37 protein-coding genes and 1 pseudogene are annotated in these 49,357 nt (G+C 72.7%); 25 read left to right on the forward strand and 13 right to left on the reverse strand.

The features are described 5' to 3' along the window. Positions 1-395: 395 nt before the first annotated feature. A complete protein-coding gene (purU, locus tag C3489_RS26880; RefSeq protein ID WP_103784662.1) occupies positions 396-1,268 on the reverse strand; it encodes a formyltetrahydrofolate deformylase in 873 nt (290 codons plus the stop codon). A 217-nt stretch (positions 1,269-1,485) separates the two neighbouring features. Between purU (C3489_RS26880) and C3489_RS26885 the strand changes: the two genes are divergently transcribed. From C3489_RS26885 to C3489_RS26940, 12 genes and pseudogenes are all read left to right on the forward strand, one after another. Further along, positions 1,486-2,955 carry an aldehyde dehydrogenase family protein gene (locus C3489_RS26885; protein WP_103784663.1) on the forward strand — a complete coding sequence of 490 codons (1,470 nt, stop codon included), beginning with the start codon at positions 1,486-1,488 and terminating at the stop codon, positions 2,953-2,955. Positions 2,956-2,975: 20 nt separating this feature from the next. Further along, entirely contained in the window at positions 2,976-4,067 is a 1,092-nt protein-coding gene (locus C3489_RS26890; protein WP_103784664.1) for a glycine betaine/L-proline ABC transporter ATP-binding protein, read from the forward strand. Beyond that, entirely contained in the window at positions 4,067-6,043 is a 1,977-nt protein-coding gene (locus tag C3489_RS26895) for a proline/glycine betaine ABC transporter permease (protein WP_103784665.1), read from the forward strand. Before C3489_RS26890 ends, C3489_RS26895 begins: the two co-directional genes overlap by 1 nt. Before the next feature lie 14 nt (positions 6,044-6,057). Further along, the gene (locus C3489_RS26900; protein ID WP_103784666.1) at positions 6,058-7,020 is read left to right on the forward strand and encodes an ABC transporter substrate-binding protein; all 963 of its coding nucleotides are present in this window, start codon (positions 6,058-6,060) and stop codon (positions 7,018-7,020) included. A gap of 218 nt (positions 7,021-7,238) precedes the next feature. Continuing rightward, positions 7,239-9,677, forward strand: coding sequence for an FAD-dependent oxidoreductase (locus C3489_RS26905; RefSeq protein ID WP_103784667.1), 2,439 nt, complete (start codon positions 7,239-7,241; stop codon positions 9,675-9,677). Positions 9,678-9,699: 22 nt separating this feature from the next. Further along, a complete protein-coding gene (locus C3489_RS26910; protein ID WP_103784668.1) occupies positions 9,700-10,560 on the forward strand; it encodes a bifunctional methylenetetrahydrofolate dehydrogenase/methenyltetrahydrofolate cyclohydrolase in 861 nt (286 codons plus the stop codon). After that, entirely contained in the window at positions 10,557-11,840 is a 1,284-nt protein-coding gene (gene glyA / locus C3489_RS26915; protein ID WP_103784669.1) for a serine hydroxymethyltransferase, read from the forward strand. Before C3489_RS26910 ends, glyA begins: the two co-directional genes overlap by 4 nt. Continuing rightward, positions 11,837-13,069: a sarcosine oxidase subunit beta family protein gene (locus C3489_RS26920; RefSeq protein WP_103784670.1), complete on the forward strand. Its 1,233-nt coding sequence runs from the start codon at positions 11,837-11,839 to the stop codon at positions 13,067-13,069. The genes glyA and C3489_RS26920 overlap by 4 nt, the downstream gene beginning before the upstream one ends. A 9-nt stretch (positions 13,070-13,078) precedes the next feature. Beyond that, positions 13,079-16,360 (forward strand): sarcosine oxidase subunit alpha family protein, encoded by a 3,282-nt coding sequence (locus tag C3489_RS26925; RefSeq protein ID WP_103784671.1) that lies wholly within the window; start codon positions 13,079-13,081, stop codon positions 16,358-16,360. Next, entirely contained in the window at positions 16,353-16,955 is a 603-nt protein-coding gene (locus C3489_RS26930) for a sarcosine oxidase subunit gamma (protein WP_103784672.1), read from the forward strand. Before C3489_RS26925 ends, C3489_RS26930 begins: the two co-directional genes overlap by 8 nt. A 37-nt stretch (positions 16,956-16,992) precedes the next feature. Further along, a complete protein-coding gene (gene folP / locus C3489_RS26935; protein ID WP_103784673.1) occupies positions 16,993-17,913 on the forward strand; it encodes a dihydropteroate synthase in 921 nt (306 codons plus the stop codon). A gap of 59 nt (positions 17,914-17,972) precedes the next feature. After that, a pseudogene (locus C3489_RS26940) lies at positions 17,973-18,320 on the forward strand (GNAT family N-acetyltransferase); the annotation flags it as partial. 21 nt (positions 18,321-18,341) lie between these two features. On the opposite strand, the gene C3489_RS26945 reads toward C3489_RS26940, so the two are convergent. After that, the gene (locus C3489_RS26945) at positions 18,342-19,139 is read right to left on the reverse strand and encodes an IclR family transcriptional regulator (RefSeq protein ID WP_103784674.1); all 798 of its coding nucleotides are present in this window, start codon (positions 19,137-19,139) and stop codon (positions 18,342-18,344) included. Between the two features lie 100 nt (positions 19,140-19,239). Next, complete coding sequence (gene purU, locus C3489_RS26950) at positions 19,240-20,112, reverse strand: formyltetrahydrofolate deformylase (RefSeq protein ID WP_103784675.1); 873 nt, start codon at positions 20,110-20,112, stop codon at positions 19,240-19,242. 259 nt (positions 20,113-20,371) lie between these two features. Here purU (C3489_RS26950) and C3489_RS26955 point away from each other — a divergent pair, with 259 nt between their 5' ends. From C3489_RS26955 to mshA, 8 genes are all read left to right on the forward strand, one after another. After that, positions 20,372-21,763, forward strand: coding sequence for an MFS transporter (locus C3489_RS26955; RefSeq protein ID WP_103784676.1), 1,392 nt, complete (start codon positions 20,372-20,374; stop codon positions 21,761-21,763). 254 nt (positions 21,764-22,017) lie between these two features. Further along, positions 22,018-23,106 carry an S-(hydroxymethyl)mycothiol dehydrogenase gene (locus tag C3489_RS26960; RefSeq protein ID WP_103784677.1) on the forward strand — a complete coding sequence of 363 codons (1,089 nt, stop codon included), beginning with the start codon at positions 22,018-22,020 and terminating at the stop codon, positions 23,104-23,106. 97 nt (positions 23,107-23,203) lie between these two features. Beyond that, the gene (gene solA / locus C3489_RS26965) at positions 23,204-24,352 is read left to right on the forward strand and encodes an N-methyl-L-tryptophan oxidase (RefSeq protein WP_103784678.1); all 1,149 of its coding nucleotides are present in this window, start codon (positions 23,204-23,206) and stop codon (positions 24,350-24,352) included. 73 nt (positions 24,353-24,425) lie between these two features. Then, on the forward strand, positions 24,426-25,559 hold the full coding sequence (locus tag C3489_RS26970) for an aromatic ring-hydroxylating dioxygenase subunit alpha (RefSeq protein ID WP_103784679.1): 1,134 nt from the start codon (positions 24,426-24,428) through the stop codon (positions 25,557-25,559). 126 nt (positions 25,560-25,685) lie between these two features. After that, on the forward strand, positions 25,686-28,529 hold the full coding sequence (locus tag C3489_RS26975; RefSeq protein ID WP_374936784.1) for a SpoIIE family protein phosphatase: 2,844 nt from the start codon (positions 25,686-25,688) through the stop codon (positions 28,527-28,529). A 186-nt stretch (positions 28,530-28,715) separates the two neighbouring features. Continuing rightward, a complete protein-coding gene (locus tag C3489_RS26980) occupies positions 28,716-29,894 on the forward strand; it encodes an NAD(P)/FAD-dependent oxidoreductase (protein WP_103784681.1) in 1,179 nt (392 codons plus the stop codon). Positions 29,895-30,046: 152 nt separating this feature from the next. Further along, complete coding sequence (locus C3489_RS26985) at positions 30,047-31,429, forward strand: L-serine ammonia-lyase (RefSeq protein WP_103784682.1); 1,383 nt, start codon at positions 30,047-30,049, stop codon at positions 31,427-31,429. Positions 31,430-31,474: 45 nt separating this feature from the next. After that, positions 31,475-32,746 (forward strand): D-inositol-3-phosphate glycosyltransferase, encoded by a 1,272-nt coding sequence (mshA, locus tag C3489_RS26990; RefSeq protein WP_103784683.1) that lies wholly within the window; start codon positions 31,475-31,477, stop codon positions 32,744-32,746. A gap of 7 nt (positions 32,747-32,753) precedes the next feature. Here the strand turns inward: mshA and C3489_RS26995 are convergent, their stop codons facing one another. The 6 genes from C3489_RS26995 to C3489_RS27020 are packed head-to-tail and all read right to left on the reverse strand — an operon-like array spanning position 32,754 to position 39,111. Beyond that, positions 32,754-33,581 (reverse strand): ABC transporter ATP-binding protein, encoded by an 828-nt coding sequence (locus C3489_RS26995; protein ID WP_103784684.1) that lies wholly within the window; start codon positions 33,579-33,581, stop codon positions 32,754-32,756. After that, positions 33,578-34,546 carry an ABC transporter ATP-binding protein gene (locus C3489_RS27000; protein WP_103784685.1) on the reverse strand — a complete coding sequence of 323 codons (969 nt, stop codon included), beginning with the start codon at positions 34,544-34,546 and terminating at the stop codon, positions 33,578-33,580. The genes C3489_RS26995 and C3489_RS27000 overlap by 4 nt, the downstream gene beginning before the upstream one ends. Then, entirely contained in the window at positions 34,543-35,355 is an 813-nt protein-coding gene (locus C3489_RS27005; RefSeq protein ID WP_103784686.1) for an ABC transporter permease, read from the reverse strand. Before C3489_RS27005 ends, C3489_RS27000 begins: the two co-directional genes overlap by 4 nt. After that, on the reverse strand, positions 35,352-36,302 hold the full coding sequence (locus C3489_RS27010) for an ABC transporter permease (RefSeq protein WP_103784687.1): 951 nt from the start codon (positions 36,300-36,302) through the stop codon (positions 35,352-35,354). Before C3489_RS27010 ends, C3489_RS27005 begins: the two co-directional genes overlap by 4 nt. Beyond that, entirely contained in the window at positions 36,299-37,921 is a 1,623-nt protein-coding gene (locus tag C3489_RS27015) for an ABC transporter substrate-binding protein (protein ID WP_103784688.1), read from the reverse strand. Before C3489_RS27015 ends, C3489_RS27010 begins: the two co-directional genes overlap by 4 nt. Beyond that, positions 37,918-39,111, reverse strand: a complete 1,194-nt coding sequence (locus tag C3489_RS27020) for an amidohydrolase (RefSeq protein WP_103784689.1) — start codon at positions 39,109-39,111, stop codon at positions 37,918-37,920. Before C3489_RS27020 ends, C3489_RS27015 begins: the two co-directional genes overlap by 4 nt. A 98-nt stretch (positions 39,112-39,209) precedes the next feature. Here C3489_RS27020 and C3489_RS27025 point away from each other — a divergent pair, with 98 nt between their 5' ends. The 5 genes from C3489_RS27025 (at position 39,210) to C3489_RS39895 (ending at position 44,435) form a co-directional block, all read left to right on the forward strand. Then, positions 39,210-39,875 carry a FadR/GntR family transcriptional regulator gene (locus C3489_RS27025; RefSeq protein WP_103784690.1) on the forward strand — a complete coding sequence of 222 codons (666 nt, stop codon included), beginning with the start codon at positions 39,210-39,212 and terminating at the stop codon, positions 39,873-39,875. Continuing rightward, positions 39,872-41,254: an amidohydrolase family protein gene (locus C3489_RS27030; RefSeq protein ID WP_103784691.1), complete on the forward strand. Its 1,383-nt coding sequence runs from the start codon at positions 39,872-39,874 to the stop codon at positions 41,252-41,254. Before C3489_RS27025 ends, C3489_RS27030 begins: the two co-directional genes overlap by 4 nt. A 240-nt stretch (positions 41,255-41,494) precedes the next feature. Further along, entirely contained in the window at positions 41,495-42,370 is an 876-nt protein-coding gene (locus tag C3489_RS27035; protein ID WP_103784694.1) for an alpha/beta hydrolase, read from the forward strand. Continuing rightward, complete coding sequence (locus tag C3489_RS27040) at positions 42,367-43,725, forward strand: MFS transporter (protein WP_219821980.1); 1,359 nt, start codon at positions 42,367-42,369, stop codon at positions 43,723-43,725. The genes C3489_RS27035 and C3489_RS27040 overlap by 4 nt, the downstream gene beginning before the upstream one ends. Beyond that, entirely contained in the window at positions 43,722-44,435 is a 714-nt protein-coding gene (locus tag C3489_RS39895) for a 4'-phosphopantetheinyl transferase superfamily protein (RefSeq protein ID WP_103784692.1), read from the forward strand. The genes C3489_RS27040 and C3489_RS39895 overlap by 4 nt, the downstream gene beginning before the upstream one ends. 13 nt (positions 44,436-44,448) lie before the next feature. Here the strand turns inward: C3489_RS39895 and C3489_RS27050 are convergent, their stop codons facing one another. The 4 genes from C3489_RS27050 to C3489_RS27065 form a co-directional block, all read right to left on the reverse strand. Next, positions 44,449-46,131, reverse strand: coding sequence for an ABC transporter ATP-binding protein (locus tag C3489_RS27050; RefSeq protein ID WP_219821981.1), 1,683 nt, complete (start codon positions 46,129-46,131; stop codon positions 44,449-44,451). Next, positions 46,128-47,036, reverse strand: a complete 909-nt coding sequence (locus C3489_RS27055; protein WP_103784693.1) for an ABC transporter permease — start codon at positions 47,034-47,036, stop codon at positions 46,128-46,130. The genes C3489_RS27050 and C3489_RS27055 overlap by 4 nt, the downstream gene beginning before the upstream one ends. Next, positions 47,033-47,989: an ABC transporter permease gene (locus C3489_RS27060; RefSeq protein ID WP_103784697.1), complete on the reverse strand. Its 957-nt coding sequence runs from the start codon at positions 47,987-47,989 to the stop codon at positions 47,033-47,035. The genes C3489_RS27055 and C3489_RS27060 overlap by 4 nt, the downstream gene beginning before the upstream one ends. Before the next feature lie 19 nt (positions 47,990-48,008). Continuing rightward, positions 48,009-49,357, reverse strand: a 1,349-nt coding sequence (locus tag C3489_RS27065) for an ABC transporter substrate-binding protein (protein WP_258054958.1), incomplete at its 5' end; no start/stop codon positions are given.

Genomic DNA, 49,357 nt, shown 5'->3' on the forward strand with positions numbered 1-49,357 from the left:
GTCTTGGGGGGCCTCTCGGCCCCCCGTCTTGGGGTGTCGTCCCTGGCTCTCCGCCTTCGGGGGCTGGCGCCCTCGGCCTGTCTTTGGGGGCTGTCGTGCCCCGGCCCCGTCCTGGGGCGTCGCCCCGGGCCTGTCTTGGGGGGCCTCTCGGCCCCCCGTCTTGGGGCGTTGCCCCTGGCCTTCCGCCTTCGCGGGCTGCCCTCCCGCGGACCGTCTTCGGGGGCTGCCCCGGCCCCCGTTCGGTCTGGGGCCGGGGCTCGGACTTGCGTGGGGCCGCTGGGCTTCCGCCGGGGGGTCGTATGACGTTCGTCCGTGAGCGCGGCCTGGCGTCTGTATACGAAGGGGCGGGGCCGGCTGTCCGTGCAGCCGGCCCCGCCCCGTTCGCCGGGCTGTGCTCAGCGGAAGACCACCGTGCGGTTGCCGTCCACCATGACGCGGCTCTCGGTGTGCCACTTCACCGCGTGGGCCAGCACCTGCGCCTCCACGTCGCGGCCGACGGTGACGAGGTCGTCGGGGTCGAGGGAGTGGTTCACCCGGACCACGTCCTGCTCGATGATCTGCCCCTCGTCCAGGTCGGGCGTCACATAGTGCGCCGTCGCGCCGACCAGCTTCACCCCGCGCGCGTGCGCCTGCTGGTAGGGCTTGGCGCCCTTGAAGCTCGGCAGGAAGGAGTGGTGGATGTTGATGGCGCGGCCCTCCAGCTCCTTGCACAGGTCGTCGGAGAGGACCTGCATGTAGCGGGCCAGGACCACGAGGTCGACGTTCAGCTCCCGTACCAGCTCCAGCAGCCGCGCCTCGGCCTGGGGCTTGGTCTCCTTCGTCACCGGGATGTGGTGGAAGGGGACGCCGTAGGTGTGCGCCAGGGCCTCGAAGTCCCGGTGGTTGGAGACGATCGCCGGGATCTCGATGTTCAGCGCGCCGGTGCGCCGGCGGAAGAGCAGGTCGTTCAGGCAGTGCCCGAACTTCGACACCATGATCAGCGTGCGGGTCGGCGTCGCGGCGTCCCGCAGCGTCCAGCTGATCCGGTGCGCCTCGGCCACCGGGCCGAACCGGTCACGCAGTTGTTCCACACCGATGCCCGGATCGGAAACATCGAAGTGGACCCTCATGAAGAACCGGCCCTTGAGCCGGTCGTCGAACTGCTGGCTCTCCAGGATGTTGCCGGAGTTGCGCACGAGGAATCCGCTCACGGCGTGGACCAGTCCGGCGGTGTCCGGACACGACAGCGTGAGCACGTACTCGCGGCCGGGCTGGGGCTGAGGGGACATACAGGGCCTCCCTGGTGCGTATGACACAACGCGGTGAGCGATACGCAACATGGTTGGCGTCCGTGCCCCGCGCGGTCAAGGGTGGGGGCCCCATCGGTCCACCGGGAGAAAGAGGCATCCGCAGACCTCTTGACGGTGGTCCGCCCGTTCCGCCAGGGTGTTCCACCACAAGCAATTCGATGCACAATGCGCAACGAAATCCATGAAGGGTCGGCGCATGGCAGATCTGTATGTGGACGGCGAATGGCGCGTCCCCGTGGCCGGCGGCCAACGGGAGATCCGCTGCCCGGCCGACGGCACGCTCGTCGCGACGGTCTCGGAGGCGACGCGCGCCGACACCGAGGCGGCGATCGCCGCGGCCCGGCGGGCCTTCGACTCCGGCCCCTGGCCCCACACCCCCGAACGCGAACGCGGCGCCCTGCTGCTGCGCACCGCCGACATCCTGGAGCGCGACGCCAAGGAGTTCGCCCGTGCCGAGTCGCTCGACACCGGCAAGCGCCTGGTGGAGAGCGAGTACGACATCGCGGACGTGGTGTCCTGCTTCCGCTACTACGGAGGGATCGCCGGCACCGACGCGGGCCGCGTGGTCGACACCGGCCGCGACGACGCCGTCAGCCGGGTCACCTACGAGCCGGTCGGCGTCTGCGGACTGATCACCCCCTGGAACTACCCGCTCCTGCAGGCCTCGTGGAAGGTCGCCCCGGCCCTCCTCGCCGGCAACACGATCGTGCTCAAGCCCAGCGAGCTCACCCCCTCCACCTCCATCCTGCTGATGAAGGCACTGGAAGAGGCCGGGCTGCCGGCCGGCACGGCCAATCTGGTCCTCGGCGCCGGCGCCGAGGTGGGCGCCCCGCTGTCCGAGCACCGGGACGTCGACATGATCTCCTTCACCGGAGGCCTGGACACCGGTCGGCACATCATGGCCACCGCCGCCGCCACGGTGAAGAAGGTCGCCCTGGAGCTCGGCGGCAAGAACCCCAACGTCGTCTTCGCCGACGCCGACTTCGAGGCGGCCGTCGACTTCGCGCTCACCGCCGTCTTCCTGCACTCCGGGCAGGTCTGCTCGGCCGGCGCCCGGCTCGTCGTCGAGGACTCGATCCACGACGCCTTCGTCGACGAGGTCGTGCGCCGCGCCCGCCGCATCCGCCTCGGCGGGCCCTTCGACCCGGAGGCCGAGACCGGCGCGCTGATCTCCGCACAGCACCGGGAGAAGGTCGAGGCGTACGTCGCCGCGGGGCTGGCCGAGGGCGCCGTACTGCGCTGCGGCGGGGCCCGCCCCGACGACCCCGCGCTCGCCGGCGGCTTCTTCTACCTGCCCACCGTCCTCGACGAGTGCACGCAGGACATGCGCGTGGTGCACGAGGAGTCCTTCGGGCCCGTGCTCACCGTCGAGCGCTTCCACGACGAGGACGACGCGGTCCGTATCGCCAACGACACCGAGTACGGACTCGCCGGCGCCGTCTGGACGCAGGACGCGGGCAAGGCCCAGCGGGTCGCGCGCCGGCTGCGCCACGGCACCGTGTGGATCAACGACTACCACCCCTATGTACCGCAAGCCGAATGGGGTGGCTTCGGCCACTCCGGTGTGGGCCGTGAGCTGGGACCGAGCGGTCTCGCCGAGTACCGAGAGCCCAAGCACGTCTGGCAGAACATCCAACCCCGGCCGCAGCACTGGTTCAGCGGCTGAACGCCGAAAAGAGGTCGAACGTGACCACAGCACAGACCGAGGTGCCGCAGCGGCGCCGCACGTCCCAGAACCCCGAGGACCGCACCCCGGTCATCTCCGTGCGCCGGCTGTGGAAGGTGTTCGGGCCCAAGGCCGACCAGGTGCCGCAGTCCGAGGAGCTGTGCGGGCTGACCCGCCGCGAACTCATGGACCGCACCGGATGCACCGCCGCCGTACGGGACGTCAACTTCGAGGTGTCACCGGGCGAGGTCTTCGTCGTCATGGGCCTGTCCGGCTCGGGCAAGTCCACCCTGGTGCGATGTCTGACCCGGCTGATCGAACCCACCTCGGGCGAGGTCGTCTTCGAGGGCGAGGACATCCGCGACGCCGACGCCAAGCGGCTGCGCGAGCTGCGGCGCCGCAAGTTCTCCATGGTCTTCCAGCACTTCGGCCTGCTGCCGCACCGCAAGGTCGTGGAGAACGTGGCGTTCGGCCTGGAGATCCGCGGCATGGGCCGCTCCGAGCGCGTCCGCCGGGCCCGTGAGGTCGTCGAACTCGTCGGCCTGGCCGGCTACGAGAACTCCTACCCCGACCAGCTCTCCGGCGGTATGCAGCAGCGCGTGGGCCTCGCCCGCGCCCTGGCCGGCGACCCGGAGGTGCTCTTCTTCGACGAGCCGTTCTCCGCGCTCGACCCGCTGATCCGCCGGGACATGCAGAACGAGGTCATCCGGCTGCACCACGAGGTCGGCAAGACGATGGTGTTCATCACCCACGACCTCTCCGAGGCCCTCAAGCTCGGCGACCGCATCCTGATCATGCGCGACGGCAAGATGGTCCAGTGCGGCACCGGCGACGAGCTCGTCGGCGCCCCCGCCGACGACTACGTGCGCGACTTCGTCCAGGACGTGCCGCGCGGCGACGTCCTCACCCTGCGCTGGATCATGCGCCCCGTGCAGGACGACGACGCCCTCGACGGCCCGGAGCTGGGCCCGGACGTCGTGGTGCGCGAGGCGACCCGGGCCGTGCTGGCCGCGGAGAAGCCGGTCAAGGTCGTCGAGAACGGCAAGCTGCTCGGCATCGTCGGCGACGAGGAGATCCTCGCCGTCGTCGCCGGGCAGGAGGGCGGTGCCTGATGGCCGCCGTCGCCGAGGCGACCGCGCCGGTCGCCGCCCTGCGCGAGAGGATCAGCCGCCCCATGGTGGTGGGGGCGATCTTCGTGGCCTGGCTGGTGCTGTTCGCCGTGCTGCGCGGCCGGCAGACCCTCACTCTCGCCGCGGCCGACCTCACCGGGCTGCACCGCTGGCTCAACGACGTCAACGACACCATCGGAGCCAACCGCAACTCCAACCCGCTCTTCCTGTACTTCTTCAACGAGATCCGCCTGGGCATCGACAACCTGGTCACCTTCGTCCAGTCGCTGATCTCCCAGCCCACGGCCGGCCGCCCGGTCCCGCAGATCGGCTGGCTCGGTGTCGTAGGCCTCACCGGCTACCTCTCCTGGGCCGTGGGCAACTGGCGGGTCGCCCTGCTGGCCGTGGCCGGCTTCACCTTCTTCGGGCTCCAGGGCCTGTGGCAGGAGAGCATGGACACGCTGGCGCTGACCCTGTCGGCGGTCCTGGTGGCGCTGCTCATCGGCATCCCGCTGGGCGTGTGGGCCGGTCTGTCCGACCGGTTCAACAAGATCATGACGCCGTTCCTGGACTTCATGCAGACGATGCCGACCTTCGTCTACCTCGCCCCGCTGACCCTGGTGTTCCTCATCGGCGGCGCCTCCGCGGTGATCACCACGGTGATCTACGCGGCACCGCCGGCCATGCGCATCACCGCGCACGCCATCCGGTCCGTGCCCGAGACCACCGTCGAGGCGGCGGACTCGCTCGGCACCACCCGCAGACAGCAACTGCTGAAGGTGCTGCTGCCGATGTCGAAGCGCACGGTGGTCATGGGCGTCAACCAGACCATCATGGCCGCCCTCGCCATGGTGACCATCGCCGCCCTGATCGACGCCCCCGGCCTCGGCAAGACCGTCGTACAGGCGCTGCAGTCGCTCGACGTGGGCACCGCCTTCAACGCCGGACTCGCCATCGTCGTCATGGCCATCGTGCTCGACCGGGTCACCACAGCCGCGGCGAGCCGGGCCGAGGCGGGCCGGCGCACGAGTGGACGGTTCACCACATGGCGCCGGCCGCTGCTCGTGGCGGGCGGCATCGGGACCGCCTTCCTGCTCTACGTCTCCCACACCTACGTCTACGCGGCCGAGTTCCCCGGCGACGGCGGCACCGGCCGGCACATCGCGAGCGCCGCCGACACGGCGACCACCTGGCTCCAGGACCATCTGTCGGGCCTGACCAACGCGGTGCGGGACGTCATCACCACCACCCTGCTCAACCCCTTCCAGACGCTGCTCACCGACTCGCCGTGGTGGCTCGTCGGCCTCACCCTGGTCGCGCTCGGCGCGGTGCTCGGCGGCTGGCGCGCGGGCGTGACGGCCGCGGTGTGCGTCGGGTTGCTCGTCGGCACCGGCCTGTGGTCGGACGGCATGACGACGCTGGCGTCCACGGCCGTGGCCACGGTGCTGGTGATGCTGCTCGGCGCGGTGTTCGGGGTGTGGATGGGCCGCAGCGCGCTGGTCGACCGGCTGCTGCGGCCGACGCTGGACGCCGCCCAGGTCATGCCGCCGTTCGTCTATCTGGTGCCGTTCCTGGCCCTGTTCGGAGCCACCCGGTTCACGGCCATCGTCGCGGCGGTCGTCTACGCGGCACCCGTCGCCATCAAGATCATCGCGGACGGTGTGCGCAACGTGCCGGAGTCCACGGTGGAGGCGGCCACCTCGGCCGGGTGCAACACCTGGCAGATCATCACCAAGGTCCAGCTGCCGGTGGCCCGCAGCGCCCTGACGCTCGCCACCAACCAGGGCCTGATCTACGTGCTGTCGATGGTCGTGGTGGGCGGCCTGGTGGGGGCCGGCGCCCTCGGCTACGACGTCGTGGCCGGATTCTCACAGGGGGAGCTGTACGGCAAGGGCCTGGCGGCGGGACTCGCCATCGTCCTGCTGGGAGTCATGTTCGACCGGATCACTCAGGCTGCGGCACGACGCACCCGGGCGTAAGGAGCACCACAACCATGGCACGACACTTCAGAACCGGCGCGGCCGCCGTGACCGCCCTCGGACTGACCCTCACCGGGTGCGTAGGAGCCAAGGTCGGCGACACGGCCTCCGCCGCGAAGAACGCGGACGGCTCCTGCGGCACCTTCAACCTGGCGGTCAACCCGTGGGTGGGCTATCAGGCGGACGCCGCGGTCGTCGCGTACGTGGCGCAGCACGATCTGGGCTGCAAGGTCAACAAGAAGGACCTCAAGGAGGAGATCGCCTGGCAGGGGTTCGGCACCGGCGAGGTGGACGCCGTCCTGGAGAACTGGGGTCACCCCGATCTGTTCAAGAAGTACATCACCGAGCAGAAGACCGCCGTATCCGCCGGGCAGACCGGCAACAAGGGCGTCATCGGCTGGTACGTGCCGCCGTGGCTGGCCAAGGCCCACCCGGACATCAAGGACTGGCGCAACCTGAACAAGTACGCCGCCAACTTCAAGACCTCCGAGTCCGGGGGCAAGGGCCAGCTGCTCGACGGCGACCCGTCCTACGTCACCAATGACGCGGCGCTGGTGAAGAACCTGAAGCTGAACTTCAAGGTGGTGTACGCGGGCAGCGAGACCGCGCTGATCCAGGCGTACCGCAACGCCGAGAAGAACAAGCAGTGGGTGATCGGCTACTTCTACGAGCCGCAGTGGTTCATGTCCGAGGTGCCGCTGGTGAAGGTCGATCTGCCGGCCTACAAGGACGGCTGCGACGCCGACCCGGCCAAGATCGCCTGCGACTATCCGGTGTACGGACTGGACAAGATCGTCAGTACCCAGTTCGCCAAGTCGGGCTCTCCCGCGTACCGGCTGGTGAAGAACTTCCACTGGACCAACGACGACCAGAACGAGGTCGCCAAGTACATCGCCGTGGACAAGATGTCGGACGACGCCGCGGCCCGGAAGTGGGTGGAGGCCCACCGCGACAAGGTGGAGGCCTGGCTGAAGTAAGGGGCCGGTACGGCAGACCCGTTGAGATGCCCGGCGGGCGGCGCGCACACCTGCGCGCCGCCCGCCGGGCATCGCCGTGTCCGGGCTGTTTTTCCGGGTCGTTCTCCGACGTCACGCACCCCTTGACACCCATCACGGCGACAGGCACATTGAGTTGCGCAACCTGAATCGAGTTGCGCAGAAAGCAACTCAGCGGTTTCGAGTTCGGAGGTTGGGCGATGGCGGGACCCCGAGTGGTCATCATCGGAGCGGGCGTCGTGGGAGCGGCCCTCGCGGATGAGATCTCCGCACGCGGCTGGACCGAAGTGACCGTGGTCGACCAAGGCCCCCTCCCGGCCACCGGGGGCTCGTCCTCGCACGCCCCGGGCCTGGTCTTCCAGACGAACGCCTCGAAGACCATGACGGAGCTGGCCCGCTACACGGTGGAGAAGTTCTGTTCCCTGGACGTGGACGGCAAGCCCTGCTTCCTCCAGGTCGGCGGCCTCGAAGTGGCGACCAGCCCCGAGCGCCTCGCGGAACTGAAGCGCCGGCACGGCTGGATCACCTCCTGGGGCATCGAGGGGCGGCTGCTCACCCCGGACGAGTGCGTCGAGCAGCACCCCCTGGTGGACCGCGACAAGATCCTCGGGGGTCTGCTGATCCCCACCGACGGCCTGGCCAAGGCCGTCCTCGCCGTCGAGGCGCAGATCCGCCGGGCCACCGAGCGCGGTGTGCGCTTCCTCGCCCGGCACGAGGTCCTCGACATCAAGCAGAGCGAGGGCCGGGTCACCGGCGTCGTCACCGACCACGGCGAGCTCGACGCCGACATCGTGGTGTGCTGCGCCGGCATCTGGGGCCCGAAGATCGCCCGCATGGTCGGCATGAACCTGCCGCTGACCCCGCTGGCCCACCAGCTCGCCTGGACCGGCCCGGTCCCGGCCCTGGCCGGCCAGATCGAGGAGGCGGTCCGCCCGATCCTGCGCCACCAGGACGCCGACCTGTACTACCGCGACCGCTACGACGGCCTCGGCATCGGCTACTACGGCCACCGCCCCATGCCGGTCTCCGCCGACGACATCCTCTCCGTGGACGAGGCCGAGGAGATGCCCTCGGTGCTGAAGTTCACCGAGGAGGACTTCGAGCCGGCCTGGACCGAGACGCAGTCCCTGCTCCCGGCGACGCAGGAGGCCAAGGTCGAGGAGGGCATCAACGGCCTGTTCTCCTTCACCACCGACGGCTACCCGCTGCTCGGCGAGTCCCCCGACGTCAAGGGCTTCTGGGTCGCCGAGGCCGTGTGGGTCACCCACTCAGCGGGCGTCGGCCGGGCCGTCGCCGAATGGCTGGTCGACGGCTACTGCTCCTCCTTCGACCTGCACGAGTGCGACGTCAACCGCTTCGAGCCGCACCAGCTGTCCCCGGAGTACGTCCTGGCCCGCGACTGCCAGAACTTCGTCGAGGTCTACGACATCCTCCACCCGCTCCAGCCCTCCGGCGACCCGCGCCCGATCCGCACCAGCCCCTTCTACGCCCGCCAGCAGGGCCACGGCGCCTTCTTCCTGGAGGCGAACGGCTGGGAGCGCCCCCAGTGGTACGAGGCCAACGCGCCGCTGGTCGAGGGCCGCAGGATCCCGACCCCCAACGACTGGGCCGCGCGCTACTGGTCCCCGATCGTCGGCGCCGAGGCCCAGGTCACCCGCGAGACCGTCGCGATGTACGACATGACGGCCCTCAAGCGCCTGGAGGTCACCGGCCCCGGTGCCGCGGCGTTCCTGGAGCGGCTGTGCACCGGCAAGATCGACAAGTCGGTCGGCTCGGTGACGTACACCCTGCTCCTCGACCACGACGGCGGCATCCGCAGCGACGTCACCGTCGCCCGCCTCGCCCGCGACCGCTTCCAGGTCGGCGCCAACGGCAACCTCGACCTCGACTGGTTCACCCGGCACCTGCCCGCCGACGGCACCGTCCAGGTCCGCGACATCACCGCCGGCACCTGCTGCATCGGCCTGTGGGGACCGCTCGCCCGCACAGTCCTGCAACCGCTGACCGACGCGGACTTCTCCAACGAGGGCCTGAAGTATTTCCGCGCCAAGCAGGCCTACATCGGGAGCGTCCCGGTGACGGCCATGCGCCTGTCCTACGTCGGCGAACTCGGCTGGGAGCTGTACACCACCGCCGACCAGGGCCTGAAGCTCTGGGACACCCTGTGGGCGGCGGCCGAACCGCTCGGCGGCGTCATCGCCGGCCGGGGCGCCTTCAACAGCCTGCGCCTGGAGAAGGGCTACCGCTCCTTCGGCACCGACATGACCTACGAGCACGACCCCTACGAGGCCGGCGTCGGCTTCGCCGTCAAGCTCGACAAGGGCGACTTCATCGGCAAGGACGCGCTGCAGCTGCGCAAGGCCGACGTGCGGCGCAGGCTCACCTGCCTGACCATCGACGACCCGCAGGCCGTCGTCCTGGGCAAGGAGCCGGTGTACGCCGGCGAGAGCGCCGTCGGCTACGTCACCAGCGCCGCCTACGGCTACACCATCGGCAAGGGCATCGCCTACGCCTGGCTCCCCGCCGAACTCGCCACTCCCGGCACCACCGTGCACATCGGCTACTTCGACCAGCGGATCGAGGCGGTCGTCGCCGAGGAGCCGCTGTTCGACCCGACGATGTCCCGTCTGCGCGGCTGACTGTGGGAAAGGAGCACCGCCGGTGACCGCACAACTTCTCGACGGCAAGGCGACCGCCGCCGCCGTCCGCCGCGAACTGGCCGAGAGAGTGGCCAAGCTGACAGCCGTACAAGGCCGTCCGCCAGGACTCGGCACCGTCCTCGTCGGAGACGACCCCGGCAGTCACGCCTACGTCGCCGGCAAGCACCGCGACTGCGCCCAGGTCGGCATCGCCTCCCTGCGCCGCGAACTGCCCGCCGACGCCACGCAGCGGCAGGTCGAGGACGTCATCGACGAACTCAACGCCGACCCCGCCTGCACCGGCTACATCGTCCAGCTCCCGCTCCCGCGCCATCTGGACGCGGGCGCCGTCCTCGCCCGCATGGACCCTGCCAAGGACGCCGACGGACTGCACCCCGTCAACCTCGGCCGGCTCGTGCTCGGCACCGAGGCCCCGCTGCCGTGCACCCCGCGCGGCATCGTCGAACTCCTGCGCCGCTACGACGTCCCGCTCGCCGGAGCGCGGGTGTGCGTCATCGGCCGGGGCATCACCGTCGGCCGGCCCATCGGACTGCTGCTCACCCGCCGGTCCGAGAACGCCACCGTCACGCTGTGCCACACCGGCACCAAGGGCCTGGCCTGGCACACCCGCGAGGCGGACATCGTCGTCGCGGCGGCCGGCTCACCCGGACTGATCACCCAGGACATGCTGCGCCCCGGCGCCGCCGTCCTGGACGTGGGGATCACCCGCACCGAGCAGGGCCTCGTCGGCGACGTCCACCTGGACGCCGCCGAGGTCGCCGGATGGCTCGCCCCGATGCCCGGGGGAGTGGGACCCATGACCCGAGCGATGCTGCTCGCCAACGTCGTCGAGGCCGCCGAGAGGAACGCGAACACCGTATGAACGCGCTGAACACGCCCCTGGCCGAGCTGGACCCCGAGGTGCACGACGCCCTCCGCGCGGAGCTGCACCGCCAGCAGTCCACCCTGGAGATGATCGCCTCCGAGAACTTCGCGCCCATCGCGGTGATGGAGGCCCAGGGCTCGGTCGCGACCAACAAGTACGCCGAGGGCTACCCCGGCCGCCGCTACTACGGCGGCTGCGAACACGTCGACGTCACCGAGCGGCTCGCCATCGAGCGGGTCAAGTCCCTCTTCGGGGCCTCCTACGCCAACGTCCAGCCGCACTCGGGCGCGCAGGCCAACACCGCCGTCTTCTTCGCCCTGCTCCAGCCCGGTGACACCGTCATGGGCCTCGACCTCGCGCACGGCGGCCACCTCACCCACGGCATGCGCATCAACTACAGCGGCAAGATGCTCAACGTCGTGCCCTACCACGTCTGTGAGGCGGACAACCTCGTCGACATGGACGAGGTGGAGCGGCTCGCCAAGGAACACCGCCCGAAGATGATCATCGCGGGCTGGTCGGCGTACCCCAGGCAGCTGGACTTCGCGGCCTTCCGCCGGATCGCCGACGAGGTCGGCGCCCTCCTCATGGTCGACATGGCGCACTTCGCGGGCCTGGTCGCCGCCGGACTGCACCCGAGCCCCGTGCCGCACGCGCACGTGGTCACCACCACCACGCACAAGACCCTCGGCGGCCCCCGCGGCGGCGTCATCCTCACCAACGACGCCGATCTCGCCAAGAAGATCAACTCCGCGGTGTTCCCGGGCATGCAGGGCGGCCCGCTGGAGCACGTCATCGCCGCCAAGGCGGTCTCCTTCAAGGTCGCGGCCTCCCCCGAGTTCGCCGAACGCCAGGCCCGCACCCTGGCCGGCGCGCACCTGCTCGCCGAGCGGCTCAGCCGCCCCGACGCCGCAGCGGCCGGCGTGAAGGTGCTGACCGGAGGCACGGACGTCCACCTCGTCCTCGTCGACCTGCGCGACTCGCCCCTGGACGGCAAGCAGGCCGAGGACCTCCTGCACCGGATCGGCATCACGGTCAACCGCAACGCCGTCCCCTTCGACCCGCGCCCGCCCATGGTCACCTCCGGCCTGCGCATCGGCACCCCGGCCCTGGCCACCCGCGGCTTCAGCGAGGCCGACTTCGCCGAGGTCGCCGACGTCATCGCGCTCGCGCTCCAGCCCGATCCGGACGTTCCCGCGCTGCGCGCCCGCACCGAGGCCCTCGCGGCCAAGCGCCCGCTCTACCCGCACCTCTCGCACGACGGAGACGCCCGATGAGCCCCCGCACCCCCGGCGCCGACCTCCCCGACCACCCCGACTTCCTGTGGCGCAACCCCGACCCCAAGCCGTCCTACGACGTCGTCATCGTCGGCGGCGGCGGACACGGCCTGGCCACCGCGCACTACCTGGCGAAGAACCACGGCATCACCAACGTCGCCGTGCTGGAGAAGGGCTGGCTCGCGGGCGGCAACATGGCCCGCAACACCACGATCATCCGCTCCAACTACCTGTGGGACGAGAGCGCCGGCATCTACGAGCACGCCCTGAAGCTGTGGGAGGGGCTGGAGGAGGAGCTGGACTACCCGATCCTCTTCTCCCAGCGCGGTGTGCTCAACCTCGCGCACAGCCTCCAGGACGTCCGTGACAGCGTGCGCCGCGTGGAGGCCAACCGCCTCAACGGCGTGGACGCCGAATGGCTGGACGCGGATCAGGTCAAAGAGGTCTGCCCGATCGTCAACACCTCGCCCGACGTGCGCTACCCGGTCCTCGGCGGCACCTACCAGCCGCGCGCCGGCATCGCCAAGCACGACTACGTGGCCTGGGGCTTCGCCCGCTCCGCGGACGCGGCCGGCATCGACATCATCCAGAACTGCGAGGTCACCGGCCTGGACGTGGTCGGCGGCCGGGTCGTGGGCGTACAGACCACACGAGGCCCGATCGCGGCCGGCAAGGTGGCCCTGTGCTCGGCCGGCCACACCTCGGTCCTCGCGGCCATGGCCGGCATCGAACTGCCCGTCCAGAGCCACCCGTTGCAGGCCCTGGTCTCCGAACTCCTGGAGCCGGTGCACCCGACGGTCGTCATGTCCAACGCCGTCCACGTGTACGTCAGCCAGGCGCACAAGGGCGAGCTGGTGATGGGCGCGGGCATCGACGCGTACAACTCCTACACCCAGCGCGGCGCGTTCCACATCATCGAGGAGCAGATGTCCGCCGCGCTGGAACTCTTCCCGGTGTTCGCGCGCGCCCACGTGCTGCGCACCTGGGGCGGCATCGTCGACGTCAGCCCCGACGCCTCGCCCATCGTCGGCCTCTCCCCGGTCGACAACCTCTATCTCAACTGCGGCTGGGGCACCGGCGGTTTCAAGGCGACCCCAGGCGTCGGCTGGGTGTACGCCCACACCATCGCCCACGACACGCCCCACGCCCTGAACGCCCCCTTCTCGCTCGACCGTTTCACCACCGGCGCGCTCGTCGACGAGCACGGCGCTGCCGCGGTGGCCCACTAGGAGCCGACCATGCTGCTGATCTCCTGCCCGTGGTGCGGGCCCCGCGACGAGGCCGAGTTCCACTACGGCGGCCAGGCCCATGTGCCCTACCCGGAGGACCCCGCCGCCCTCAGCGACGAGGAGTGGGCCCGCTACCTGTTCTTCCGCGACAACCCCAAGGGACCCTTCGCCGAGCGCTGGAGCCACGCGGCGGGCTGCCGCAAGTGGTTCAACGCGGTGCGCAACACGGCGACGAACGAGATCCTGGCGATCTACAAGACGGACGAGCCCCGCCCGGAGAGGCTGGAGCCGCGTCCGGCCACGTCCCAGCCGAGCGCGATCACTTCTCAGCCCAGTCCGGCGCAAGCAACCCGTCCGGCGCTTGAGGACGAGGCCCGTTCATGGCCGTCGGGGGTCCAGGGGGCGCAGCCCCCTGGCGGGGCCGAAGCGGCGGAGCCCCTTCAGGCCGGGAAGGGCAGGGGCGGCGGAAGCGAGTCCCAGCCGTTCCGCACCCCCACCGGCGGCCGGATCGACCGCAACACCCCCCTCACCTTCACCTTCGACGGCAAGGAGTACCGCGGCTACCGGGGCGACACCCTCGCCTCCGCCCTTCTCGCCAACGGCGTCATCCAGGCCGGCACCAGCATCAAGCTCGGCCGCCCCCGCGGCATCTTCTCCGCCGGCGTCGAGGAACCCAACGCGGTCGTCCAGATCGAGGCCCCCTTCCCCGAGCCCATGCTCCCCGCCCCCGCGGTCGAGCTGTACGACGGCCTGGCCGCGAGCAGCCTGCCCGGCCAGGGCCGCCTCGCCACCGAACCCGACCCCGCCCGCTACGACGCCCTGCACGCCCACTGCGACCTGCTGGTGGTCGGCGCGGGCCCGGCCGGCCTCGCCGCGGCGGCGGCGGCAGCCGAGAGCGGCGCCCGCGTCATCCTCGCCGACGACCAGCCCGAGCCGGGCGGCAGCCTGCTGGGCACCGGTGAGCACCTCGACTGGGTCGCCGAGACCCGGGCCCGGCTCGACCTCGCCCCCGAGGTGCGCGTCCTGCGCCGCACCACGGTCTTCGGCTACTACGACGACAACCACCTCCTCGCCGTCGAGCGCCGCACCAATCACCTCGGCGCCGCCGCCCCCGAGAACGTCTCCCGCGAGCGGGTCTGGCGCATCCGTGCCCGGCGCGTGGTCCTCGCGACCGGCGCCCACGAGCGCTCGCTGGCGTTCGGCGACAACGACCGGCCCGGCGTGATGCTGGCGTCTTCCGCCCGGACCTACCTGCACCGCTACGCCGTCGTCCCCGGCCGGCACGCCGTCGTGTTCACCACCAACGACAGCGCCTACGCCGCCGCGCTCGACCTGGCGGCGGCGGGCGTGCAGATCGCGGCGATCGTCGACACCCGGCCGGAGCCGGGGGAGTGGGCGCAGCGCGCCCGGTCCGCCGGGATCGAGGTGCTCGCCGGGCACGCGGTCACCGGCACGGAGGGCGGTGCCCGCCTCACCGCCGTGACCGTCGCCCCGTTCGGCCAGAGCGCCGGGCAGCGGGAGTTCGCCGTCGACCTGCTGCTGGTCTCCGGCGGCTGGAACCCGGTCGCGCACCTGTTCAGCCAGTCCGGCGGCAAGCTCCGTCACGACGACACGCTCGGCACGTTCGTGCCCGACAGCGCCCGTCAGGCGGTCGAGGTCGCGGGCAGCGCCAACGGCACCTTCGATCTCGCCGCGGCGCTCTCCGAGGGCGCGGCGGCCGGTGCCCGTGCTCTCGCGGCCGAGGGCTACACCGCCGTCACGCCCGCCCTCCCGGCCGTGGCCGCGCAGCCGCACACCCCGCCCATGCAGGTCTTCACGATCCCCACCTCCACCGGAGCGCCCCGCTTCGTCGACCTCCAGCGCGACGTCACCGTCGACGACCTGGCCCGGGCCACCGGTGCGGGCCTGCGCTCGGTGGAGCACACCAAGCGCTACACCACCGCCGGCACCGGCGGCGACCAGGGCCGCACCGCCGGCGTGCTGGCGAGCGGGGTCGTCGCCGAACTCCTCGGCGTGGACGTCTCCGGGCTCGGCCTGCCGACCTTCCGCCCGCCGTACACCCCGGTCTCCTTCGCCGCCCTCGCGGGCCGCGACCGGGGCGCGCTGAGCGACCCGGTCCGCACGACGGCCCTGCACGAGTGGCATGTGGCGCACGGCGCCCTGTTCGAGAACGTCGGCCAGTGGAAGCGGCCCTGGTACTACCCGCAGCCCGGCGAGGACATGGAGGCGGCCGTCCTGCGCGAGTGCCGCGCCGCCCGCGAGAGCGTCGCCTTCATGGACGCCTCCACCCTCGGCAAGATCGACGTGCAGGGCCCGGACGCGGCGGTCTTCCTCGACCGGCTCTACACCAACATGATGAGCACCCTGAAGGTCGGCATGATCCGCTACGGCGTGATGTGCCGCCTGGACGGGATGGTCTTCGACGACGGCACGGTCATCCGGCTCGACCGGGACCGGTTCCTGGTCACCACCACGACCGGCAACGCGGCCGCCGTCCTGGACTGGATGGAGGAGTGGCTGCAGACCGAGTGGCCCGAGCTGAAGGTGCACTGCACCTCGGTCACCGAGCAGTGGGCCACCGTCGCCCTGGTCGGTCCGAAGTCCCGCGAGGTGCTCGGCTCGCTCGCGCCCGAACTGGCCGTCTCCAACGACGACTTCCCGTTCATGGCGTGGCGGGAGACGAGGGTCGCCGGCATCGAGGCGCGGGTGTGCCGGATCTCCTTCTCCGGTGAACTCGCCTACGAGATCAACGTCTCGCCGTGGGACGCGCTCACCCTGTGGGAGGCGCTGTACGAGGCCGGCGCCCCGTACGGCATCACCCCGTACGGCACCGAGACCATGCACGTCCTGCGCGCCGAGAAGGGCTACCCGATCATCGGCCAGGACACCGACGGCACGGTCACCCCGCAGGACCTCGGCATGAGCTGGGCGGTGTCGAAGAAGAAGCCCGACTTCATCGGCAAGCGCTCCTACGCCCGCGCCGACACCGTCCGCCCCGACCGCAAGCAGCTCGTGGGGCTGCTGCCGGACGACCCGGGCACCTTCCTCCCGGAGGGCACCCATCTGGTCGCCGACAGCGAACTGCCCGCCCCGCCCGTGCCGATGCTCGGCCACGTCACCTCCAGCTACCGCAGCGCGGCGCTCGGCCGTACCTTCGCGCTCGCCCTGATCAAGGGCGGCCGGGAGCGCATCGGCGAACGCCTCTACGCACCCGTCGGTGACCGGCTGGTCCCGGTGACCGTGGCAAGCCCCGTCCTCTTCGACCCCGAGGGAGCCCGCCGCGATGGCTGACACCGCCCTGACCGCACGGCAGCGCAGCCCCCTGGCGCATGCCGCCCCCCGCCTGGCCGCCGCGACCCGCGCCTCCCGCGGCGCGATCCGGCTGGCCGAACTGCCCCTGCTGGCCCAGGTGAACGTCCGCCTGGACGCCAAAGGCCCGGGGGCCGACGCCGTCGGACTCGCCCTGGGCCTGCAGCTGCCCCTGGAACCCAACACCGTGGTGCACGCCGGGGAGCTGACCGCGGTGTGGCTCGGCCCCGACGAGTGGCTCGTCGTGGGCCGGCCCGGCACCCAGCGGGAGCTGGAGAGCCGGATCCGCGAGGCCGCCGGCCAGGAGCACGTCTCCGTCACCGACGTCTCCGCCCAGCGCACCACCCTCCTGGTCGGCGGGCCGCGCGCCCGCGACCTGCTGGCCCACGGCTGCTCCCTGGACCTGCACCCGCGCGCCTTCGGACCCGGGCGCAGCGCCCAGACGACGCTGGCGCGCACCCAGGTCGTCCTGGTGGCCCGCGACGAGCCCCGGGCCGGTTTCTGGGTCCTGGTGCGGTCCTCGTTCGCCGGCTATCTGACGGACTGGCTGCTGGACGCGGCCGTGGAGTACCGGTGAACGGCGATGCGGCCGTGACGATCGCGGCCGGGTCGCCGTGACCGCCACGGCCGACGCCGCCACCACCGCCCGCCCGGGCCTGCCGCGGCTGCACCCGTCCGGGCTGCCGCGGCCCGGGCGGGCGTTGGTGATGGGCGTCGTCAACGTCACCCCGGACTCCTTCTCCGACGGCGGACGCTCCTACGCGCCGGAGGCGGCCGTCGCGCACGGGCTCGCCCTGCTGGAGCAGGGCGCCGACATCGTGGACGTGGGCGGGGAGTCGACCCGCCCCGGCGCGGTGCGCCCGCCGGTGCAGGAGGAGCTGCGGCGCGTCCTGCCCGTGGTGCGGGAGCTCGCCGCGGCCGGGGCGACCGTCAGCGTCGACACCATGCGGGCCGAGGTCGCCGCCCGTGCCCTCGACGCGGGGGCACGGCTGGTCAACGACGTCTCGGGCGGCCTCGCCGACCCGGCGATGCCGGCGCTGATGGCCCGCGCCCAGGCGCCGTACGTCGTGATGCACTGGCGCGGCCACTCCGCCGGCATGCAGGCGAACGCGGTGTACGACGACGTCGTCGCGGACGTCGTCGACGAGCTGCGCCTGCGGATCGACGCCGCGCTGGACGCGGGCGTGCGGCCCGAGTGTCTGATCGTCGACCCCGGGCTGGGCTTCGCCAAGACCACCGGGAACAACTGGGAGCTGCTGGGCCGGCTCGACGAGATCCACGCCCTCGGCCTGCCCGTCCTGGTGGGTGCCTCCCGCAAGGCCTTCCTCGGCGAGGTCCTGGCCGACCCGGCGACGGGACGCCCGCGCCCGGCGCCCCTGCGCGACACCGCGACCACCGCGGTGTCCGTCCTGGCCGCCGCACGGGGCGCGTGGTGCCTGCGCGTGCACGACGTGGCCGCGACGCTCGACGCGGTACGGGTGACGGCCCGCTGGGGCGCCGAGACCCGGACGACGCCCGTCCACCAGCCCCTCTAGACTGCCGGGGCAGGTACGGCGCCGGCCCGGCCGCCGTGGCCGGCGCGCTCTCGCACCGCATGCTGGATCTGGTCGGGCGGACCCGGCCGGGGCCGCTCCGGCCGCGCACGCACGAGCTGGGCACCTACCTCGGCATCCGGGAGAACGGCAGACTGGTGGCGATGGCCGGCGAGCGGCTGAGGCCCCCGGGCTGGACGGAGATCAGCGCCGTGTGCACCGCCCCCGAGGCACGCGCGCGGGGCCACGCCGTCCGGCTGGTGGGCACGCTGGCCGCCCGTGTCGTGGCGCGCGGCGATCGTCCGTTCCCGCACGTGGCAGAGGCCGGCACCGGGGCGGTCGCGCTGTACGAGCGGCTCGGGTTCACGACGCGGCGGCGGGTGAGCTTCCGCGGTTTCCGCACCTCGTGACGGCTTCGCGCCGCCGACGGCTCAGCCGACGTATCCCATCCGGTGGCTGATCTCCTGCGCTCCCTTGACCAGCAGGGGCGCCAGCTCGTGCATCCGCTCCTCGGTGAAGCGGTACGCGGGGCCGGAGGCGCTGATCGCGGCGATGACCTCGCCGTGGTGTGCACGGATGGGGGCTGCCATGGCGTGCAGCCCGATCTCCAGCTCCTCCATGGTGACGGCGTATCCGCGCTCCCGCGCCTCGTCGAGGTCCTTCTCCAGCCTGGTCCGGGCGGTCAGGGTGTGCGGGGTGAGCTTCTGCAGCCCGGAGGCCGCGAGCACCTCGTCGCGCTGGGACGCGGGCAGATGGGCGAGCAGGATCTTGCCGCTGGATGTGGCGTGCACCGGGGTGAGCTGTCCGACCCAGTTGTGGGTGCCGACGGCGCCCGGTCCGCGTACCTGGTACAGGTTGACGGCGTAATGCTCCTGCAGGACGGCGATGTTGACCGTCTCGCCGATCTCCTCGCTGAGCCGCTCGCACACCTCCCGGCCCTGCTGGGTGATGTCGAGGCGGCCCGTGACCGCGCCGGCCAGGCGTACGATCCCGAAGCCGAGCCGGTACTTGCCGCGCTCGCCCGCCTGTTCCACGAGGCCGCGCGCCTCCAGGGCGCCGAGCAGGCGGAACGCGGTCGACTTGTGGACGTCTATCTCGGCGGCGACCTCGCTGACGCCGGCCTCGCCGCGCTGGGCGAGGATCTCCAGGACACTCACGGCACGGTCGACGGACTGCACCCCGTTCACCGCGGGCCCCGCTGTTTCGCTATCTGCGGTGTAGTTGCTCATGGCGCAACTATAGGCGCGTCAGGGCCCGGTGAACCCGAGAGTGCACAGGGAATATACGACGGCCCCTCCTGTCATGGGGGCCGTCGTGGATTCACCGGTCTCAGCGGAAGACGACCGTGCAGTTGCCGTTCACCAGCACGCGGCTCTCGCTGTGCCACTCCACCGCGCGCGCCAGGACCCGCGCCTCGACGTCGCGGCCCAGGGTGACCAGCTCGTCCGGGGCGTGGGAGTGGTCGACGCGGACCACGTCCTGCTCGATGATCGGGCCCTCGTCGAGGTCGGGCGTGACGTAGTGCGCCGTGGCCCCCACGAGCTTCACTCCGCGCTCGTGCGCCTGGACATAGGGGCGGGCGCCCTTGAAGCTCGGCAGGAACGAGTGGTGGATGTTGATGGCCCGCCCGTCGAGCTGCTTGCACAGGTCGTCGGAGAGGATCTGCATGTAGCGGGCGAGCACCACCAGGTCGATGTCCAGCTCGTCCACGAGCTCCAGCAGCCTGGCCTCGGCCTCGGCCTTGTTGTCCTTGGTCACCGGGATGTGGTGGAACGGGATGTCGTAGTTGCGGGCCAGGGCCTCGAAGTCCCGGTGGTTGGAGACGATCGCCGGGATCTCGATGTTGAGCGCGCCGGTGGACTGGCGGAAGAGCAGGTCGTTCAGGCAGTGGCCGAACTTCGACACCATGATCAGCGTCCGTGTCGGGGTCGAGGCGTCGTGCAGCTGCCAGGTGATCCGGTACGCCTCGGCCACCGGGCCGAAGCCGGTGCGCAGCTGCTCCAGGGAGACGCCCGGATGCGAGACGTCGAAGTGCACCCGCATGAAGAAGCGGTCCTGGAGGCGGTCGTCGAACTGCTGGCTCTCCAGGATGTTGCCGGAGTGCCGTACCAGAAAGCTGGTGACGGCGTGGACGAGGCCGGCGCGGTCGGGGCACGAGAGGGTGAGGACGAACTCGCGGCCGGGCTGCGGGCGAGGAGACATGGCATCCTCCGTTGATGCGTAATGCGCAACGATGAGAGTGATACGCAACATCGTCCCGTGGTGGCGGTGAGCGGTCAAGGGGTCTGTTCTTCATTGCGCATTGCGATGCGCAATGTGCAACACCTGGTGACCGGAGAAGTTACAAGAGCTTGCGCCCGGCGTCTTGACGGCGAAACGCTGTCACGGTTCGGTTGCGTATGCAGAGACGCGTTCTGCGGAGCGCAACTCAGTCCACCGTCCCCCAGACGCAGGAGGTTCGATGTCGATCCGTGCCATCGACGAGGCACCGCTGAGCAGATTCCATCGCAAGCTCACCTGGGCCTGCGCAGGCGGCCCGTTCCTGGACGGCTATCTGCTCAGCATCATCGGCGTCGCACTCGTCGGCATGAGCAACGAACTGAACCTGACCACCGGGGACGAGAGCCTCATCGGCGCCGCCGCCCTGGTCGGCATCTTCGTCGGCGGCCTGTTCTTCGGCGCCGTCACCGACAAGCTGGGCCGCGAGGCGATGTACACGATCGACCTGGCCGTCCTCGTCGGAGGGTCGGTGCTCTCGGTGTTCGCCACCGAGACCTGGCAGTTCGTCGTGCTGCGCTTCGTCCTCGGCATGGCCATCGGTGCCGACTACCCGATCGCCACGTCCCTGCTGGCCGAGTGGGTGCCCAACCGGCATCGCGGCCGCCTCCTCGGCGTCCTCATCCTGGCCTGGTACGTCGGCGCCGCGGCCGCCTATGTCGTCGGCTATGTGATGGCCGAACTCGGCGGCGCGGGCACCTGGCGCTGGATGCTCGCCTCGGGCGCCGTGCTGAGCGGCGTCATCCTGCTGATGCGCATCGGCACTCCCGAATCGCCGCTGTGGCTGGTGAACAAGGGCCGTACCGCCGACGCCCAGCGGGCGATCCAGAAGGCCCTCGGCCGCACCGTCCCGATCGGGCAGCTGGTCGCGGCGGCGGAGGCCGAGCAGTCGGAGCGGCACAGCCGCTTCCGTGATCTGTTCCAGGGCGCCTATCTGCGCCGGACGCTGTTCTGCGGCCTGTTCTACATGTGTCAGATCACGCCGATGTTCGCCCTGTATACCTTCGGCCCCGCCATCCTCGGCTCCTTCGGGCTCGGCGAGGGCAACAGCTCCAACCTGGGCTCGGCGCTGATCAGCGTCGTCTTCGTGCTGGGCTGCATCCCCGCGCTGCGGCTGGTGGACCGGGTGGGGCGCCGGCCCGTCATCGTGTGGTCGTTCGCGCTGATGGTGATCCCGCTCGCGGTGCTCGGCGGCGGCTCGGCGCTGCCCATCGCCGTGGTCGTCGCCTGCTTCTGCGCCTACGCCCTCTTCTCGGGCGGTCCGACGGTCCTGGAGTGGACGTATCCCAACGAGCTGTTCCCGACCGGCATCCGGGCCACGGCGGGAGGCGTGGCCACCTCGATCAGCCGCATCGGCGCCGCGGCCGGCACCTATCTGCTGCCCATCTCGCTCGACCGGCTGGGCATCGGCACGACCATGCTGATCGGCGCCGGCATCACCCTGGTGGGCTGGCTGGTGTCCGTGGCGTGGGCCGAGGAGACGCGCGGCCGCACCCTGGCGGAGACCAGCGCCCTGCCGGGCCGTTCGCGGCGCTCCTCGGCGCCCGAGCGGGAGCACGACCTGGAGCGCTCCTGACGCCCTTCGCACCCCCCCGCATGCGGCCGGCCGCCCCTGTTCCGGGGCGGCCGGCCGCCCGCGTTCCCGGTCCGCGAACTTCGCCCGGCCGACCCCTTGACACTGCTCACCCAGAGGGATGACAGTGTGACTGTTTCTCATAGCGAAGTGCATCTCGCATTACGCAACAATCGCGTGGCTCGATCGCGGCCTTCCCCCAGGCGCCGGGCACGCCGGTTCCGACATCCCTCTCCCCCTTTCGAGGAGATCGGCAAGTGACACACGAGGTACGCGCCGTCGTCGCCCTGCACAAGGGCGCCCCGGTCTCCGTCGAGACCGTCCTGGTGCCGGACCCCGGCCCCGGTGAGGCGCTGGTCAGGGTCGAGGCCTGCGGGGTCTGCCACACCGACCTGCACTACCGGGAGGGCGGCATCAGCGACGACTTCCCCTTCCTGCTCGGGCACGAGGCGGCCGGCGTGGTCGAGTCCGTCGGCGAGGGCGTCACCGACGTCGAACCCGGCGACTTCGTGATCCTCAACTGGCGTGCGGTGTGCGGGCAGTGCCGGGCGTGTCTGCGCGGTCGGCCCTGGTACTGCTTCGACACCCACAACGCCGAGCAGAAGATGACCCTCGCCGGCACGGGCCAGGAGCTGTCCCCGGCGCTCGGCATCGGCGCGTTCGCCGAGAAGACCCTCGTCGCCGCCGGCCAGTGCACCAAGGTCGACCCCACCGCCTCGGCCACCGCGGCCGCACTGCTCGGCTGCGGGGTGATGGCCGGCTTCGGCGCCGCCGTCCACACCGGCGGCGTCGGCCGCGGTGACTCGATCGCCGTGATCGGCTGCGGCGGCGTGGGCATGGCCGCCGTCGCGGGCGCCAAGGTGGCCGGTGCGCGCCGCATCATCGCCGTCGACGTCGACGAGCGGAAGCTGAAGTGGGCCGAGCGGTTCGGCGCCACCGACACCGTCGACTCCTCCAGGATCGACGCCGTCGAGGCCGTCCGCAGCCTCACCGGCGGCTTCGGCGCCGACGTCGTCGTGGACGCCGTCGGCCGCCCCGAGACGTACCGGCAGGCCTTCTACGCCCGCGATCTGGCCGGCACCGCCGTCCTGGTCGGCGTGCCCGGCCCGGAGCCGGTCGTCGAACTGCCGCTGCTGGACCTCTTCGGGCGCGGCGGCGCGCTGAAGTCCTCCTGGTACGGCGACTGCCTGCCCTCACGGGACTTCCCCGCCCTGATCGACCTCCATCTGCGCGGCCGCTTCGACCTCCAGGACTTCGTCACCGAGACGATCGCCCTGGACGAGGTGGAGAGCGCCTTCGACACGATGCGCCGCGGCGACGTCCTGCGCTCGGTGGTCGTCCTGTGACGGCCGGGACCGGGTGCCCCGACCCGTCCGCCGGCGCCCGGCGCTGAGCCGGGCACGAGCACACCCCACCAACGGCACGACTTCAGGAGAGGGACAGATGGCCACTTCGTACGACGTGATCGTCGTCGGTCTGGGCGGGATGGGCAGCGCGGCCGCCTACCACCTCGCCGCCCGCGGGCAGCGGGTGCTCGGCCTGGAACGCTTCGGCCCGGCGCACAGCCTCGGCTCCAGCCACGGCGGCTCCCGGATCTACCGGCAGGCCTACTTCGAGGACCCGGCCTATGTGCCGCTGCTGCTGCGCGCCCACGAACTGTGGCAGAAGCTGGCTGTCGACTCCGGCCGCGAGGTCTTCACCGAGACCGGCGGCCTGATGATCGGCCGCGAGGACAGCGAGGCCTTCGCCGGCACCCTGCGCAGCGCGCACGAGTGGGGCCTGGACCACGAGGTGCTCGGCGCCGCCGACATCCGGCGCCGCTTCCCCACCTTCACCCCGGCCGCCGAGGACGTCGCCTTCTTCGAGCGCCGGGCCGGTGTGGCGCGGCCCGAGGCCACCGTCACCGCCCACCTGGAGCTGGCGAAGGCCCACGGGGCCGATCTGCACTTCGCCGAACTGGTCCTCGGCTGGGAGGCCGACGGCCCCGGCCGCAAGGCCTGGGTGGTCACCGACCGCGGCGCCTACACCGCCGACCGGCTGGTGTTCGCGCCCGGCGCCTGGGCGCCGCAACTGCTGTCCGGCCTGGGAGTGCCGGTCACCGTCGAGCGCCAGGTCATGTACTGGTTCCAGCCCGAGGGCGGCACCGGCCCGTTCACCGCCGACCGGCACCCGGTCTACATCTGGGAGGACCCCGACGGCACCCAGATCTACGGCTTCCCCGCGCTGGACGGCCCCGACGGCGGCGCCAAGGTCGCCTTCTTCCGCAAGGGCGCCGCCGCCGACCCCGACACCCTCGACCGGGAGATCCACCCCGGCGAGATCGCCGCCATGGCCGACCATCTGCGCACCCGCATCCCCGCCCTGCCCGGCCGCTTCCTCAAGGGCGCGGCCTGCATGTACAGCAACACCCCGGACGAGCACTTCGTCCTCGCCCAGCACCCCGACCACCCGCAGGTGACCGTGGCCTGCGGCTTCTCCGGCCACGGGTTCAAGTTCGTGCCCGTGATCGGCGAGATCATCGCCGACCTGGCCACCACCGGCACCACCGAGCACCCCATCGCCCTCTTCGACCCGCGCCGGGTGCGGGTCTGACACCCGGTCCGCTCCCGCACGACTGCGGCTTCGAGACTCCACCGATACCGACACACATCCCGAGGTGACCGCCATGACGACGACCAGCCTTCCGTCCAGCCTGATCGCCACCCTGTCCGGGGAGTACTACACGGACCCCGAGGTCTTCGCCCTGGAACAGGAGCGCGTCTTCGAGACCATGTGGTTCTGCGTCGCCCGCGCCTCGGAGCTGGCCAGGCCCGGCCAGTTCCGCACCGTCCAGGTGGGCCGCGAGAGCGTGCTGGTCTCCCGCTCCCGGGACGGCTCGGTCAAGGCGTTCCTCAACATCTGCCGGCACCGCGGCGCCAAGCTGTGCACCGAGGAGTCCGGTGAGGTCAAGCGCGCCTTCCAGTGCCCCTACCACGCCTGGACCTACGGCCTGGACGGCAAGCTCGTCGCCGCGCCCAACCTGACGTCGATGCCGGACATCGACCGCACCGAGTACGGCCTGGTCAACGTCCATGTGCGCGAGTGGCTCGGCTATGTGTGGGTGTGCCTGGCCGACACCCCGCCGTCCTTCGAGCAGGACGTGATCGGCGCGGTGATCGAGCGGCTCGGCGACACCGAGTCGATCGAGAACTACGGGGTCGAGGATCTGAAGGTCGGCCGGCGGATCACGTACGACGTGAAGGCGAACTGGAAGCTGATCATCGAGAACTTCATGGAGTGCTACCACTGCGCGACGATCCACCCCGAACTGACCGAGGTGCTCCCGGAGTTCGCCGACGGGTACGCCGCCCAGTACTACGTCGGGCACGGGGCGGAGTTCGGTGAGGAGGTCAAGGGCTTCACGGTCGACGGCTCCGAGGGCCTGGACCGCATCCCCGGCGTCGCCGACGACCAGGACCGCCGCTACTACGCGATCACCGTCAAGCCGCAGGTGTTCATCAACCTGGTGCCCGACCACGTGATCTTCCACCGGATGTACCCGCTGGCGCACGACCGCACGATCGTCGAGTGCGACTGGCTCTACCTGCCGCACGTCGTGGAGAGCGGCAAGGACGTGGAGCGCTCGGTGGAACTGTTCCACCGGGTCAACCAGCAGGACTTCGACGCCTGCGAGCGCACCCAGCCCGGCATGAGCTCGCGGGCCTACGCCAAGGGCGGTGTGCTGGTGCCCAGCGAGCACCACATCGGCGCCTTCCACACCTGGCTGCAGGACAGGCTCGGCGTCCAGCCCCTCGGCTGACGCCTGCTCCTCCCCGTACCGCCCGTCCACCTGCCGCTCGGCCCCTCCGGCAGGTGGACGGGCCACCCTCCGGCTGCGCGCCGCGGATCCCTGCCGGGGACGGCCACCCATACTGGAGGCATGGGCATGCAACGGGGTGAGTCCCGTCCGCCGGGCCCAGCGCGACCGGCCCGGCCGGCGGACGGCCGCGACGCCGCACAGCGGCCGGACGGGTCCGAGGACGGACGCGACGGTCCACAGCGGGCGCCCGCCCGCCTGCCGTCCGTGCTGAACGTCCACAGCGTCGCCGGCCAGGTCCTCCTCCTGCAGGTGGCCGTCGTCCTGCTGCTGGTCGTCGCCGCCGTCGTGGCCCTGGTACTGCAGGCCCGCAGCACCAGCCTCCAGGAGGCCAAGGAGCGCTCGCTTGTCGGCGCCGAGACCTTCGCGCACGCCCCCGGCACGCTGCGGGCCATGCGGTCCGCCGACCCGAGCGCCCTGCTGCAGCCGCGCGCCGAGGAGGCCCGCAGGCTGGCCCGGGTCAACTACATCATCGCCTTCAGCCCGGCCGGAATCCGCTGGACCCACCCCGACCCCCGGCTGATCGGCAAGCACGTCGTGGGCTCCTACGCCGACGCGCTCGCCGGTCATGTGCACCAGGCGACGTACGACACGCCCGGCGTCGGCCGTGCCGTGGACACGATGGTCCCGGTCACGGACGCCGACGGAAGGGTCGTCGGGCTGGTGTCCGTCGGCATCACGGTCAAGAGCGTCGAGCGCAAGGTGACGGAGCAGCTGCCGCTGCTGTTCGGCTCGGCCGCCGCCGGGCTGGCGCTGGTCACGATCGGTACGGTGCTGGTGAGCCGCCGGGTGCGGCGCCAGACGCACGGCCTGGAGCCGGCCGAGATGACCCGCATGTACGAGCACCACGACGCCGTGCTGCACTCGGTGCGCGAGGGCGTGCTCGTGGTCAGCGGCGAGGGCAGGCTGCTGCTCGCCAACGACGAGGCCCGCCGGCTGCTGGACCTGCCCGCCGACGCGGACGGCCGGCCCGTCGGCGAGATCGGCCTGGCCCCGCGCACCGCGGCCCTGCTGACGTCGGGCGCGGCCGCCACCGACGTGGTGCTCCTGGAGGGGGAGCGGCTGCTGGCGGTCAACGTCCGCCCCACCGCGCCGCACGGCGGCCCGGCCGGGAGCGTGGCGACCCTGCGGGACACCACCGAACTGCGCGCCCTGGCGGGCCGGGCCCAGCGGGCGCGCGAACGGCTGCAACTGCTGTACGAGGCGGGCCTGCGGATCGGCACCACCCTCGACGTGGTGCGCACGTCCGAGGAGCTGGCCGAGGTCGCGGTGCCCCGGTTCGCCGACTTCGCCACCGTGGAACTGCTCGACGCGGTCCGCCGCGGCGAGGAACCGGACGGCGGCAGCCCGCTCATGCACCGCGCCGCCGTACGCGGGGTGCGGGAGGGCCATCCGCTGCACCCGGCGCACACCGAGACCGCCCTCGTGCCCGACCTGCCGCAGATTCCGGGGCTCGAACGCGGTCACGCCGTGCTGGAGCCCGATCTGCGCGCCGCCCCCGACTGGCAGGCGCGGGACCCCGAGCGGGCGCGGCGGGTGCTGGACTTCGGCATCCACTCGCTGATCACCGCGCCTCTGCGGGCCCGTGGCATGGCGCTGGGCATGGTCGAGTTCTGGCGCTCGGACATGGACGCCTTCACCGAGGAGGACCTGGCCTTCGCCGAGGAACTGGCCGCCCGCGCCGCCGTCGCGATCGACAACGCGCGCCGCTACACCCGCGAGCACACCATGGCGGTCACCCTGCAGCGCAGCCTGCTGCCGCGCGCCCTGCCCGAGCAGTCCGCGCTGGACGTGGCCCACCGCTATCTGCCCGCGCAGGGCGGCGGCGTGAGCGGGGACTGGTTCGATGTCATCCCGCTGCCCGGCGCCCGGGTCGCCCTGGTGGTCGGCGACGTCGTCGGCCACGGTCTGCACGCGGCGGCGACCATGGGCCGGCTGCGCACGGTGGTGCACAACTTCTGCGCCCTCGACCTGTCCCCGGACGAGCTGCTGAGCCACCTGGACGAGCTGGTCGCCCACATCGACGAGAGCGAGCACACCGAAGCCGTGGGCGACGGCGAGCGCGCCGGCATCACGGGCGCCACCTGCCTGTTCGCCATCTACGACCCCGTCTCCGGGAAGTGCTGCATAGCCCGGGCCGGGCACCCCGGGCCCGCCGTGGTCCACCCCGACGGCACCGTCGCCTTCCCCGAGGTCCCCGTCTCGCCCCCGCTCGGCCTCGGAGCCGGCCTGCCGGTCGAGACCGCCGAACTGGAGCTTGCCGAGGGCTCGTTGCTCGCCCTGTACACCGACGGGCTGGTCGAGGACCGCGACCGGGACATCGACACCGGCCTCGCCCTCCTCACCGGCGCGCTCGCGCACCCCGGCCGGGACCCGGAGCAGGCGTGCCGGGCGGTGCTCGACTCCCTGCTGCCCGACCGCCCCCGCGACGACATCGCCCTGCTGGTCGCCCGCACCCGGCTGCTGGACCCCGGCCGGGTGGCCGACTGGGACGTGCCGAGCGACCCCGCCGCCCTCGGCCCGCTGCGCGCCGCCTGTATGCGCCGGCTGGAGGCGTGGGGCCTGGACGCCATCGCCTTCACCACCGAGCTGATCCTCAGCGAGCTGGTCACCAACGCCATCCGCTACGGCGCCGAGCCGGTGCGGCTGCGGCTGCTGTACGACCGGGACAGCCTGATCTGCGAGGTCGCCGACGGCAGCAGCACCTCCCCGCACCTGCGCCGCGCCGCAGCCACCGACGAGGGCGGACGGGGACTGTTCCTCGTCGCCCAGTTCGCCCGGCGCTGGGGAGTGCGCTACGCCGCCCGCGGCAAGGTCATCTGGAGCGAACAGTCCGTGGACGCCCCGGAGTCCGGGCCCGACGAGGCCCTGGGCGACGCCCTGCTGGACCAGTGGGACGACGCGGAACTCTGACCGGCGCCCTGATGCGCTCTTCGCAACGCCCTGCGTCATCCGGAACTCATGCCGCGCCTTCTCTTGACAACGCACCGGCCCGCCGAAAGCATGTTGCGCATAACGCTTGAAGTTGTGCTATCTGAAACAGCCTGAAACAGGCCGGACGAACAGGCCCTCTCCCTGTCGGCACCCCCGGAGGTCCCCATGAGCATCACCGTCGTCGGAGCGTCGCTGGCGGGACTGAGCACGGTCCGCGCACTGCGCTCGGAGGGCTACGACGGCGGCATCGTCGTCGTGGGGGAGGAGCTCCACCTCCCCTACGACCGGCCGCCGCTGTCCAAGGACTTCCTCAAGGGCGCTCTCGAAGAGGACGCCCTCGCACTCGGCGACCAGGCCGAGTACGACGACCTGGACGTGCGGTGGCTGCTCGGCGAGCGCGCCGCGGGCCTCGACCCCGCGGACCGCTCGGTGACCCTGGACTCGGGGCGCCGGCTGCGCACCGACGGCGTGGTCGTCGCCACCGGCGCGAGCCCCCGCATGCTCCCCGGCATGGACGGACTGGCCGGCGTCCACACCCTGCGCACCCTGGACGACGCCCGGGCCCTGCGCGCCGAACTGCTCGACGGCCTGCCCCGCGTCGTCGTCATCGGCGCCGGCTTCATCGGCGCCGAGGTGGCCTCCACCGCCCGTGGGCTCGGCCTGGAGGTCACCGTCGTCGAGGCGCTCGACATACCGCTGGAACGCCAACTGGGCCGCGCCATGGGCCGGGTGTGCTCCTCGCTGCACACCGACCACGGGGTGCGCCTGCTGGCCGGGACCGGCGTGGCGGGACTCACCGGTGACGGCCGGGTCGCCGGCGTACGCCTGACGGACGGGCGCGAGCTGCCCGCCGACATCGTCGTGGTCGGCGTGGGCGTGCGGCCCGCCACCGACTGGCTCGCCGGGTCCGGCGTCCAGGTCGACGACGGGGTGGTGTGCGACGCCGGCTGCGCCACCAGCGTCCCCGGCGTGGTCGCCGTCGGCGACGTCGCCCGCTGCCCCAACCCGTTCACCGGGCGCTACGCCCGCATCGAGCACTGGAGCAACGCCACCGAGCAGGCGGCGACGGCCGCCCGCACCCTGCTCACCGGTGTCCCGGCGCAGCCGCGGCCGACCGCGCCGTACTTCTGGTCCGACCAGTACCACGTGCGCATCCAGCTCGCCGGACACGTCGCGCCCGGCGCGGAGCCGCAGGTCGTCGACGGCGACCTCGACAGCCGCTGCTTCACGGCCGTCTACCGGCGCGAGGACACCCCCGTCGCGGTGCTCTCCCTCAACCAGCCCAAGCTGTTCAACCGCCTGCGCCGCACCCTCGCCCCCGCCACCGCGACCGCCACCGTGTGAGCCGCCGGGCACCCGCCCGCGACCGCGTGCGCCCCGGCCCGCCCGCGCTCGCGCGCGTCTGAGCCCGGGCCCCGCCCGTCCACCCGATCCCCCTCCCGCAGGGGCGTGCCCGCGACCTGCCGGCACGCCCCGCCCGTCCCCCGGAGTATGGCGTGGCAATCAGCGTCTTCGACCTGTTCTCCATCGGCATCGGCCCCTCCAGCTCGCACACCGTCGGCCCGATGCGCGCCGCCGCGATGTTCGCCGCCCGGCTGAAGACCGACGGCCTGCTCGCCCAGACCACCGCCGTGCGCGCGGAGCTGTTCGGCTCCCTCGGCGCCACCGGCCACGGCCACGGCACGCCCAAGGCCGTCCTGCTGGGCCTGGAGGGCAACGAACCGCACACCGTCGACGTCGTCCAGGCCGACCTGGACGTCGAGCGGATCCGCGCCACCGGGCGCCTGCGCCTGCTCGGCGCGGAGATCGGCTCGGCCCACGAGATCGGCTTCGACGCCTCCACCCAGCTCGTCCTGCACCGCCGGCGCTCCCTGCCGTACCACGCCAACGGCATGACCCTCTTCGCCTACGACGCCGACGGTGTGCCGCTGCTGGAGAAGACGTACTACTCCGTCGGCGGCGGCTTCGTCGTCGACGAGGACGCCGTGGGCGCAGACCGGATCAAGCCCGACGACACGCGGCTCACCCACCCGTTCCGCACCGGCGACGAACTGCTGAACCTCACCAGGGAGACCGGGCTGTCGATCTCCGCGCTGATGCTGGAGAACGAGAAGGCCTGGCGCACCGAGGCGGAGATCCGCGCCGGACTGCTGGAGATCTGGCGGGTGATGCAGGGCTGCGTCGCCCGCGGGCTGGGCCGCGAGGGCATCCTGCCCGGTGGCCTGAAGGTGCGCCGGCGGGCCGCGGCGGCGGCCCGGGCACTGCGCAGCGAGGGCGACCCGGCGCCCCGCGCGATGGAGTGGGTGACCCTGTACGCGATGGCGGTGAACGAGGAGAACGCGGCCGGCGGCCGGGTCGTCACGGCCCCGACCAACGGCGCGGCCGGCATCATCCCCGCCGTACTGCACTACTACCTGAACTTCGTCCCCGGCGCCGACGAGGACGGCATCGTCCGCTTCCTGCTCGCGGCCGGCGCCATCGGCATGCTCTTCAAGGAGAACGCCTCCATCTCCGGCGCCGAGGTCGGCTGCCAGGGCGAGGTCGGCTCCGCCTGCTCCATGGCCGCCGGGGGACTCGCCGAGGTGCTCGGCGGCACGCCCGCGCAGGTGGAGAACGCCGCCGAGATCGGCATGGAGCACAACCTCGGCCTGACCTGCGACCCGGTCGGCGGCCTGGTCCAGATCCCGTGCATCGAACGCAACGGCATGGCCGCGGTGAAGGCCGTCACCGCCGCCCGGATGGCCCTGCGCGGCGACGGCCGCCACCACGTCTCCCTCGACAAGGTCATCAAGACCATGAAGGAGACCGGCGCCGACATGAAGGTCAAGTACAAGGAGACCGCCCGCGGCGGCCTCGCCGTCAACGTCATCGAGTGCTGAGCGCGCGTGAGCCGCCCCGCAGACCACCGCCCGCGCCGCGTCGCGATGCTCAGCGTGCACACCTCGCCGCTGCACCAGCCCGGCACCGGCGACGCCGGCGGCATGAACGTCTACGTCGTCGAGCTCGCCAGGCGCCTCGCCGCCCTCGGCATCGAGGTGGAGATCTTCACCCGGACCACCTCCGCCGCCCTCCCGCCCGTCGTCGCCCTCGCGCCCGGCGTCCTGGTGCGGCACGTGACCGCCGGACCGTACGAGGGCCTGGCCAAGGAGGACCTGCCGGCCCAGCTGTGCGCCTTCACCCACGGGCTGACCCGGGAGTGGGCCGGCCGCCGCCCCGGCCACTACGACCTGCTGCACTCCCACTACTGGCTCTCCGGCCACGTCGGCCGGCTCGCCGCCGCACGCTGGGGCGTCCCCCTCGTCCACGCCATGCACACCATGGCCAAGGTCAAGAACGCCTCGCTGGCGGACGGTGACACCCCCGAGCCCGCCGCCCGCGTGCGGGGCGAGACCCACGTCGTACGGGCGGCCGACCGGTTGATAGCCAACACCGGTCGGGAGGCGGACGAACTGCTGCGCCACTACGACGCCGACACGCGCCGGGTCGCCGTCGTCCACCCCGGGGTCGACCTGGAGCGGTTCCGGCCCGACCCGGCCGGCGCGTCCGCCGGACGAGCCGCCGCCCGGGCCCGTCTGGGACTCCCGCAGGACGCGCTGATCCCGCTGTTCGCCGGGCGCATCCAGCCGTTGAAGGCACCGGACGTGCTGCTGCGCGCGGTGGCCCGGTTGCTGACGCGGCGTCCAGGCCTGCGCGAGAGGATCGTGGTCCCGGTGGTGGGCGGCCCGAGCGGCAGCGGTCTGGCCCGGCCGGAGGGGCTGCACAAGCTGGCGGCCTCGCTCGGCATCTCCGACGTCGTGCTGTTCCGGCCGCCGGTCGCGCAGGACACCCTCGCCGACTGGTACCGGGCGGCGTCCGTGCTCGTCATGCCGTCCCACAGCGAGTCGTTCGGCCTGGTGGCCGTCGAGGCGCAGGCCTGCGGCACCCCGGTGATCGCCGCACGCGTCGGCGGTCTGCCGGTCGCGGTGCACGACGGCGTCAGCGGCGTCCTCGTCACCGGCCACGACCCCGAGGACTACGCCCGCGCCCTGGGCCGCTTCGCCGACGACCCGTCCCTCACCGCCCGCATGGGCGCGGCCGCGGCCCGGCACGCCCGTTCCTTCGGCTGGGACACGGCCGCGGCGGCCACGGCGGAGGTGTACGCGGCGGCGCTGCGTGAGCGCCGTCCGGGCACCCGGCCGCCGGGGCCGCGCGTGTGACGCTCCCTCAGCCGGGCGGCCGCAGGCCCGTGGAAGGCACGGTCCCGGCCGGCGGGCGGCGCCGGGGGCGCCAGCCGGGGCGGGGGATCGCCGCCAGGAGCGCTCGGGTGTCCTCCTCCTCGGGGGCGCTCAGCAGCCGCGCGGTGGGCCCGCGCTCGACGACCCGGCCGCCGGACATCACGATCGCCGTGTCGCTGATCTGGTGGACGACCGCCAGGTCGTGCGAGATGAACACATAGCTGATGCCGCTGCGCTCGCGGATGTCGGACAGCAGGTTGAGGATCTGCGCCTGCACGGAGACGTCCAGCGCGGCGACCGCCTCGTCCAGGACCAGAACCCGCGGTTCCACGGCGATCGCCCGGGCGATGGCGACCCGCTGCCGCTGGCCGCCGGACAGCTGACGGGGCAGCATCGCGGCGTGCCGGCCGGTCAGCCCCACCGCCTCCAGCAGCTCCAGGGCGCGGCCGCGCCGCTGCTGCCGGCCGAGCGGGAAGTGCAGGGCCAGGGCGGTCTCGACGACGTCGCCGACGCGCTGCAGCGGGTCCAGTGAGGAGTACGGGTCCTGGAAGACCATCTGGATCTCCCGCGCCCTGCGGCGCCGTTCGGCGCTGCCGGCGCGGCCCGTGCGGGGACGCCCGCAGACATCGATCGTGCCGGCGGTGGGGGTCTCCAGTCCGAGCAGCATGCGGGCGACGGTGGTCTTGCCCGAGCCGGACTCGCCCACCACGGCCAGCGACTCACCCCGGTCGAGGGTGAAGGACAGACCGTCGACGGCGACCCTGCCCTTCCCGTACACCTTGCGCAGCCCCTCGGCCCTGACCAGGATCTCGGTCACGGTTCCTCCGCTCGTATGCAGGCGACTCGGGCGGTCCCCACCGCGGTGAGCGGGGGCCGGGCGGTCTCGCACCGGTCGGTGCGGACCTGGCAGCGGGGGGCGAAGGCACAGCCGTCGCCCGCCTCGAAGGCCGCGACCGCCCGGCCGGGGATGACGGGCAGCGGACGGACGACCCGGTCGATGCCGGGCCGTGACGCCAGCAGGCCGCCGGTGTAGGGGTGCCGGGGCGACGCGGTCAGCGCCTCGGCGGACTGCACCTCCACGATCCGCCCGGCGTACATGACGCCGATGCGGTCGCAGGTCGCCGCGGCCAGTTCGATGTCGTGGGTGATCAGCAGCATGGCCATGCCCCGGTCGCGGCGCAGTTCGTCCAGGACGGCCATGACCTCCGACTGGGTGGTCACGTCCAGCGCGGTCGTGGGCTCGTCGGCGAGCACCAGGTCGGGTTCCATCGCCAGCACCGAGGCGATCATGACGCGTTGCAGCAGTCCGCCTGACAACTCGTGCGGATACTGCCGCATCCGCCGCTCGCCGTCGGTGATGCCGACGTCCGCCAGGAGGCGTACGGCCTTGGCGCGGGCCCGCTCGGCGGGTACCGCGAGGTGGGTGACCATCGCCTCGGTGAGGAAGTCCCCGATGCTGCGCACCGGGTTGATGTGCGCGCGGGGGTCCTGGAAGACCATCGCGATCCGGCGTGCCCGCAGGGCGCGCAGCTCACGCGCCCCGAGGGTGAGCACCGGCGTGCCGGCGAAGGTGACCGACCCGGTCAGCCGTGCGCCGGGCGGGGTCAGCCGCAGCACGGAACGCGCGGTCATCGACTTGCCGGACCCTGACTCGCCGACCAGGCCGACGGCCTCTCCGGGGGCGATGGCGAGGCTGACGTCGTCGACGAGGGTGAGCCACTGCCCTCGCCCGGCCGGGACCTCCAGCCGCAGCCGGTCCACGGCCAGCAGGTTGTCGTTCATCGCGCACTCCCTCGATGAGCACCCATCCGGTCGCCGAGGACCGTCACCGCGACGACCACGAGCACGATGAGCACGCTCGCACTGACGGCCTCCATCGGCTGCCCGCGCATCGCCCCGTCCAGACCGCTCTTGACCATCAGCCCCCAGTCGGCGTCCGGCGGCTGAACCCCCAGCCCCAGGAAGGAGATCGCGGCCAGGTCGATGACGGCGAAGCCGAGCGCCGACACCGACTGGGCCACGATCAGCGGCCGCAGGTTGGGCAGCAGATGCCGCGCGCAGATGGCGAGGGCCGACCTGCCCTGCAGCCAGGCGGCCGCGACATAGGGCAGGTTGCGCTCCCGCAGCGCCGCACCCCGCACGACACGTGCCACGTACGGCGTGTACGCGACGGCCAGCCCGGCCACCACACCCGTCATCCCGGGGCCGGTCACGGCCACGGTCACCAGGGCGAACACGATGCCGGGCACCGCGAACAGCACGTCGAGCAGCCGGGACAGCACGGCGTCGACCCGCCCTCCGCACCAGGCGGCGGTGATCGCGAGGACGGTGCCCACCACGGTGGACAGCGCGATGATGACGAGCGGTCCGACCAGTGTCGTACGGGCCCCGAACATCAGCCGCGACAGGATGTCCCGGCCAAGCGCGTCACCGCCCAGCAGATGGCTGCCGGTGCTGCCGGTCAGCGCGGTGTACAGGTCGGGACGATCGGGGTCGTAGGGGGCCAGCAGCGGTGCGCAGACGCTGACCAGGACGACGATGACGAGCACCGCCGCGGCGGTCAGGCCCGCCGGGCCCAGACGTGTCCTCATGCCGCCTCCCGGGGAGACAGTCGGGGGTCGATCAGCGCGTAGCACAGGTCGACCACCAGATTGACGATGACGAACGCGGCGACCAGGACGAGGACCACGCCCTGCACCACGGCGAAGTCCCGCTGGAGAATGGCCCGCACCAGCAGCGAGCCGAGTCCGTCCAGCGCGAAGACGTTCTCCACGACCACGGAGCCCGCGATCAGCGAGGCCACGGTCAGTCCGGTGACCGTCACCACGGGGATGGACGCGTTGCGCAGCACGTGCCGGCGCACGATGTGGGACTGGGTGAAACCGCGGCTGCGTGCCGTCTCCACATGCTCGCGGCCCAGCTCCGCGCCCACCGCGCTGCGCGTGATGCGGGCGAGGAAACCGGCGCTGCCCAGGCTCAGGGCGACGGCGGGCAGGGTCAGGTGGTAGACGCGGTCGCCGAGCCCCGCCCCCGGGCCGAAGACCGGGAACCAGCCCAGGTCCAGGGCCAGGACGACGACCAGCACCACGCCCACGACGAAGGTCGGGGTGGCCAGGAAGACACTGTTCACCACCGACACCACGGTGTCGACCGGGCCGCCGCGCAGCGCCCCGAGCAGGCCCAGGGCCACGCCCACGACGACGATGATCACCGTGGCGTACAGCACCAGCAGCCCCGTCGTCGCCAGCCGGCTCGACATCAGGTCGGACACGTCCTGGCGGTAGACCAGGGACTGGCCGAAGTCACCGTGCAGCGCGTCGGCCAGCCAGCTGAAGTAGCGGGTCAGGAACGGCTCGTCGAGGTGGTACTGGTGACGGACCGCCGCGATCTGCTCGGGGGTGCCGCTGCGGTTGCCGAGCAGGAAGGCCATCGGACCGCCGGGGACGGTGTAGAGCAGCCCGTACACCAGGAACGAGGCCACGACGAGGACCGCGGCGAGGGCGGCCGCCCGCCGCGCCAGGAACGCCGGCCACCTCATGGCGCACCGATCCCGGCGGCCCAGGGGTAGTACAGGTAGGAGAAGGAGGCCACCGCTCCGGTGATGCGCTTGTTCATGTACAGGATGACGGGCAGGGAGGCGATGGGCGTCCAGGGGGCGTCCCGGCTGACCGTGGCCTGGATGGCGCCGACCAGCGCGGCGCGCTCCCGCGGGGCGTAGGCGGCCTGGGCCTGCCGTACGGGGCCGTCCACCGCGGCGTAGTCGTCGAAGTTGGAGCGGCCGCCCTTGGTGAAGACCCGGTAGACGTCCAGCGGGTCGGGCATGTTGCCGTACCAGGTGCTCAGGAAGGCGTCGATGCCCTGCCGGGCCTTGGGGTCGCTGTAGAGGTTGCCGTACTGCTCGACCGGGATCACCTTGATCCTGATGCGGAGCCCGAGGTCCTCCCCGGCGGCCTTGATGATGCTCGCGGTCTGCTCGTGCACCGCCGAGCTGCCCTGGATGCCGATGGTGAGAGCGTGGGAGGGCGGGCCGGCGTCGTGCAGGAGCCGCCGGGCGCGGGCCGGATCGGGGCGGGCGCCGGGCAGGGCGTCGTGGGCGCTGCGGAAGACGTCGGGGGAGTAGCCCCAGTAGTCGGCGTTGGCCAGGGTGCTCTCCGGGGCGGCCGCCCCCTGGAAGATGACCCGGGCGATGCCGGGCCGGTCCAGCGCGGCCGCAAGGGCCTCGCGTACGCGCGGGTCGGCGTACGGACCGGAGGTGGCGGCGCCGAGCAGGGTCCAGAAGGTGAGGGAGCGGCCGAGGGTGACCGATCCCGTGCGGGAGGCGCGCAGCTGGCTCAGTCCGGCGGGCGGCAGGTAGAAGTACTGTCCGTCGACCTCACCGGAGCGCAGGGCGTTGACCGCGGTGGTCTCGTCGGCGATGAAGCGGAACACCAGCGACCGTGAGGTGGCCCGCAGTGTGCGGTCCCAGTAGGTGTCGTTGCGGGTCAGGCGCAGGAAGTCGCCGGGCTTCCAGCCGGCGAACCGGAAGGGGCCGGTGCACATCAGTCCGCCCGTGGGGGAGCCGAGGCTCTGGCCGGCCGTGCGCAGGAACGACTTCTCCACCACCGCGCCGGCGGCGGTCGCCATGGCCTGGTTGAACAGCACGTCGGGCTGCTTGAGATCGACGGTGACCCGGTACGGGCCGGTCGCCCTGATCGAGGCGACGGTCTGGAAGTAGTCGCTCCACCAGGTGCCCTGGGCCGGGTCGAGGTGGCGGTTCAGGCTGGCCGCCACGTCGGCGGCGGTCATCGGGTGACCGTCCCAGAACCTGACGTCCTTGCGCAGGGTGTACACCCACCGGGTGGGCGTGGGGTTCTCGGCCTTCTCGGCCAGCCCGGGGCGGATCTTCAGATCGGGGGTGAGCCGCAGCAGGCTCTCGCACATGTTCGCCAGCGCGGTGTTCTCCGCGTAGTTGAAGGAGCGGATCGGGTCGAGCGTCTGCGGCTCGTAGGGCAGGTTCCAGGTGATCCGGTCCACGCCGTGGGACGCCGGCGCGGTGGTGGTGGCGAGGTCGGCCGCCGTGCCGGTCACCTGGTCGCCTCCCGGGGGCACGGTGCTGCACGCCGTCGCCGTGGCGAGCGCGAGGGCGCAGGTGAGCAGCGCGGGCCGGCGGGGGTTCACCCGGCACCCCCTTGGAGGCGGCCGTCGCGCGCGACGACGTTCCCGGCCCGCACCACCATGGCCGGCGTGGGGAGGTCGACCAGGACCTGGGCGACGGAGTCACCCGGCATCAGCAGGAAGTCGGCGGGGTCGCCGACGCGCAGGCCGGCGCGTTCCAGGCCCAGCACGTCCGCGCCGCCGTGCGCCGCCACGGCGTAGCACGCCTGAAGCTCCTCGTCCGTACGGGCGTCGGTGCGGTACGCCAGCAGATGGGCCCGCCGGACCATGTCGCCGTCCCCGAACGGGGTCCAGGCGTCGCGCACACCGTCGGAGCCGACGGCCACCCGCACACCGCGCTCGACCAGCGGCCACAAGGGCACGACGGGTTCGCCGCCCAGCGCGCACGTGATCACCGCCACGTCCGCGTCGGCCAGCAGGTCCGCGACGCGTTCCAACTCGGCGGCGTCGCAGTCGGACAGGCAGAACGCGTGGCTGATCGTCACCCTGCCCCGCATGTCCGCCGCCCGGGTGCGGCGGGCGATCTCGGCGATCTGCCGCAGGCCCGCCCGGTCGCGGTCGTGCAGATGGATGTCGATCGGGGCGCCGGTGCGCTCGGCGATGCCGAACAGCACGTCCAGATGCCCCTCCAGGTCGCCGTCGACGCCGACCGGGTCGAGCCCGCCCACGACGTCGGCGCCCTCCTTGACGGCCTGCTCCAGCAGGTCGGCGGTGCCGGGCTCGGTGAGCAGACCGAGCTGGGGGAACGCCACCACCTGAAGCTCCATCGCCGGTGCGACGGCAGCGGCGGCGGCGCGGACGCCGTGCACATGGGTCAGGCCGTGCACCGGTGACACATCGGCGTGCGCGCGCATCGCCCGGGTGCCGCGGCCGGCGGCCCGGGCGATCAGGGCGCCGGCGCGTTCGCGCACCGAGGCGGCCATCTCGCGCTGGGCGGCGACATCCGCCGCGATCAGCTCGCGCAGACTGCCGGCGGGCTCGCGGCTCAACCAGGGGCCGCCCCAGGCCGACTTGTCGGGGTGGATGTGCGCGTCCACGGGGGAGGGCAGGGCGAGCGCCCCGCCTCCGTCGACGACGACGCAGTCGTCAGGGCGGGTGCGGGGATCGACGGCCGCGACACGGCCGTCGGTCACCAGCAGGTCATGGGGATCGCCCCCATGGGGGCGGATGCGCGTGAACAGGGCGTGGGACATGCCAGCGCCTCCCTTCGAGTCGGGTCAAAGGGCTGGCTCTCCGTCGCCGGAGAGCCATATGGTTATCAAGTCATCAGATGACTGGGAAGAGGGGACGCATGAAACCGGTAGGACGGGTGTCGATCGTCGACACGGTGATCAACGAGCTGCGCGCGGAACTCGCCCGGGGTACCTGGCAGGTCGGAGACCGCATCCCACCGGAGGGCAAGCTCGCCGAGACCCTCGGCGTCAGCCGGCTCTCCGTCCGCGAGGCCGTCCGGGTCCTGGTCCACGCCGGACTGCTCACCACCCGGCAGGGCGACGGCACCTACGTCACCGCCACCGACGAGGGCCAGGTGGCGCTGCGCCGGCACTTCGACCGGGCGAGGACGGCGGACATCCTCGCCGTCCGGCGCGGCCTGGACGTGGTCGCCGCACGACTCGCCGCCACCCAGCGCACGGACGACGACCTGGCCGCGCTGCGCGAGGCCATGGAACGCCGGGAGGCCGCGGGCCGGGCCGGGGACCTGGACGCCTTCACCGACGCCGACGTCGACTTCCATCTCAGGATCGCCGAGGCCTCCCACAACCCGCTGCTCAGCGACCTCTACCGGAACATGAGCGACGCCCTGTGGGAGACCGTCAAGGCCAACCAGTGCATGGACGACGCCGGCGACGACCCCTTCCACACCTCGCTGTTCGAAGCCGTACGGGCCGGTGACCCGGTGGCCGCGACCGCCGCGGTGCTCGGCATCCTGGACGACTACCCGGAGGCACAGGAGTGACGACCGCCGACCTGCTCATCCGCGACGCCGACCTCGTCGTCACCCTGGACGAGGACCTGGGCGACCTGCCCGGCGGCTGGGTCGCCGTCACCGGCGGCCTGATCAGCGCGACCGGGGCCGCGACCGACCGGCCGCCCACCGCCCGCCGGGTCGTCGACGCCCGCGGATGCCTGGTCACACCCGGACTGGTCAACTCCCACCAGCACCTGTACCAGAACCTCACCCGCTCCGGCGACCGGCCGGACCTGGACGGCAGCCTGGAGTCCTGGTTCTGGCACTACTTCACCCTGTGGTCACGCCTGGACGAGGAGGCCGTCCGGCTGTCCACCGCGATCGGCATGGCCGAACTCGCCTGCTCCGGATGCACCACGACCGTCGACCACCTCTACCTCCACCCGCGCCCCGCTCTCGTCGACGCCCAGATCGACGAAGCCGCCCGGATCGGCATGCGGTTCACCGCCGTCCGCGGCACCATGACCATGGGCGAACGGGACGGCGGCATCTGCCCCGACCACCTCGCCGAGGACGAGGACGCCTTCCTCGCCGACTGCGAGCGGCTCGTCGCCCGCCACCACGACCCCGCGCCGTCCTCGACGGTCCGCGTCGCCCTCGGCCCCACCAACCTGCTCAGCTGCACCCCCACCACCATGACCAGGACGGCCGAGCTCGCCGAACGCCTCGGCGTCCGGCTGCACACCCATGTCGCCGACGACCCCGAGGAACACGCCTTCGTCACCGCCCGCTACCGGCGCCGCCCGCTGGAAGTCCTCGACGACCTCGGCTGGCTCACCGACCGCACCTGGCTGGCACACGTCGTCTACCCCTCCACCGCCGAGACGGCCCTGCTCGCCGGACGCGGCGTGGGCGTCGCGCACTGCCCGAGCTCCACCGTCATCGGCGGCGGACTCCCCGGCGGCCCCACCCCCGTACGCGAGATGCTCGACGCCGGCGTCGCCGTCGGCATCGGCTGCGACGGCGCCACCGCCGCCGACCACCAGTCCCTGTGGCTGGAGACCAAGACAGCCATGCTGCTGGCACGCCTGCGCGGTGGCACGGCCGACGCGATGCCGGCCCGCGACGCCCTGTGGATGGCCACCCGCGGCGGAGCCCGGGCCATCGGCCGCGAGGGCGAGATCGGCGTGCTGCGCCACGGCGCCTGCGGGGACCTCGCCGTATGGCGCATGGACACCCTCCCCTACGCCGGAGCCCTGGGCGACCCGGTCACCGCCCTCCTGCACGGCGGCCCCACCGGGGCGTGGCACACCGTCGTCGGCGGACGCTTCCTCGTCGAGAACGGCGAACCCCGCATCCCGGGCCTCCGGGAGACACTCCGTCACCACCGCGACGCCGCCCGCCGGATCCAGCACCGGCCCGTTTGACCGGCCTCTGACCTGTCCGAGGCAGTTCCCCGACGAAGAGGGAGCAGAGCTGCGGAACCTCACACAGACCTGTGGCGGCGGTGCTTGAACGGCCATCCCGCCCCAAGGATGCTGATACGCGAGATCCGCGCGACCTACAGGGAGTGGAGAGCCGTGGCCGTCGACAAGGGCCTGACCGCCGAGGCCATCGCGGCCCCACCCACCCTCGGCACACCGCCGGCCGCCCCCGTCTCCCCGGGCGTGCGCCGCATCACGGTGGCGGCGGGTCCCCTCACCCTCTCCGGGCTGCAGAGCGATCCACCCGACGGCCCGCCGCGTGCGCTCGTCGTCGCCCTGCACGGAGGAGGCATGAGCGCGGGCTACTTCGACGGTCAGGCCCACCCGGACCTGTCCCTGCTGACCCTCGGCGCACACCTCGGCTACCGGGTCGTCGCCCTGGACCGCCCCGGCTACGGCGCGTCCGCTGCCCAGCTGCCCGCCGGCCGGACCCTCGCCGAGCAGGCGGCCGACGTCGCCGCCGCCGTACGGCAGCTGGCCTCCGCCGAAGGGGCGGGCGGTGGCGTGCTGCTGCTCGCCCACTCCTTCGCCGGCAAGCTCGCCTTCCTGCTCGCGGCCGAACACGCCCCGGACGACCTGCTGGGGCTGGACGTCTCCGGATGCGGCACCCGGCTCGCGGTACCGCCGGAGCAGGTGCGGCAGGGCCGAAGCGTACGGCGGCTCAACTGGGGGCCGCTGAGCCTGTATCCGTCCGGCACCTTCCAGGCCAGCGCGACGGTCGTGGCGCCGATGCCGGAGCGCGAGGTGGACTCCGTCGGCGCCTGGGAGCGGCTGTCCGCCGAGATGCTGCCGGGGGTCCGGGTGCCCGTACGGCTGACCTTCGCCGAGCACGAGGCGTGGTGGCGGCACGGTGACGAGGACGTCGCCGACGTCGTCGGCCGGCTGGCCGCCGCGCCGCGCGTGGTCGTGGACCGGATGCCGGGCGCCGGGCACAACATCAGCCTCGGCTGGGCCGCACGCACGTACCACCTGCGGGTCTTCGCGTTCGTCGAGGAGTGTCTGCGGGGGCCGGGCCGCCCGGCCGCGTCCCACGTTCCCGTCACGGACGCGGGCCCGTGACGGGACACGTCCGGGAGGCGTTCCGCGCGCTGCGCGTACGCAACTTCCGGCTCTTCGCCGCCGGTCAGATCGTGTCGGTGGCGGGCACCTGGATGATGGTCGTCGCCCAGGACTGGCTCGTCCTCGGCCTGACGGGCGATTCCGGCCCCGCGCTCGCCACCGTCACGGCCCTGCAGTTCATACCCCTGCTGCTGTTCACGCTCCACGGCGGGCGGCTCGCCGACCGGCACGACAAGCGCGCGCTCCTGACCGCCGCGAACCTCGCCTCGGGCACCCTCGCCCTGCTGCTCGCGCTGCTCGTGTTCACGGACACGGTCCGCCTGTGGCACGTCTACGCGTTCGCCCTCGGCCTCGGCATGGCGAACTCCGTGGAGGTGCCCACCAGGATGGCCTTCGTCAGCGAACTGGTCGGCCCGCAGCTGCTGCCGAACGCCTCGGCCCTCAGCGCCGCCTACTTCAACGCCGCCCGGGTCGTCGGCCCCGCCCTGTCCGGCCTGCTCATCACCGCCGCCGGCACCGGCTGGACGATGCTCGTCAACGCCGCCAGCTACGGCGCCACCGTGGCGGGGCTGCGCCTGATACGCCCCGCCGAACTGCACCGGGCGCCGCGGGACACGACCCGGGCCCGGGTTCTCGACGGACTGCGTCACACGGCCCGCCGAGGGGATCTGACGGTGCCGATGGCGCTGGTCGGGGCGGTCGGGCTGTTCGGGATGAACTTCCAGCTGACGCTGCCCCTGCTGGCGAAGTCGGTGTTCCACTCCGACGCCTCCTCCTTCGGCCTGCTGACGACCGCGTTCGCGTCCGGCTCACTGGCGGCGGCGTTCGTGACAACCGCCCGCCGCGGGCGGCCCGCCGCCCGTGTGGTGACCGGGTCGGCCATCGCCTTCGGGGCCGTGGAGGCGGCCGTCGGCCGGGCGCCGTCGTACGCGGCGGCGGTGGCGCTGCTCTTCCTCACCGGATTCACCGCGATCTACTTCGCCCAGGCGGCGAACCACTACATCCAGCTCGGCAGCGATCCGCGCTACCGCGGCCGGGTGCTGGCGCTCTACACCCTCATCCTGCAGGGCTCCACCCCGCTCGGCGCCGTGCTCGTCGGCGCGCTCACCGACCGCTGGGGCGTGCGGTCCGCGCTGCTCACCGGCGGGCTGGTCTCGCTGGCCGCGGGCTGCGCCGCGGCGCTCGCACACCGGCGCTGCGCCCGGCGCGCGACGCACGGCGGTGAGATCCGGTCGGCGGAAGGTCATGAGGCACAGGGCGGGGCGGGAGCCCCAGGCCGGCGGGAAGCCCACGGCGGGCCGGGAGCCCAGGGCGGTCAGGAGGCCCACGGCGCCCAGGAGGACGTACGCCCATGACCCGGCGGACCAGCGTTCCGGGCGAGGCAGCCGTCGACCTGTGGCTGCTGCGCACCCCGGACCTCGACGAGGACGCCCTGGCCCGGGCGTGGCGGCTGCTGGACGACACCGAACGACGGCGTGCGGCCACCTTCGCGACCCCGCGCGGCCGTGCCCGGTACGTGGCGGCCCACCTCGCCCTGCGGCGCGTGCTCGCCGGCTACACCGGGGTGCCGGCCGAGGCGCTGCGGCTGGGCCGGGCGGGAGCGGTGGGCGAGGGCTCGCGGCCCAGGGGGCGTCCGGTGCTGTGCGATGCCCCGGCTCCGGTGCACTTCTCCCTCTCCCACAGCCACGGCGTGGTCGCGGTCGCGGTGGCGGCCACGGAGGTCGGCGCCGACGTGCAACGGGTCTGCTCCCTCGGCACGGTCGAGGCCTGCCTGGCGCGGCTGCACCCGCGCGAGCGTGCCGAGCTGTGCCAGGTCGCCGAGGCGGACCGGGCACGGGCCTTCTCCCGGCTGTGGTCCCGCAAGGAGGCGTACCTCAAGGCCCTCGGCACCGGGCTGTCCCGGGGCCTCGCCGCCGACTATCTGGGCGAGGCCGACACCGGGGCGCACCCGGCGGGGTGGAGCGTACGCGACGCCCCCGCCCCGCCCGGCTACGCGGCCGCGACCGCGCTGCGCGGGCTCACCCCGCACACGGTGACGGTGCGTCAACTACCGGACGTCTCATAGGGAGCCGGGCAGTTCACCGCACGATGAACCCCCGGCCGGCCCCGGGCACCGACGCGAGCAGCTCCTCCGTCCACGGGTGCTGAGGCGCGGTGAACACCGACTCGACCGGGCCGCACTCGACGAGCCGGCCGTGGCGCATCACACCGACACGGTCGGCGATACGGCGGACCACGGCCAGGTCGTGGGAGATGAACAGATAGCCGATCCCGGACTCGCGCTGGAGCTCCATGAGCAGGTCGAGGATTTGGGCCTGGGCCGAGACGTCCAGCGCGGAGACAGGTTCGTCGCAGACCACGAGGTCCGGCCGGAGCGCCAGCGCACGGGCGATCGCCACGCGCTGACGCTGCCCCCCGGACAGCTCCGCCGGGCGCCGCCGCAGCAGCGCCGCCGGCAGCCGCACCCGGTCCAGCAGGTCGGCGGCCTGCCGGGCCCGCTCGGCACGGCCGGCGAGACGGTAGGCGCGCAGCGGCTCGGTGACGATCTCGGCGACCGGCAGACGCGGGTCGAGGGAGGCGTACGGGTTCTGGTAGACGATCTGCATCCGGCGGCGCAGCCGGCGCAGCCCGGCTCCCCGCAGCCGGGTGACGTCCTCGCCGTCGAAGGTGATCCGTCCGCCGGTCGCCTCGGTGAGGCGTACGAGCAGGCGCGCGGTGGTCGACTTGCCGGAGCCCGACTCGCCGACCAGCGCCAGCGTCTCGCCCCGGGCGATCCGCAGACTGACACCGTCCACGGCCCGCCGCGCCGGAGCCCGGCGCGCAGGGAACTCCTTCACCAGGTCCTCCGCCACGAGCAGGTCCGCCGCACGGGACGACGGCGACGGCCCGGGTTTACTCGGAGCGGCCGTCGCCCGGGCCTGTGTCCTGGCCGTCGTCGGGCGTCGCGGCGGGGCGAACGCCGGTGCGGCGGCCAGCAGCGCACGGGTGCAGGGGTGCTGCGGGGCGCCCAGTACGTCGTCCACGGGACCCGACTCCACGATCCGGCCGGACGACATCACGGCGATGCGCTGGGCGCGGTCCGCGGCGACGCCGAGGTCGTGAGTGATCAGCAGGACCGCCGTGTCCGCTTGCCGGGTGAGCGCCCCGAGGTGGTCGAGGATCGCGCGCTGCACGGTGACGTCCAGGGCGCTGGTGGGCTCGTCCGCGACGAGCAGGCGGGGACGTGCCGCCAGGGCGACGGCGATGAGGACGCGCTGGCGCATGCCGCCGGACAGTTCGTGCGGATACCGGCGGGCCGTCAGGTGTGGATCGGGCAGTCCGGCCTCGCCGAGCAGGTGCACCGCCCGCCGGCGAGCCGTGTCCCGGTCGGGGGCGAGCCGGTGGATCAGCAGCACCTCGGCGACCTGCCGGCCCACCCGCTGCACCGGGTTGAGGGAGACCATGGGGTCCTGCGGGACCAGGCCGACGGTCCGGCCGCGGTGAGCGCGCAGCGTGGCCTCGCCGGCGCCCGCCAGGTCGGTGCCGTCGAGCCGGACGGCGCCGCCCTCGACACGGGCGCCGGCCGGCAGCAGGCCGAGCACCGCGTGCGCGGTGGTGCTCTTGCCCGAGCCCGACTCGCCCACCAGTGCGACGACCTCCCCGGGACGCACGCTCAGGCTGACGCCGCGCACGGCGGGGACCAGGCCGGTCCGGGTGCGGTAGGAGATCAGCAGGTCCTCGATGTCCAGCAGGGGCGCGGACAGCGACGGTCGGGTCGTCAACGTGTCTCCTCGGTCTCGCCGTCCAGGGCGCGGGCGATGCGGTTGGCGGCCAGCACCGTGGCCGCGATGGTGAGTCCGGGCAGGGTGGTCAGCCACCAGGCCGAGTCGAGGTAGTCGCGGCCCCCGGCGACCAGCGAGCCCCATTCGGGCTGCGGGGGCCGGGCGCCGTAGCCGAGGAAGGACAGCGAGGAGACCTGGAGCACCACCCCGCCGAAGTCGACGGCCGCGTACACCAGCACGGGCGCGGCGGCGTTCGGCAGCACATGGCGGGCCAGCACCGTGTACCAGCGGCAGCCGCCGGCCCGCGCGGCCTCCACGTACGCGGTGCCCGCGATCCGCAGGACCTCCGCCCGCATGATCCGGGCGAACATGCCGACACTCGTCACGCCCACCGCGACGGCGACCTGCACGGTGCCGAAGCCCAGCGCGGTCACCAGGGCGAGGGAGAGCAGCAGCCCGGGCACGGCGAGCAGGACGTCGGTGAGCCGCATGAGCACGCTGTCGGCGCGGCCGCCCAGGTAACCGGCCAGGAGCCCGATCAGCGACCCCGCCACCAGGCCCACCGCGACCGCCAGCGTGGTGGCCCGCAGGGTGAGCGCGCACCCGTGCACCACCCGCGCGAACAGGTCCCGGCCCAGCTGGTCGGTGCCGAACAGATGGGCGGAGCCGGGCGGTTGGAGCTTCTCGGGCGGTACGCCCGCCAGCGGGTCGCGGGAGGTGAACAGGGCCGGGAAGAACGCGGCGAGCAGGACCAGCCCGACCAGCGCGACCGACAGCACCAGCCCCGGCCTGGCCAGCCAGAACACGGCGGTACGGCGGGCCCGGGACGCCGCGGGCCGCGTCGCACCGGGCGGGCGTACGGCCTCGTCGAGGACGGGAGGGTCCTCGGTGGTGGCGTCGGTCATGAGGCCACCACCGGCCGCGATCCGGTGGCGATGCGCGGATCCAGCAACGCGTGGACCACGTCGACCACGAGGTTCGCCAGGACGAACGCGCACGCCCCGAAGACCACCAGCCCCTGGACGACGGGGATGTCCTGGGTGGTGACCGCCGTGGCGGTGGTCCGGCCGATGCCGGTGCGGGAGAAGACGCTCTCCACGACCACGGACCCGGCCAGCACGCTCCCGACGAGGACGCCCGCGACCGTCAGCGGCGGGGCCAGTGCGTTGCGCGCCGCGTGCGCGAAGTGCACCCGGGCCCGGCCCGCCCCCTTGGCCAGGGCGGTCTGGACGTACGGCTCGTCCAGGGCCGTGCGCAGGCTCTTGGCGAAGACCTGCGCGACGAGCCCGGCGGCGGGCAGCGCCAGCGTCACGGAGGGCAGCACCAGCGAGCCGATCCCCTCGTTGCCGAACGCGGGCAGCAGCCCCCAGTGGAACGACACCACCTGCACCAGCGTGAGCCCCACCCAGAAGGTGGGCGCCGACACCCCGGCCGACGGCAGGGACAGCAGCAGCTGCCGCAGCCAGCGGCGCCGGGTGTACGTGCCGAGCAGGGCCACCCCGGCCCCCAGCGGGAGGGCCAGGAGCAGGGCGCCCGCGGTGAGCTGGAGGGTGGCCGGCAGCGCGTCCGCGATCATGCGGGCCACGGGTTCGCCGGTCTGCACCGAGCTGCCGAAGTCGCCCCGCAGAGCGTGCCCGAGCCCGTCCGCGTACTGCTCGGGCAGGGACCGGTCCAGGCCGTACTGCGCGCGCAGGACCGCGATCTGCCGCGGCGTCACGGCGCCTGCGTCCCCGCCCCCCGCCGCCATGATCGTCACCGGATCGCCCGGCAGTACGTGGAGCACCGCGAACGACACGGTGTAGGCGGCCCAGAGCACCAGCACCGCCTGGGCCGACCTGCGCAGAAGATAGTTCCTCATCATCGCCTTCGGGGAGCCGTCAGGACAGCCAGGTGTCGTGGAACTGCAGCCTGGACGAGGCGTCGAACTGGAGGTCGTGCACGGAGCGGGCGAGCCCGAAGACACTGGTCATCTCGAACACCGGGATCTGGTAGGCCTGTTCGAGGACGCGGCGCTGCGCCTTGGCGACCTCCTGCGCGCGTCGCTCCGGGTCGGCCGTGGCCGCCTGGGCGTCCAGGGAGCGCTCCAGTTCCGGGTCGTGGATCCGGGAGAGGTTGAGCAGCTTCCCGGAGAACGCCGTCCGCAGGATGTCGGGGTCCGTGCGGGTGCCGTTGCCCCACGCCAGGTCGTAGTCGCCGGCCGCCCTTGCCTTCTGGTAGTCGGCGATGGAGAGGACCTTCAGGGTGAGGCCGATGCCGGCCTTCCTCACCTGCTGCTGGATGAGTTCGAGCGCCGACTGGTTGGGGCCGAAGTTCGTGCCCAGGATCACCGTCAGGTCCAGGCGCCTGCCGTCCTTGACCCGGATGCCGTCCGGTCCGGGCCGCCATCCCGCGCGGTCGAGCAGGGCCGAGGCCCGTGCCGTGTCGTGCCCGAGCAGTGCGGAGTTGTCCGCGTAGTCGTCGGTGCTGCTGGCCAGGGAGCTGGTGGCGGGCCGGTAGCTGGGGCTCAGGACGGTGTCGACGACCTCCTGCCGGTCGACGGCGGCCTGCAGCGCGCGCCGTACGGCGATGTCCCGGGCGACCGGGCTCGCGGTGTTGGCGCTGAGCGCCACGGGCACGCCGGGGTTGGGGCGGCCCACGACGGTCAGGCCCTGGGTCTTGAGACCCTTCTCGTCCTGCGGAGCGACGCCGGCGATGGCGTCGACCTGACCGGACTTGAGGCTGCCTGAGCGCACGCCCGACTCGGGGACGACCCGGAAGGTGATCCTGTTCAGGCGGGCGGGTCCCTGGCTCTTCCACAGCGGAGAGCCCCAGGCGTAGCCCTTGCGCCGGCTCAACTCCACCGACTTGTTCGGCGTGTAGCCGTCCAGCGTGAAGGGACCCGAGCCGATCAGCGGCCCGGTGCACCGCTGGTCGGCCGGGCGGCGCAGGGTGGCGGGGGAGAGCAGGCCGAGGGTGAGCGTCGACGTCGCCTGCAGGAACTGCGCGTTGGGGCCGGCGAAGTCGACCTCGGCGGTCCGCGCGTCCAGCACCTTGGTGCCGCGGTAGCCCTGGAGGAACCCCGAGCCGAGGATCGACTTGGCGCCGAGCGCGGCCACGGCGTCGAGGTTCTGCTTGACCGCCGCGGCGTCCACCGGGGTGCCGTCGCTGAACGTGACGCCCGGGCGCAGATGGAAGGTGAACCGTGAGGCGTCGCCGCCGACTCCCAGGACTGCGCCAGCCACGGCAC

Origin of the sequence: Streptomyces sp. Ru71 (genome assembly GCF_002920535.1) — a bacterium.
Lineage (GTDB): Bacteria > Actinomycetota > Actinomycetes > Streptomycetales > Streptomycetaceae > Streptomyces.

Excerpts from the sequence above, each read along its gene's own strand:
- purU (WP_103784662.1), bottom strand. The coding sequence starts at position 1,268 with ATGTCCCCTCAGCCCCAGCCCGGCCGCGAGTACGTGCTCACGCTGTCG.
- C3489_RS26885 (WP_103784663.1), top strand. The coding sequence starts at position 1,486 with ATGGCAGATCTGTATGTGGACGGCGAATGGCGCGTCCCCGTGGCCGGC.
- C3489_RS26895 (WP_103784665.1), top strand. The coding sequence starts at position 4,067 with ATGGCCGCCGTCGCCGAGGCGACCGCGCCGGTCGCCGCCCTGCGCGAG.
- C3489_RS26900 (WP_103784666.1), top strand. The coding sequence starts at position 6,058 with ATGGCACGACACTTCAGAACCGGCGCGGCCGCCGTGACCGCCCTCGGA.
- C3489_RS26905 (WP_103784667.1), top strand. The coding sequence starts at position 7,239 with ATGGCGGGACCCCGAGTGGTCATCATCGGAGCGGGCGTCGTGGGAGCG.
- glyA (WP_103784669.1), top strand. The coding sequence starts at position 10,557 with ATGAACGCGCTGAACACGCCCCTGGCCGAGCTGGACCCCGAGGTGCAC.
- C3489_RS26920 (WP_103784670.1), top strand. The coding sequence starts at position 11,837 with ATGAGCCCCCGCACCCCCGGCGCCGACCTCCCCGACCACCCCGACTTC.
- C3489_RS26925 (WP_103784671.1), top strand. The coding sequence starts at position 13,079 with ATGCTGCTGATCTCCTGCCCGTGGTGCGGGCCCCGCGACGAGGCCGAG.
- C3489_RS26930 (WP_103784672.1), top strand. The coding sequence starts at position 16,353 with ATGGCTGACACCGCCCTGACCGCACGGCAGCGCAGCCCCCTGGCGCAT.
- C3489_RS26945 (WP_103784674.1), bottom strand. The coding sequence starts at position 19,139 with ATGAGCAACTACACCGCAGATAGCGAAACAGCGGGGCCCGCGGTGAAC.
- purU (WP_103784675.1), bottom strand. The coding sequence starts at position 20,112 with ATGTCTCCTCGCCCGCAGCCCGGCCGCGAGTTCGTCCTCACCCTCTCG.
- C3489_RS26955 (WP_103784676.1), top strand. The coding sequence starts at position 20,372 with ATGTCGATCCGTGCCATCGACGAGGCACCGCTGAGCAGATTCCATCGC.
- solA (WP_103784678.1), top strand. The coding sequence starts at position 23,204 with ATGGCCACTTCGTACGACGTGATCGTCGTCGGTCTGGGCGGGATGGGC.
- C3489_RS26970 (WP_103784679.1), top strand. The coding sequence starts at position 24,426 with ATGACGACGACCAGCCTTCCGTCCAGCCTGATCGCCACCCTGTCCGGG.
- C3489_RS26975 (WP_374936784.1), top strand. The coding sequence starts at position 25,686 with ATGCAACGGGGTGAGTCCCGTCCGCCGGGCCCAGCGCGACCGGCCCGG.
- C3489_RS26980 (WP_103784681.1), top strand. The coding sequence starts at position 28,716 with ATGAGCATCACCGTCGTCGGAGCGTCGCTGGCGGGACTGAGCACGGTC.
- mshA (WP_103784683.1), top strand. The coding sequence starts at position 31,475 with ATGCTCAGCGTGCACACCTCGCCGCTGCACCAGCCCGGCACCGGCGAC.
- C3489_RS27000 (WP_103784685.1), bottom strand. The coding sequence starts at position 34,546 with ATGAACGACAACCTGCTGGCCGTGGACCGGCTGCGGCTGGAGGTCCCG.
- C3489_RS27005 (WP_103784686.1), bottom strand. The coding sequence starts at position 35,355 with ATGAGGACACGTCTGGGCCCGGCGGGCCTGACCGCCGCGGCGGTGCTC.
- C3489_RS27010 (WP_103784687.1), bottom strand. The coding sequence starts at position 36,302 with ATGAGGTGGCCGGCGTTCCTGGCGCGGCGGGCGGCCGCCCTCGCCGCG.
- C3489_RS27020 (WP_103784689.1), bottom strand. The coding sequence starts at position 39,111 with ATGTCCCACGCCCTGTTCACGCGCATCCGCCCCCATGGGGGCGATCCC.
- C3489_RS27025 (WP_103784690.1), top strand. The coding sequence starts at position 39,210 with ATGAAACCGGTAGGACGGGTGTCGATCGTCGACACGGTGATCAACGAG.
- C3489_RS39895 (WP_103784692.1), top strand. The coding sequence starts at position 43,722 with ATGACCCGGCGGACCAGCGTTCCGGGCGAGGCAGCCGTCGACCTGTGG.
- C3489_RS27055 (WP_103784693.1), bottom strand. The coding sequence starts at position 47,036 with ATGACCGACGCCACCACCGAGGACCCTCCCGTCCTCGACGAGGCCGTA.
- C3489_RS27060 (WP_103784697.1), bottom strand. The coding sequence starts at position 47,989 with ATGAGGAACTATCTTCTGCGCAGGTCGGCCCAGGCGGTGCTGGTGCTC.